The organism is Pantoea sp. ICBG 1758 (genome assembly GCF_002928325.1).
GTDB classification, from domain to species: Bacteria; Pseudomonadota; Gammaproteobacteria; order Enterobacterales; family Enterobacteriaceae; genus Pantoea; species Pantoea eucrina.
The window spans coordinates 1,414,664-1,471,233 of the sequence record NZ_POWL01000001.1 but is presented as its reverse complement, the minus strand read 5'-3'; the positions used below and the strand labels follow the sequence as shown (position 1 = coordinate 1,471,233).

General features: G+C 56.8%; 52 protein-coding genes, 2 tRNA genes and 3 pseudogenes (2 of these 57 running past the window's edge). 23 read left to right on the top strand and 34 right to left on the bottom strand.

Annotated features, from left to right (window positions below; translation table 11 throughout):
* The 8 genes from C1Y41_RS07250 to glyA all read right to left on the bottom strand — a co-directional run.
* A protein-coding gene (locus tag C1Y41_RS07250) for a DUF294 nucleotidyltransferase-like domain-containing protein (RefSeq protein WP_104085153.1) crosses the window boundary here: on the bottom strand, positions 1-1,742 show its 5' portion. Its footprint begins 136 nt before the window's first position; the window shows 1,742 of its 1,878 coding nt (coding positions 1-1,742); its start codon is at positions 1,740-1,742; the stop codon falls past the left edge of the window.
* A gap of 64 nt (positions 1,743-1,806) precedes the next feature.
* Positions 1,807-3,465 carry a BCCT family transporter gene (locus tag C1Y41_RS07245; protein WP_104085152.1) on the bottom strand — a complete coding sequence of 553 codons (1,659 nt, stop codon included), beginning with the start codon at positions 3,463-3,465 and terminating at the stop codon, positions 1,807-1,809.
* Between the two features lie 181 nt (positions 3,466-3,646).
* Entirely contained in the window at positions 3,647-4,507 is an 861-nt protein-coding gene (gene purU, locus C1Y41_RS07240) for a formyltetrahydrofolate deformylase (RefSeq protein ID WP_039385228.1), read from the bottom strand.
* A 67-nt stretch (positions 4,508-4,574) separates the two neighbouring features.
* Positions 4,575-5,246, bottom strand: a complete 672-nt coding sequence (locus C1Y41_RS07235) for a sarcosine oxidase subunit gamma (protein WP_082032665.1) — start codon at positions 5,244-5,246, stop codon at positions 4,575-4,577.
* On the bottom strand, positions 5,239-8,259 hold the full coding sequence (locus tag C1Y41_RS07230; protein ID WP_104085151.1) for a sarcosine oxidase subunit alpha: 3,021 nt from the start codon (positions 8,257-8,259) through the stop codon (positions 5,239-5,241). The genes C1Y41_RS07235 and C1Y41_RS07230 overlap by 8 nt, the downstream gene beginning before the upstream one ends.
* A 12-nt stretch (positions 8,260-8,271) precedes the next feature.
* Complete coding sequence (locus C1Y41_RS07225; protein WP_065648985.1) at positions 8,272-8,559, bottom strand: sarcosine oxidase subunit delta; 288 nt, start codon at positions 8,557-8,559, stop codon at positions 8,272-8,274.
* 11 nt (positions 8,560-8,570) lie between these two features.
* Positions 8,571-9,824 (bottom strand): sarcosine oxidase subunit beta family protein, encoded by a 1,254-nt coding sequence (locus C1Y41_RS07220; protein WP_104085150.1) that lies wholly within the window; start codon positions 9,822-9,824, stop codon positions 8,571-8,573.
* Between the two features lie 85 nt (positions 9,825-9,909).
* Positions 9,910-11,175 (bottom strand): serine hydroxymethyltransferase, encoded by a 1,266-nt coding sequence (gene glyA / locus C1Y41_RS07215; RefSeq protein WP_104085149.1) that lies wholly within the window; start codon positions 11,173-11,175, stop codon positions 9,910-9,912.
* Positions 11,176-11,483: 308 nt separating this feature from the next.
* Here glyA and C1Y41_RS07210 point away from each other — a divergent pair, with 308 nt between their 5' ends.
* The 8 genes from C1Y41_RS07210 (at position 11,484) to C1Y41_RS07175 (ending at position 22,321) form a co-directional block, all read left to right on the top strand.
* Entirely contained in the window at positions 11,484-12,860 is a 1,377-nt protein-coding gene (locus C1Y41_RS07210) for an L-serine ammonia-lyase (RefSeq protein ID WP_039385216.1), read from the top strand.
* Positions 12,861-13,195: 335 nt separating this feature from the next.
* The gene (locus tag C1Y41_RS07205) at positions 13,196-14,344 is read left to right on the top strand and encodes a GlxA family transcriptional regulator (protein ID WP_039385214.1); all 1,149 of its coding nucleotides are present in this window, start codon (positions 13,196-13,198) and stop codon (positions 14,342-14,344) included.
* Positions 14,345-14,558: 214 nt separating this feature from the next.
* Complete coding sequence (locus C1Y41_RS07200) at positions 14,559-15,536, top strand: dipeptidase (RefSeq protein WP_039385212.1); 978 nt, start codon at positions 14,559-14,561, stop codon at positions 15,534-15,536.
* Positions 15,537-15,573: 37 nt separating this feature from the next.
* Entirely contained in the window at positions 15,574-16,101 is a 528-nt protein-coding gene (locus C1Y41_RS07195; RefSeq protein ID WP_039385210.1) for a DUF5943 domain-containing protein, read from the top strand.
* A gap of 91 nt (positions 16,102-16,192) precedes the next feature.
* On the top strand, positions 16,193-18,256 hold the full coding sequence (dgcA, locus tag C1Y41_RS07190; protein WP_071667967.1) for a dimethylglycine demethylation protein DgcA: 2,064 nt from the start codon (positions 16,193-16,195) through the stop codon (positions 18,254-18,256).
* An 87-nt stretch (positions 18,257-18,343) separates the two neighbouring features.
* Positions 18,344-20,302 (top strand): (Fe-S)-binding protein, encoded by a 1,959-nt coding sequence (locus C1Y41_RS07185; protein ID WP_104085148.1) that lies wholly within the window; start codon positions 18,344-18,346, stop codon positions 20,300-20,302.
* The gene (locus C1Y41_RS07180; protein ID WP_104085147.1) at positions 20,302-21,540 is read left to right on the top strand and encodes an electron transfer flavoprotein subunit alpha/FixB family protein; all 1,239 of its coding nucleotides are present in this window, start codon (positions 20,302-20,304) and stop codon (positions 21,538-21,540) included. The genes C1Y41_RS07185 and C1Y41_RS07180 overlap by 1 nt, the downstream gene beginning before the upstream one ends.
* The gene (locus C1Y41_RS07175; RefSeq protein WP_104085146.1) at positions 21,530-22,321 is read left to right on the top strand and encodes an electron transfer flavoprotein subunit beta; all 792 of its coding nucleotides are present in this window, start codon (positions 21,530-21,532) and stop codon (positions 22,319-22,321) included. The genes C1Y41_RS07180 and C1Y41_RS07175 overlap by 11 nt, the downstream gene beginning before the upstream one ends.
* 68 nt (positions 22,322-22,389) lie before the next feature.
* Here the strand turns inward: C1Y41_RS07175 and C1Y41_RS07170 are convergent, their stop codons facing one another.
* The gene (locus C1Y41_RS07170) at positions 22,390-23,655 is read right to left on the bottom strand and encodes an aromatic ring-hydroxylating dioxygenase subunit alpha (RefSeq protein WP_094111323.1); all 1,266 of its coding nucleotides are present in this window, start codon (positions 23,653-23,655) and stop codon (positions 22,390-22,392) included.
* A 359-nt stretch (positions 23,656-24,014) separates the two neighbouring features.
* Here C1Y41_RS07170 and C1Y41_RS07165 point away from each other — a divergent pair, with 359 nt between their 5' ends.
* On the top strand, positions 24,015-25,142 hold the full coding sequence (locus C1Y41_RS07165; RefSeq protein WP_276524728.1) for a hybrid-cluster NAD(P)-dependent oxidoreductase: 1,128 nt from the start codon (positions 24,015-24,017) through the stop codon (positions 25,140-25,142).
* Between the two features lie 62 nt (positions 25,143-25,204).
* Here the strand turns inward: C1Y41_RS07165 and C1Y41_RS07160 are convergent.
* Positions 25,205-25,280, bottom strand: a tRNA-Asn gene (locus C1Y41_RS07160).
* A gap of 273 nt (positions 25,281-25,553) precedes the next feature.
* On the opposite strand from C1Y41_RS07160, the gene C1Y41_RS07155 reads away from it, so the two are divergent.
* Positions 25,554-26,411 (top strand): glucose 1-dehydrogenase, encoded by an 858-nt coding sequence (locus tag C1Y41_RS07155; RefSeq protein WP_071667965.1) that lies wholly within the window; start codon positions 25,554-25,556, stop codon positions 26,409-26,411.
* Between the two features lie 58 nt (positions 26,412-26,469).
* Here C1Y41_RS07155 and C1Y41_RS07150 read toward each other — a convergent pair.
* The 3 genes from C1Y41_RS07150 to C1Y41_RS07140 form a co-directional block, all read right to left on the bottom strand.
* Positions 26,470-26,545 (bottom strand) — tRNA-Asn (locus C1Y41_RS07150).
* 103 nt (positions 26,546-26,648) lie between these two features.
* The gene (mtfA, locus tag C1Y41_RS07145) at positions 26,649-27,425 is read right to left on the bottom strand and encodes a DgsA anti-repressor MtfA (protein ID WP_104085145.1); all 777 of its coding nucleotides are present in this window, start codon (positions 27,423-27,425) and stop codon (positions 26,649-26,651) included.
* 184 nt (positions 27,426-27,609) lie between these two features.
* Positions 27,610-28,299, bottom strand: a complete 690-nt coding sequence (locus C1Y41_RS07140; protein ID WP_039385187.1) for a hypothetical protein — start codon at positions 28,297-28,299, stop codon at positions 27,610-27,612.
* Positions 28,300-28,883: 584 nt separating this feature from the next.
* On the opposite strand from C1Y41_RS07140, the gene C1Y41_RS07135 reads away from it, so the two are divergent.
* Positions 28,884-29,588, top strand: coding sequence for a phosphohydrolase (locus tag C1Y41_RS07135; protein WP_039385186.1), 705 nt, complete (start codon positions 28,884-28,886; stop codon positions 29,586-29,588).
* A 72-nt stretch (positions 29,589-29,660) separates the two neighbouring features.
* Positions 29,661-29,915 carry a hypothetical protein gene (locus C1Y41_RS07130; protein WP_094111324.1) on the top strand — a complete coding sequence of 85 codons (255 nt, stop codon included), beginning with the start codon at positions 29,661-29,663 and terminating at the stop codon, positions 29,913-29,915.
* A gap of 46 nt (positions 29,916-29,961) precedes the next feature.
* Here C1Y41_RS07130 and dcm read toward each other — a convergent pair whose 3' ends face one another.
* The gene (gene dcm / locus C1Y41_RS07125; protein WP_104085144.1) at positions 29,962-31,374 is read right to left on the bottom strand and encodes a DNA (cytosine-5-)-methyltransferase; all 1,413 of its coding nucleotides are present in this window, start codon (positions 31,372-31,374) and stop codon (positions 29,962-29,964) included.
* Positions 31,375-31,539: 165 nt separating this feature from the next.
* On the opposite strand from dcm, the gene C1Y41_RS07120 reads away from it, so the two are divergent.
* From C1Y41_RS07120 to C1Y41_RS07105, 5 genes are all read left to right on the top strand, one after another.
* Complete coding sequence (locus C1Y41_RS07120; RefSeq protein ID WP_094111326.1) at positions 31,540-32,016, top strand: very short patch repair endonuclease; 477 nt, start codon at positions 31,540-31,542, stop codon at positions 32,014-32,016.
* 70 nt (positions 32,017-32,086) lie between these two features.
* Positions 32,087-32,353, top strand: coding sequence for a hypothetical protein (locus C1Y41_RS07115; RefSeq protein WP_039385177.1), 267 nt, complete (start codon positions 32,087-32,089; stop codon positions 32,351-32,353).
* Between the two features lie 20 nt (positions 32,354-32,373).
* On the top strand, positions 32,374-33,285 hold the full coding sequence (locus C1Y41_RS07110; RefSeq protein ID WP_039385175.1) for a DUF808 domain-containing protein: 912 nt from the start codon (positions 32,374-32,376) through the stop codon (positions 33,283-33,285).
* A 91-nt stretch (positions 33,286-33,376) separates the two neighbouring features.
* Positions 33,377-33,511 (top strand): hypothetical protein, encoded by a 135-nt coding sequence (locus tag C1Y41_RS20340; protein ID WP_255402073.1) that lies wholly within the window; start codon positions 33,377-33,379, stop codon positions 33,509-33,511.
* A 177-nt stretch (positions 33,512-33,688) separates the two neighbouring features.
* Positions 33,689-33,868, top strand: a complete 180-nt coding sequence (locus C1Y41_RS07105) for a YodC family protein (RefSeq protein ID WP_039385173.1) — start codon at positions 33,689-33,691, stop codon at positions 33,866-33,868.
* A 35-nt stretch (positions 33,869-33,903) separates the two neighbouring features.
* Here C1Y41_RS07105 and C1Y41_RS07100 read toward each other — a convergent pair whose 3' ends face one another.
* The 3 genes from C1Y41_RS07100 to C1Y41_RS20035 all read right to left on the bottom strand — a co-directional run bounded on the left by C1Y41_RS07100 (position 33,904) and on the right by C1Y41_RS20035 (position 36,469).
* The gene (locus tag C1Y41_RS07100) at positions 33,904-35,124 is read right to left on the bottom strand and encodes a glycosyl transferase (RefSeq protein WP_039385170.1); all 1,221 of its coding nucleotides are present in this window, start codon (positions 35,122-35,124) and stop codon (positions 33,904-33,906) included.
* A 15-nt stretch (positions 35,125-35,139) separates the two neighbouring features.
* Positions 35,140-35,940, bottom strand: coding sequence for a mannosyl-3-phosphoglycerate phosphatase-related protein (locus C1Y41_RS07095; protein ID WP_094111327.1), 801 nt, complete (start codon positions 35,938-35,940; stop codon positions 35,140-35,142).
* Positions 35,941-36,292: 352 nt separating this feature from the next.
* The gene (locus tag C1Y41_RS20035; RefSeq protein WP_158086433.1) at positions 36,293-36,469 is read right to left on the bottom strand and encodes a hypothetical protein; all 177 of its coding nucleotides are present in this window, start codon (positions 36,467-36,469) and stop codon (positions 36,293-36,295) included.
* A 310-nt stretch (positions 36,470-36,779) separates the two neighbouring features.
* On the opposite strand from C1Y41_RS20035, the gene C1Y41_RS07090 reads away from it, so the two are divergent.
* Complete coding sequence (locus tag C1Y41_RS07090) at positions 36,780-36,938, top strand: YqaE/Pmp3 family membrane protein (protein ID WP_039385165.1); 159 nt, start codon at positions 36,780-36,782, stop codon at positions 36,936-36,938.
* Positions 36,939-37,003: 65 nt separating this feature from the next.
* Entirely contained in the window at positions 37,004-37,198 is a 195-nt protein-coding gene (gene dsrB / locus C1Y41_RS07085) for a protein DsrB (RefSeq protein ID WP_039385162.1), read from the top strand.
* Between the two features lie 49 nt (positions 37,199-37,247).
* On the opposite strand, the gene C1Y41_RS07080 is transcribed toward dsrB, so the two are convergent.
* From C1Y41_RS07080 to fliF, 15 genes are all read right to left on the bottom strand, one after another.
* Complete coding sequence (locus C1Y41_RS07080; protein WP_104085143.1) at positions 37,248-38,954, bottom strand: methyl-accepting chemotaxis protein; 1,707 nt, start codon at positions 38,952-38,954, stop codon at positions 37,248-37,250.
* A gap of 161 nt (positions 38,955-39,115) precedes the next feature.
* Entirely contained in the window at positions 39,116-39,751 is a 636-nt protein-coding gene (gene rcsA, locus C1Y41_RS07075; RefSeq protein ID WP_039385157.1) for a transcriptional regulator RcsA, read from the bottom strand.
* Positions 39,752-40,379: 628 nt separating this feature from the next.
* A complete protein-coding gene (gene fliR, locus C1Y41_RS07070; protein ID WP_071667960.1) occupies positions 40,380-41,168 on the bottom strand; it encodes a flagellar biosynthetic protein FliR in 789 nt (262 codons plus the stop codon).
* Positions 41,168-41,437 (bottom strand): flagellar biosynthesis protein FliQ, encoded by a 270-nt coding sequence (gene fliQ / locus C1Y41_RS07065; protein WP_039385151.1) that lies wholly within the window; start codon positions 41,435-41,437, stop codon positions 41,168-41,170. The genes fliR and fliQ overlap by 1 nt, the downstream gene beginning before the upstream one ends.
* A 34-nt stretch (positions 41,438-41,471) precedes the next feature.
* Complete coding sequence (gene fliP, locus C1Y41_RS07060) at positions 41,472-42,206, bottom strand: flagellar type III secretion system pore protein FliP (RefSeq protein WP_039385989.1); 735 nt, start codon at positions 42,204-42,206, stop codon at positions 41,472-41,474.
* Positions 42,207-42,208: 2 nt separating this feature from the next.
* Positions 42,209-42,601 carry a flagellar biosynthetic protein FliO gene (fliO, locus tag C1Y41_RS07055; RefSeq protein ID WP_039385149.1) on the bottom strand — a complete coding sequence of 131 codons (393 nt, stop codon included), beginning with the start codon at positions 42,599-42,601 and terminating at the stop codon, positions 42,209-42,211.
* A gap of 2 nt (positions 42,602-42,603) precedes the next feature.
* A complete protein-coding gene (gene fliN / locus C1Y41_RS07050; protein ID WP_039385146.1) occupies positions 42,604-43,014 on the bottom strand; it encodes a flagellar motor switch protein FliN in 411 nt (136 codons plus the stop codon).
* Positions 43,007-44,014, bottom strand: a complete 1,008-nt coding sequence (fliM, locus tag C1Y41_RS07045) for a flagellar motor switch protein FliM (RefSeq protein ID WP_039385143.1) — start codon at positions 44,012-44,014, stop codon at positions 43,007-43,009. Before fliM ends, fliN begins: the two co-directional genes overlap by 8 nt.
* 4 nt (positions 44,015-44,018) lie before the next feature.
* Positions 44,019-44,504: a flagellar basal body-associated protein FliL gene (fliL, locus tag C1Y41_RS07040; protein WP_039385141.1), complete on the bottom strand. Its 486-nt coding sequence runs from the start codon at positions 44,502-44,504 to the stop codon at positions 44,019-44,021.
* A gap of 129 nt (positions 44,505-44,633) precedes the next feature.
* Positions 44,634-45,908 (bottom strand): flagellar hook-length control protein FliK, encoded by a 1,275-nt coding sequence (locus C1Y41_RS07035; protein ID WP_104085142.1) that lies wholly within the window; start codon positions 45,906-45,908, stop codon positions 44,634-44,636.
* Entirely contained in the window at positions 45,905-46,348 is a 444-nt protein-coding gene (fliJ, locus tag C1Y41_RS07030) for a flagellar export protein FliJ (protein ID WP_039385135.1), read from the bottom strand. Before fliJ ends, C1Y41_RS07035 begins: the two co-directional genes overlap by 4 nt.
* Positions 46,349-46,373: 25 nt before the next feature.
* Positions 46,374-47,729, bottom strand: coding sequence for a flagellar protein export ATPase FliI (gene fliI, locus C1Y41_RS07025; RefSeq protein ID WP_039385131.1), 1,356 nt, complete (start codon positions 47,727-47,729; stop codon positions 46,374-46,376).
* Positions 47,729-48,433 (bottom strand): flagellar assembly protein FliH, encoded by a 705-nt coding sequence (gene fliH, locus C1Y41_RS07020; protein WP_039385128.1) that lies wholly within the window; start codon positions 48,431-48,433, stop codon positions 47,729-47,731. Before fliH ends, fliI begins: the two co-directional genes overlap by 1 nt.
* Positions 48,426-49,418, bottom strand: a complete 993-nt coding sequence (fliG, locus tag C1Y41_RS07015; protein WP_104085141.1) for a flagellar motor switch protein FliG — start codon at positions 49,416-49,418, stop codon at positions 48,426-48,428. Before fliG ends, fliH begins: the two co-directional genes overlap by 8 nt.
* Positions 49,415-51,127: a flagellar basal-body MS-ring/collar protein FliF gene (gene fliF / locus C1Y41_RS07010; RefSeq protein WP_104085140.1), complete on the bottom strand. Its 1,713-nt coding sequence runs from the start codon at positions 51,125-51,127 to the stop codon at positions 49,415-49,417. Before fliF ends, fliG begins: the two co-directional genes overlap by 4 nt.
* 337 nt (positions 51,128-51,464) lie before the next feature.
* Here fliF and fliE point away from each other — a divergent pair, with 337 nt between their 5' ends.
* On the top strand, positions 51,465-51,776 hold the full coding sequence (fliE, locus tag C1Y41_RS07005) for a flagellar hook-basal body complex protein FliE (protein WP_039385118.1): 312 nt from the start codon (positions 51,465-51,467) through the stop codon (positions 51,774-51,776).
* Positions 51,777-51,912: 136 nt separating this feature from the next.
* On the opposite strand, the pseudogene C1Y41_RS07000 reads toward fliE, so the two are convergent.
* A pseudogene (locus C1Y41_RS07000) lies at positions 51,913-52,056 on the bottom strand (integrase); the annotation flags it as partial.
* A 7-nt stretch (positions 52,057-52,063) separates the two neighbouring features.
* Here C1Y41_RS07000 and C1Y41_RS06995 point away from each other — a divergent pair.
* From C1Y41_RS06995 to C1Y41_RS19885, 3 genes and pseudogenes are all read left to right on the top strand, one after another.
* A pseudogene (locus tag C1Y41_RS06995) lies at positions 52,064-53,080 on the top strand (hypothetical protein); the annotation flags it as partial.
* A 337-nt stretch (positions 53,081-53,417) separates the two neighbouring features.
* A pseudogene (locus tag C1Y41_RS20185) lies at positions 53,418-53,848 on the top strand (phage tailspike protein); the annotation flags it as partial.
* Between the two features lie 271 nt (positions 53,849-54,119).
* The gene (locus C1Y41_RS19885) at positions 54,120-54,590 is read left to right on the top strand and encodes a hypothetical protein (RefSeq protein WP_146065231.1); all 471 of its coding nucleotides are present in this window, start codon (positions 54,120-54,122) and stop codon (positions 54,588-54,590) included.
* A 770-nt stretch (positions 54,591-55,360) separates the two neighbouring features.
* Here the strand turns inward: C1Y41_RS19885 and C1Y41_RS06980 are convergent.
* On the bottom strand, positions 55,361-56,570 hold the 3' portion of the coding sequence (locus tag C1Y41_RS06980) for a hypothetical protein (protein WP_104085138.1). 125 nt of this gene lie beyond the right edge of the window; only the last 1,210 of its 1,335 coding nucleotides appear in the window; its start codon lies beyond the right edge, outside the window; its stop codon occupies positions 55,361-55,363.

The following is a 56,570-nucleotide window of genomic DNA, read 5'->3' as shown; positions in this document are numbered from 1 at the left end:
CCGCTCTCCACGTCCTGCGCCTGATGGCGGATACGCACCATCGAGATAAACTCCAGCGCATCGCGCAGATCCTGACCGCGTCCGTGCGGCAGCAGGTCGGTTTGCATAATATCCTGTAGCCGATCAAACGAGTTGCGAGCGGCTGAACCGGCCGCCAGCGCGTGCACGCGGATCAGATCCGCCAGCGGCGCGGTGCCGCGCCGTTTCATATCGATAGACTGCGTATGCTGACCGGAAGGCTCCATGACAAAATTTTTAAAGAACCCCAGCGGCGGTTTGCGCAGCAGCGCGTTGCGCGCCATGCAGGCGAGAAAGCGCGAGTTGTGCCGGACTTTATGCGTAATGCGTTTATTCAGCTGCTCGCCCCACGCCAGCTGGCCCCAGACGGCATCAAGATCGAAGAAGATTGCGCTGTCGAGCAATGTCTGCGGGGAAGGGGTGTCGATCCACTCATCAAAGTATCCTTCCCAGACGGTCAGCGGCTGCCGCCAGCGGCCGTTAGTGGCCATGATGTTGCCGCTGCAGTAGTGATAGCCGCACGCCGCCAGGCCGTCACAGACGCGGCGCGCCAGCGCCATAAAATAGGCTTCATGGCGGGATGCATCATACCGGTTGTCGAGGATCAGTGCGTTATCCTGGTCGGTGACCAGCAGCTGCTCCTGGCGCGCCATCGACCCCAGCGTGATAAAGCAGTAGGGCACCGGCGGCGGCCCCAGCTCCGCTTCAGCCAGCGCCAGCAGCCGCTGCGTAAAACTGCGTCCAATCACCGCCATGGCGCGGCCCGTCATCTGCGAATTGGCGTCTTCACGCACGATGCGGCTAAAGCAGGCGCGTACCTCATTTTTCAGCGTGCTCAGCTCACTGATGCTGTTGCAGTGAAAAATGCGGCTGACGAGAAACAGGCTGTTTTGTGACTCATAGCGGATAATATCTGACTGGGAAATCACTCCTACCGGCAGATCCTGCTTCAGCACCGGCAGATGATGTATGTTGTGCTGCATCATGATGAGCATCGCTTCAAACACCAGCTGGTGGTGACTGACGTGGGTCAGCTGCCCGGTCATAATTGTCGCGACTGGCGTATCGAAGCTCAGGCCGCGGGCAATTACCCGGTCGCGCAGATCTTTATCCGTGACGATCCCAGCCAGCGTTTGGGAACGCTCCCCATCCGCGTCCGGGGTCACAATCAGCAGGGATGAGACGCCCTCTTTACTCATTTTCTGTGCGGCTTCACACACCGTGGCGCGGCTGTCGATGGTCACCGGTGGCCGGCTGATTAGCGCCTCGATGCGCGACGTCATCAGGCCGCTCGCCTCTTCGGTACGCGCCACGGTCTGCCGCAGCCGGGTGCGATCTTCCACCTCTACCAGGTCGGCAAACTCTTCATATTTGCTGAACAGCTCATTAAAAATCGGGGCGGGAATCAGATAGGTCAGCGTATCTTCCAGGGCGGTAACCGGAAAGCGCACGCTGTTCTCGCGCAATAAGCCGAACTCACCAAAATAGCCGCCGGCGCTGAGGCGATTATAGAGGTCGCCGTTGCGGCGATAGATCTCCACTGCGCCGCTGCGGATGAGATACCAGGCGTCAACCTGCTGACCAAAGGTGAGGATCGGCGTGCCGGCTTTGTAATAGCTCACCTCAAGGGTGGCTGCGATCCGCGCCAGCGCCGTCAGCGGCAGGGTGTTAAACGGCGGGTAGCGCTGAATAAAATCGATGATTTCCTGATGTCCGGCCTGCATAGCGATCTCCCTTCCTGCACCGGCAGCGGCGGATAGCCCGGTCGGCTATCCGCCTGCTTACGTGCTATTGATTGCGCACGGCGGGAGCCGGGCGCGTCGGGCGCGGCTCAGAGAGCAATCCCTTTACAACCGCGACCGACGCGACCAGCAGCACCAGCGCAAAGGGCAATCCGGTCGAGACCACCATCGCCTGCAGGGCATCCAGCCCGCCGCCGAGGATCAGTACGATGGCGACCAGCGCTTCAAACACGCACCAGAATACGCGTTGCGCAGTCGGGGATTCAATTTTACCGCCGGAGGCGATGATATCGATCACCAGCGTGCCGGAGTCAGCTGAGGTGACAAAGAACACCACCACCAGAATGATGGCGACCACGCAGGTGATTTTGGCCAGCGGCAGCGTGTCGAGCATGGTAAAGAGCTGCAGCGGCAGAATGGCATCAGCAATACTCTGATATCCCTCAGTAAAATATTGATGGATAGTGGTGCCGCCCAGTACCGTCATCCACAGTACACACGCCAGTGACGGGACCAGCAGCACGGAGATGATAAACTCCCGTACCGTGCGACCACGTGAAATACGCGCGATAAACATGCCGACAAACGGTGACCAGGAGATCCACCACGCCCAGTAGAAGGAGGTCCAGCCGGCGGCAAAATTGCTGTCTGGACGGGAGACCGGATTGGAGAGCGCGGGCAGGAACTCAATATAGGAGACGAGGTTAGAGAAAAAGCCGCTAAACAGCAGCATGGTCGGGCCGACCACGATAATAAACAGCAGCAGCAGACCGGCGAGGATCATGTTCGCTTCTGATAAGCGCCGCACCCCGGCGTCCAGCCCGGCGACCACAGAAAAGGTGGCAATAGCGGTAATCGCGATCACCAGTACAATCTGCGTGGTTTGTCCCAGCGGTACATCAAACAGGAAATTGAGTCCGGACGCCGCCTGCGAGGCACCCAGCCCGAGCGAGGTAGCGAGGCCAAACAGCGTGGCCAGCACGGCAAGGATATCGATCAGATGACCGGGCCAGCCCCATACGGCGTCACCCAGCAGCGGATAAAAGAGTGACCGGATAGTCAGCGGCAGGCCTTTGTTAAAGGTGAAGAGGGCCAGTCCCAGGGCAAGAACCGCATAGATCGCCCACGGATGGAGCGCCCAGTGGAAAATCGTAGCCGCCATGGCCAGCCGCGTAGCCTCTTCTGCTGATCCACTCGCACCGCCCAGCGGCGCCCAGTCGGTACGCACGCCATTTTCAGTGGCCGTGCCGTCTATCGCGCTGGAGAAATGCGACAGCGGCTCCGAGACGCCGTAAAACATCAGGCCGATGCCCATACCGGCGGCAAACAGCATCGAAAACCAGGTGACATAGTTGTAATCGGGGCGGGCGAGGGTGCCGCCGAGACGCACCTTGCCCAGCGGGGAGAAAACCAGACCCAGGCAGATGATCACGAAGACATTACCGGCAGAAAGAAAGAACCAGTCGAGTTTGCTGGTAAGCCAGTTAAGCATACCTTTAAACAGCGGGGCAACGTCACTCTGAAACGCCAGAGTTAATATAACGAATAGAATTACGGCGATGCCGGATATTGCAAATACCCGGTTGTGAATATCCAGACCAAAGGGTCCGACATTCACGATAATATTATCCTGGCCTACCTGATAGTCAGTATCATAGGGCGATACTTCGCCATCAGGCGTCATCGGATCTCTGGAATCCGCCATAGTGATTTCCTCGCGACTTACGTGTTGTTGTTAAAAACCGGCGCTGCTATCAGGCCAGGTTCTGTTTTATTTAACGCTGAAGGTCGTGATCAATCCCTGATTACCCTGTTTTCCGCAAAAAGATAAAAGCGTGCAGCCTGCTGGTGCATGTGCTGCACATTTATATTCAAAACTGCACCGGCTAACTAAATACCACCGTGCGCTTGCCGCTTAAAAATACGCGTTTCTCGACGTGATAACGCACCGCGTTAAATAGCGTGACGCGTTCAATATCCTGTCCGCGGCTGATAAGATCGTCGGGATAGAGCGCGTGATCCACGCTCTGAATACCCTGCGTAATAATCGGTCCCTCATCCAGATCATTATTAACGTAGTGCGCCGTGGCACCGACCATTTTGACTCCTTTCTCCCACGCCTGATGATAAGGACGCGCGCCTTTAAATCCCGGCAGCAGAGAGTGATGAATATTAATGGCTTTACCGTCGAGCTTTTCACACATCCGCGGTGAAAGAACTTGCATGTAACGTGCCAGAACCACCAGGTCGATATTATATTGTTCCAGCAGAGCGAGAATCTGCGCTTCCTGTTCTGCGCGATTCGCATTATTTACCGGCAGGTGGTACCAGGGGATGCCGTGCCATTCCGCCAGGGAACAGAGATCGGGATGGTTAGAAATAATCAGCGGCACATCAATAGATAATTGTCCGGTGCGATGCCGGAATAACAGATCGTTCAGGCAGTGATCAAATTTAGAGACCAGAATAGCCACGCGCTCACGATGCTGCGGCGGGGTAAGCTGCCACTGCATCTCAAACGGAGTGACGCGCGGCGTAAAATTATCGCGAAATATATCGGTACTGAAGTGCGCGGCTGGTGAGAAAGCGACGCGGATAAAAAAGTGGTGGCTGACGCGGTCGTCGAACGAATGGATCTCATTAATATAGTGACCCGATTCCGCCATAAACCGGGTCACGACATCCACCGTGCCTAATTTACTCGGGCAGCTGGCGGTAAAAATCCATGAATCGGGCAGCACGCTCATGGGCGACTCCTGATAATAAGGGAAAGGCGTGCCGGCGGACAGAGAGCCGCGCCAGCACGGCCGGATATTACGCGGTGATCTTCAGCCCATATTCGCGGCTGGCATCCCGCAGCCAGAGCCAGATGTACTCTGCAAAGCTGCGGCGGATCACCAGCTCCCAGCTTTCCGGACCGGTGCGGCGGATCAGCGCGCTGCTCTTCGCAAACACCGATCCGGCAACTTTGCCGACGGGAAACTGTGACGGATGCAGGTCAAGCACCGTGCTCTTTTTCAGTACATCGACCGCGTGTTTACCGGAGAGCGCCAGAATGGTCTGTCCGCCGCTGACGTTCACCACCGAAAAGTGACCAGTAATTTCAGCGCGCAGCGCTTTCTCCACCGGGAACAGCTGATCCATCGGCAGTACCACCAGCCACTCATCGGGGCTCAGCCAGCGCACGGAGATATCGCCATCTTCGGCGGAGGTCAGCGGCGCGGTGGGCAGCGGCAGGCCTAATACCGTCAGGCAGCCCTGCATAAAGCTCGCGCTGTTTTGCGAACCGCGCAGCACCAGATGCCCGCGCAGCGCCAGCTCACGCAGTTCAACGCCCGCCTGCTGCGACTGGCTGGCAGTGACGTTACCGCGATCGGCATGGTGCAGCGGCGATTCAGCGCGTACCTGCGGCGCACTCTGGTTCATTACCGCGACCTGTCTGACGGCCTCTGCGGGTTTGGTTTCAGGTAAGAGGGTTTCAGACATGTTGACGTTCTCCTTTCGGATCGATAAAGACCGGGCTGCAGATTTCCGCTTCCACCACGCGGCCATCTGCCAGCGGATAAAACACGGTTTCGCCCATACGCTGCAGTCCGCCTTTGATAAAGCCCATTGCGATACTGCGGTTCAGGTTGGCGCTCCAGTAGCTGGAGCTGACGTGGCCCAGCAGATCCATCGGCACCGGCTGCTGCGGATTAGCGACCGCCTGCGCGCCTTCCGGCAGGACCACCAGCGGATCGCGCGTTTTCAGGCCGACCAGCTGTTTACGCTGCTCGCGCACGCAGTCTGCCCGCGCCATACCGCGCTTGCCGATATAGCTGAACGGCTTTGAATCGGCGACGCACCAGCCCATATTGAGATCGTGCGGCGTCACCGAGCCATCCGTATCCTGACCGGCAATAATAAAACCTTTCTCCGCCCGCAGAATGTGCATGGTCTCCGTGCCGTACGGCGTCAGATCATATTTCGCGCCGTGCTCAAACAGCTTCTCCCAGACCGCAAGGCCGTAGTTTGCCTGCACGTTGATCTCAAACGAGAGCTCACCGGTAAACGAGATGCGGAAGATACGCGCCGGTACGCCAGCGACCGTGCCTTCCTGCCAGTCCATGAACTTAAAGGTCTCTTTATCCAGCGACACATCGCTGCAGAGTTCCGCCAGCAGGTTGCGGCTCTCCGGACCGGAAATGGTCATGGTCGCCCAGTGATCGGTTACGCTGGTGAAGAACACCTCCAGCTCCGGCCACTCGGTCTGGTGGTAGAGTTCCAGCCACTCCATAACGTGCGCCGCGCCGCCGGTGGTGGTGGTCATCAGAAAGTGGTTCTCTGCGAGACAGGAGGTTACGCCGTCATCAAACACCATGCCGCTTTCACCGCACATCAGGCCGTAGCGGCACTTGCCGACGCCGAGTTTAGCCCAGGCGTTGGTGTAGACGCGGCTGATGAATTCGCGCGCATCTTTGCCCTGAATATCAATTTTGCCGAGGGTAGAGGCATCGAGGATGCCGACGCCGCTGCGCACCGCGCGGCATTCGCGATCCAGCGACTGCTGCATGGTTTCACCCGGACGCGGGTAGTACCACGGACGCTTCCACTGGCCAACATCTTCAAATTTCGCCCCCTGCTGCACGTGCCACTTATGCATCGCGGTAAAGCGTTTGGGATCGAACAGCTCGCCGCAGTTACGCCCCGCGATAGCGCCAAAAGCGATCGGGGTATAGTTCGGACGGAACACCGTGGTCCCGGTCTCGGGAATGGTTTTGCCCGTTACTTTGGCGGCAATCGCCATACCGTTGATGTTGCCGAGCTTTCCCTGATCGGTACCAAACCCCATCGCCGTATAGCGCTTGATATGCTCAATCGCCTCAAATCCTTCGCGCGTTGCCAGCGCAATGCCGGCCGCTGTGACATCATTCTGATAGTCAACAAACTGCTTTGGCGCGCGGCTGATCGGTTTGGTGTGCGGAATATGAAACAGCGCGGCGGGCGGATGCTCAATCCACTTTTTCACTTCGGGCAGGGCGACCTCAACCGGCGTCAGGCCGAGTTGCAGTACGGCATCCTGACCCGCTTTGATCCCTTCCTGCAGCACATTGTCGAGCGCGTAGCGGCCGTTGATGCCGCCCGCCGTCAGCTGCTGCTGCGCGGTCGGGCCGGGCAGAAAGCCAATCACTTCATTGTTCCAGACCGGACGGCTGCCGGTATGTCCGGCGAGGTGGATCACCGGGCTCCAGCCACCGGAGCTGGCGACGGTATCGCAGGAGAGGGTAAAGGGCTTACCGGTGAGGGCGTCGCCTTTTTTATCGATGGCGGCAATAGTGACGCCGCTGACGCGCTTTTTACCCTGCACGTCGATCACCGCGCTGCCGCTAATTACCCGAATGCCGCGGCGGCGCACGGCGGCGGCCAGCTCGCCTTTGGTGGCGGCGCGGGTATCCACTACGGCCACCACTTCGCGCCCGGCATCGGCCCAGTCCAGCGCGGTCTGATAGGCGCTGTCGTTCGTGGTCATCAGCACCAGCTGATTGCCGGGCACCACGCCGTAGCGGTTGATATAGACGGAGATGGCGGAGGGGATCATGCAGCCGGGCACATCGTTATGGCTGAAGACCAGCGGGCGCTCCTGCGCGCCGGTGGCAAGCACCACCCAGTGCGCCCGCACGCGGTGCATGCGCTGGCGTACCTGTCCGGCTGCCGCGCGGTCGCCGTGGTAATCTGTGCGGTTCTCATTAATGGTTAAGAAGTTATGATCGTGATAGCCGTTCACCGTCGCGCGCATCAGCAGCGTCACTTCCGGCATAGTGGCCAGCTCAGCCACCACCTCAGCCACCCAGTCGGCGGCCGGCTTGCCCTCGATCAGTTCGCGGCTGGCGAGCAGGTGTCCGCCCGGTTCGCTTTGCTCATCCGCGAGGATCACGCGTGCGCCGCTGCGGCCGGCGGTCAGCGCCGCCATCAGGCCCGCCGGACCGGCACCGACGATCATCACATCGCAGTGCTGATTCATAGCGTCGTAGATATCAGGATCTTTTTCGCGCGGCGCGCGTCCCAGCCCGGCGGCCTTACGGATAAATTTCTCGTAAGTCGGCCACATTGACTGCGGATACATAAAGGTTTTGTAGTAAAAGCCGGGCGGCATCACTTTGCCGCCGAGGTTACCCACCAGCCCCATCAGGTCAGATTCCACATTGGGCCAGCCGTTGGTGGCAGAGCAGACCAGCCCCTCATAAAGCGTCTGCTGCGTGGCGCGCACGTTGGGCACCTGCGTCGCCTCTGAGGCGCCCAGCTGCAGCACCGCATTCGGCTCTTCCGCGCCCGCGGCAACGATGCCGCGCGGGCGGCTGTATTTAAAACTGCGTCCGACAATATCAATGCCGTTGGCGAGCAGGGCAGAGGCGACGGTATCGCCTTCGTAGCCCTGATACTGACGGCCGTTCCAGGTAAAGTTCAGCGTGGTGGAACGGTTGATTCTGCCGCCGGACGGCAGGCGATTTTTCTGGCTCATGCTCTGCGCTCCTTACCCTTGCTCGCCGGCTTCAGGCTGTTCATCGAGTGTATAAACACGTTTGATTTCATACGTCTGTGTGTCACGCGTCAGGTTGAAAAATTTACGGCAGCCGGCGCTATGTACCCAGAGTTCGTTATGCATACCGCGCGGATTTTTGCGGAAATAGAGAAAGGTTCCCCACTCCTCGTCGCTGCAGGCATCCGGATTAGCGGGCCGGGCGATATGCGCCTGACCGCGCGGATGAAACTCTTCTTCTTCGCGATACTCACCACAGTGAGGACAGTAAATGTGCAGCATGCTAAAAGTCCTTAGTGGGCCACGCCCGCAGCGCCATGTTCATCAACCAGGGCCCCGGTGTAAAAACGGGACATTGCAAAAGGTTCAGCGATTGGATGCGGCGTGCCGTGCGCCAGCTGGTGGGCAAACAGGTTGCCGGAGCCGGGGGTGCCTTTGAAGCCGCCGGTGCCCCAGCCGCAGTTGAAAAACAGGTTGCGTACCGGGGTCGCGGAAAGGATAGGGCTGGCGTCAGGGCAGGTATCAACAATGCCGCCCCACTGGCGGTTCATGCGTACGCGGCTGGTGCAGGGGAAGAGCTCAACAATCGCCTGGATCGTGTGCTCAATCACGCTGTAGGATCCGCGCTGGCCATAGCCGACCCAGCCGTCGATGCCGGCGCCAATCACCAGATCGCCTTTATCAGACTGGCTCATGTAGCCGTGTACGTGGTTGGACATCACAACCGTATCGAGAAAGGGTTTAATCGGCTCGGAGACCAGCGCCTGCAGCGGATGCGACTCCACCGGCAGTTCAAAGCCCGCCATTTTCGCCATCACGCCGGAGTTGCCGGCGGTGACGCAGCCCACGCGATCGGCTTTGATCACGCCGTGGTTGCGGGTTTTCACGCCGGTGATCTTGCCGTCGCTGATCTCCATATCGATCACTTCACAGTTCTGGATCAGATCCACGCCCAGGCTGTCGGCGGCGCGGGCATAGCCCCAGGCCACCGCATCGTGGCGGGCGTTGCCGCCGCGGCGCTGCACCGAGGCGCCCAGCACCGGATAGCGCGCATCTTTACTGCAGTCGAGCGCCGGGATCTCGCGCTGCAGCTGGTCGCCATAGACCATTTCGTTATCGACGCCCTGCAGGCGGTTGGCGTTCGCCAGCCGCTCATTGGTGCGCAGATCCTGCAGCGTGTGGCAGGTGTGGTAGACGCCGCGCTGCGAGAACATCTGGTTGTAGTTCAGCTCCTGCGACAGGCCTTCCCACAGCTTCATGGAGTGCTCATAGAGCGCGGCGGACTCATCCCACAGGTAGTTAGAGCGGACAATGGTGGTGTTGCGGCAGATGTTGCCACCGCCGAGGTGGCCCTTTTCCAGCACCGCCACATTGGTGATGCCGTGCTCCTTTGCCAGATAGTAAGCGGTAGCCAGACCGTGACCGCCGCCGCCGATAATAATCACGTCATAGCGTTTCTGCGGTGTCGGATTGCGCCAGACCTTCTGCCAGTTCTCATGAAAGCTCAGACTGTGTCTGAGCAGGCCAAATCCTGAATAGCGTTGCATGTTTATCTACTCCCGTAACGATACCGCGTGTGCGAATGGACAGAGGGTAAGACGGCGCCCCGCGGCAGGCCGGGGGCGTTCTGGCTTAGCGGTAAACCGGGAAATCTGCACACAGCGACAGCACCTGCTGTTTCACCTGCGCAATTTTCACTTCCAGCTGCTCCTCGTTGTGCATGACGTCGAGGATGTCTGCGATCCAGCCTGCCAGCGTGCGGCAGTTCTCCTCGCTAAAGCCGCGCGTGGTGATCACCGGTGCACCGATGCGCAGGCCGGAGGTCACAAACGGCGACTGCGGATCGCCCGGTACAGCATTTTTATTGACGGTGATATTGGCGCGGCCCAGCGCGGCGTCCGCCGCTTTGCCGGTCAGGCCCTGTTTGATCAGGCTCAGCAGAAACAGGTGGTTATCGGTACCGCCCGAGACCACATCGTACTGACGCGCAATAAAGACCTCCGCCATCGCCTGCGCATTTTTCACCACCTGGCGCTGATAGTTTGCGTAGTCAGGCTGCATCGCCTCTTTAAAGGCTACCGCTTTGGCGGCGATAACATGCATCAGCGGACCGCCCTGGCCGCCGGGGAATACGGCGGCATTCAGTTTCTTCTCCAGCTCCGGATTGGCTTTCGCCAGGATCAGACCGCCGCGCGGACCGCGCAGGGTTTTATGCGTGGTGGTGGTGACCACGTCAGCGAACGGCAGCGGATTAGGATAGATACCGGCGGCGACGAGGCCCGCGACGTGTGCCATATCGACAAACAGCCACGCGCCCGTTTTATCGGCGATAGCGCGAAAGCGCGCCCAGTCAACCACGCGTGAATAGGCGGAGAAGCCAGCCACAATCATTTTTGGCTTATGCTCCAGCGCCAGCGCTTCCACCTGGTCGTAGTCGATCTCGCCCGTTGCTTCGTTCAGGCCATACTGCACGGCGTGATAGATCTTGCCGGAGAAATTGACGTGTGCGCCGTGCGTCAGATGGCCGCCGTGCGCCAGACTCATGCCCAGCACAGTGTCACCCGGCTGGCACAGTGCCATATAAACCGCCGCGTTAGCCTGCGAGCCGGAGTGCGGCTGCACGTTGGCGTAATCGGCGCCGAACAGCGCACAGGCGCGTTCAATCGCCAGTTTCTCCACGATGTCGACATATTCGCAGCCGCCGTAGTAGCGTTTGGCCGGATAGCCCTCCGCATATTTATTGGTCAGTACCGTGCCCTGCGCCTGCATAACGCGCGGGCTGGTGTAGTTCTCTGAAGCGATAAGCTCAATGTGCTCTTCCTGACGCACTGCTTCCTGCTCTATCGCCTGCCACAGTTCACTGTCAAAGCTCTGAATGGTGTCGCTTTTCGCAAACATGCTCTCTCCTTGCCCGGATAATCGCGCGGCGCCTGCTCCGGAACTGAGCCATTCAGGGCAGCGATGAATTGAGTGTGAGTTGATAATACCCAGCGCCACTGCGGCCAGGATGTTTGGTAACGCCGGGGCTATGTCAATTTGCGACATAGGGCGCTACCCGCCACCGTGCGGCAGGGTAAGGCGGCTACGCCGGGCGGAAAATGGCGAGTTCACGGTGAAATGCGTCGTTCTCCGGCATCCATCGATTTTTTACGCCATCGATAATGCGGCAGGTAAACACTACATGGCCGTGAGCCCGGGAGAGCAGAATGAGTATTAGCGTCTTCGATTTATTTAAGGTCGGAATTGGCCCCTCCAGTTCGCACACCGTCGGGCCCATGCGCGCGGCGCAGCGCTTTGTTGAGCAGCTGAGCCAGAGTGCCAGGCGGCAGGCGCTCTGCCGCATTAAAATTGAACTGTTTGGCTCGCTGAGCGCAACCGGACGCGGGCACAGCACGGACAAAGCGGTGCTGCTCGGGCTGATGGGGGCCTCACCGGATACCATCGATCCGCACATCATTGACGCCACGGTACAGGCGATCTGTGAAACCGGTTCAGTGACGCTGCCGTGGGGGGAAAACATTGAATTTGACTGGCATCAGGATCTGCTGTTTGTGGATGACGTGCTCGCTTATCACCCGAACGCCATGCGGCTGAACGCCTATTTCCGCACCGGCGACAGCCTCTCGGTGGTCTATTACTCCATCGGCGGCGGCTTTGTGCTGGATGAAGAGGAGGCCACGGCCACTGCACATCTGGTGCCGCAGTGCACGCTGCCCTATGACTTTAACAGCGGAGCGGAGCTGCTGGCCCACTGCCGCGAAAAGGGGCTGCGTATCAGCGCGCTGATGCTGGAAAATGAAAAGGTATGGCGTGACGAAGCGGCGATCCGCAGCGGGCTGGCGCAGATCTGGCAGGTGATGCAGCAGTGTATCGCTAACGGGCTGGCCCAGGAGGGTATCCTGCCGGGCGGCCTGCAGGTGCGCCGTCGTGCGCCAGCGCTCTATCAGTCTCTGCGCCGCGCCTCAGCGGAGAATGTCATCAGCTCGACGCTCTCCGCTATGGACTGGATCAATCTCTATGCGCTGGCGGTCAATGAAGAGAATGCCGCGGGCGGGCGGATGGTGACGGCACCGACCAACGGCGCCGCCGGAATTGTCCCGGCCGTGCTGATGTACTACATGCAGTTTGAACCCCGCGCGCGCGAAGAGGATGTGGTGGACTTTCTGCTGGCGGCGGCCGCGGTCGGGGCGCTGTGCAAAAAGAATGCGTCTATATCCGGCGCTGAGGTGGGCTGTCAGGGCGAGGTCGGCTCCGCCTGTGCCATGGCGGCGGCTGGCCTCACGGACGTGCTGGGCGGCACGCCGGAACAGGTTGAGAACGCGGCGGAAATTGCGCTGGAACACAATCTTGGCCTGACCTGCGATCCGGTGGGCGGGCTGGTGCAGGTGCCCTGTATTGAACGCAACGCGATTGCGGCAATGAAAGCGATTAATGCCGCGCAGATGGCGCTGCGCGGCGATGGTCAGCACTTTATTTCGCTGGATAAAGTGATCCGTACCATGCGCGATACCGGCCGCGATATGCAGGATAAATATAAAGAGACGTCGAAAGGGGGTCTGGCAGTCAACGCGATTGAATGTTAATTCTGTGTAACTAATTGGTTACGACAGCTTATGCGGATCGCCATACGGACAGGCAGTGGACAGTGATGTAAAAGAGTGCAAAATGCGCTGACTTAACCAAAACGGGTCAGCGTCTGCACTGTTTTGAGGCTAAAGGGAGCAGTTCGTGCAGCAATGATCAAATCTGTGAAGCTGAACAAACATTTGTTTCGCTTATGTTAACTGTGTGTCATTTTCCGCAGGGCCATCCTGGTGACGAATGGCATGTCTGTTGCTTACTCTATAGGTGATGGAAAGCGATTGGGGGAGATGCCCCCGGGTAATGTTTCTGTTTAGCCTAATAGAGGTCAGCGCACATGTTCGACACAGACGCAATTTTGAAAAGTCCCTCTACTGATATTAAAAAGCGCAGCGTAGGCTTTTTACTGGTCAATAATTTCACCATGATGGCTCTGGCAACCGCAGTTGAACCTTTACGCATGGCGAACCAGCTAAGCGGCAAGGAACTGTATAGCTGGTGTACCGTCAGTGAAGAGGGTGCGCCCGTTGTGGCAAGTGATGGTATTTCAATTACGCCCGATCATTCGATGGCTAACGTGGCAGCACTGGATGTGCTGATCGTGGTCGGGGGTGTCAACATTACCCGCAGTTATACCAGCCGTCAGGTGAGCTGGCTGCAGAGCATGGCGCGCCGCAAAATCCTGATTGGCGGCATCTGTACCGGACCCTATCTGCTGGCGGAAGCCGGGCTGCTGGATGGGTATCACTGCAGCGCGCACTGGGAGTGCATTGCGTCCATGCAGGAGGCGTACCCCAAAGTCATCTGTACCAACCAGCTGTTTGTGATTGAGCACGATCGCATGACCAGCAGCGGCGGCACCGTGCCGATGGATATGATGCTGACCATGATCCAGCGCCACTTTGGCCACCAGCTCACCGCCGGCATTTCAGAGATGTTTATCTGCGACCGCGTACGCAATGAATCAGACTATCAGCGTATCCCGCTGCGTCACGTGCTCGGCACGGCGCAGCCAAGCCTGGTGGAGGCAGTATCGCTGATGGAGGCCAACATTGAGGAGGCGATCGATCTGGATGAGCTGGCAGGTTACGTCGGCCTGTCGCGCCGTCAGCTGGAGCGGCTGTTTCAGAAATACCTGCGCTGCTCGCCCTCACGTTACTATCTGAAGCTGCGGCTGTTCCGCGCCCGCCAGCTGCTGAAGCAGACCTCCATGTCGATTATTGAAATCGCCCTGGCGTGCGGCTTTGTCTCTACGCCGCACTTCAGCAAATGCTATCGCGAACATCTTGGCGTGCCGCCGCGCGAAGAGCGGCGGGGCGTACACAGTCAGGGAGGCGGCAAGACGCTGACGCAGTTCTTTATGGCGGAAATGCCCGGCCTGACAAACTGGCAGCAGGAGAGCACGGTATCCGCCTCTCTGCGCATCCTGAATGAGGCGCGCTTTGAGCCAACCTTTGGCTCAGTGGCACTGTCAACGGATCTCTGACGCCACCCGCCGCCTGTGATGCGTGCCGGCTGAAAACGCTGCCTTCAGGGCAGCTTTTTTATGTCCGCTCATCGGTTTAAACCATCCGTTCACTTTCCGGGGCTGCGCCAGCTGTCAGGCAAGTGACGTTTTCAGAACAATTCATCCGCAGCGTAAACCCTATTCTGTTTTCATTCGGCCGCACCCGGTTATGAATCAAACCAGAGAGGAAGATATGAACGCTACTGAATTGCACGATTCTGCGATTGTCATCGATGGGCTGGTAATTGCGAAATGGGACAGAGAGCTGTTTGAGGATATGCGCCGCGGCGGGCTGACGGCTGCCAACTGCACGGTCTCCGTCTGGGAAGGGTTTCAGGGCACGGTTAATAATATCGTGGAAATGAATAACCTGATTGCGCAGAACGCCGATCTGGTCACCAAAGTAACCAACACCCGCGATATCCGGCGCGCCAAAGATGAAGGCAAAACCGGCATCCTGATGGGCTTCCAGAACGCGCACGCGTTTGAAGATCAGCTGGGCTACATTCAGGTGTTCAAAGAGCTGGGCGTGGGCGTGGTGCAGATGGCCTATAACACGCAGAATCTGGTCGGCACCGGCTGCTATGAGCGTGATGGCGGCCTCTCCGGTTATGGTCATGAAGTCGTGGCGGAGATGAACCGCGTCGGCATGCTGTGCGACCTTTCGCACGTGGGCGCGCAGACCTCAAAAGAGGTGATCCTCGCGTCGAAAAAACCGGTCTGTTACTCCCACTGCCTTCCCTCTGGCCTGAAAGATCACCCGCGTAATAAATCTGATGAAGAGCTGAAATTTATTGCGGACCACGGCGGATTTGTGGGCGTCACCATGTTTACCCCGTTCCTGAAAAATGGCATTCACTCCACGATTGAAGATTACGTGGAAGCGATCGACTACATCTTCAACCTGGTGGGTGAAGATCAGATCGGCATCGGCACCGACTTCACGCAGGGCCACGGCCAGGCATTTTTCGAGTGGCTGACGCACGACAAGGGCTACGCCCGCCAGCTCACCGACTTCGGCAAAATCATCAACCCGGAAGGCATTCGCACGCTGGGTGAATTCCCGAACTTAACGGCTGCACTGCTGCGCCACGGCTTTACCGAGAAGCAGGTGCGCAAATTTATGGGCGAGAACTGGCTCAACCTGCTGGCAAATGTCTGGCATGAGTGATCGTCTGGCCTGTTCACACCACTAAGCGAGGTAAACCATGGCACATGCGCCTGAAATGCCAATCAGCGTCGATGATGAAACCGGCGTCTGGACCACCGATGCGTTACCGATGTTGTACGTGCCCCGGCACTTCTTCGTGAACAACCATATGGGCATTGAAGAGGAGATTGGCGCTGAACGCTACGCCGCCATCCTCTACAAAGCGGGCTATAAATCGGCCTGGCACTGGTGCGAAAAAGAGGCTGCGCTGCACGGCCTCTCCGGTGACGCCGTATTTGAGCACTACATGAAACGTCTTTCTCAGCGCGGCTGGGGCTTCTTTTCCACCGAAGCGCTCGATCTGAAACAGGGCACGGCGCGGATCCGACTCGATCACTCTGCGTTTGTCTATCAGTACGGCAAGGTCAACCGCAAGGTGGACTACATGTTTACCGGCTGGTTTGCCGGCGCGATGGATCAGATTGCGCAGAGCCTCGGCTACAGCGTGAAAACCCGGGCGGTGCAGACGCAGAGCGCGGCCGAAGAGGGATGTGAGTACGGCATTTTTACCGTTTCGCCAGTATAAAACCGGGTACGCAGCGCCGGCTGCGTACCCTGCACAACAACTGAACCGCAGGCTGGCGGGCCGGATATCAGAACGGAATTAAGGTGAAGCTATGTCACAGTTTGATCTGCTGTTTGAGCCATTGAAGATAAATAAACTGACTATCCGCAACCGTATTGTCAGCACCGCCCACGCCGAGGTGTATGCCACTGACGGCGGGATGACCACCGATCGCTATGTGCGCTATTACGAAGAGAAAGCCAAAGGCGGCTGCGGGCTCTGTATCTGCGGCGGCTCAAGCGTGGTCTCGATCGACAGCCCCCAGAGCTGGTGGAGTTCGGTTAACCTGAGTACCGACCGGATTATTCCCCACTTTCAGAATCTCGCCGATGCCGTGCACCAGCACGGCGGCAAAATCATGATCCAGATTTCCCACATGGGGCGGCGCTCGCGCTGGGATGGCGAGAACTGGCCTAACCTGATGTCACCCTCCGGCATCCGTGAGCCGGTGCACCGCGCCACCTGCAAAACCATTGAGGAAGAGGAGATCTGGCGCGTTATCGGCGACTTCGCTAAAGCGGCGCAGCGCGCCAAAGCGGGTGGTCTCGACGGCGTGGAGCTCTCCGCCGTGCATCAGCATATGATCGACCAGTTCTGGTCACCGCGCGTTAATAAGCGTACCGATGAGTGGGGCGGCAGTTTTGAAAAGCGGATGCGCTTTGGCATTGAGGTGCTGAAAGCGGTGCGTGACGCGGTCGGCCCCGATTTTGTCGTCGGCATGCGCATTACCGGTGATGAGTTTCATCCCGACGGCCTCAGCCATGAAGATATGCGGCAGATCGCCGCGTACTACGATAAAACCGGCATGGTCGATTATTTTGGCGTGGTCGGCTCCGGCTGCGACACCCATAACACGCTGGCGAACGTTATTCCGAATATGAGCTATCCGCCCGAGCCGTTTCTGCATCTGGCGGCGGGTATCAAAGAGGTGGTCACGGTGCCGGTGATCCACGCGCAGAATATTAAAGATCCCAATCAGGCGCAGCGTATCCTCGAAGCGGGCTACGTCGATTTTGTCGGGATGACGCGGGCGCATATCGCCGATCCGCACCTGATCGCCAAGATCAAAATGAATCAGGTCGATCAGATCCGCCAGTGCGTCGGCGCCAACTACTGCATAGACCGGCAATATATGGGGCTGGATGTGCTGTGCATTCAGAACGCGGCCACCTCGCGCGAATATATGGGGCTGCCGCATATCATCACCAAAACCGAAGGGCCGGTGCGCAACGTCGTAGTGATTGGCGGCGGACCGGGCGGGCTGGAGGCAGCGCGCGTGGCGGCAGAGCGCGGGCATAAGGTCACGCTGATTGAGCGCGCCAGCGAGCTGGGCGGGCAGGTTACGATTGCGGCAAAAGCGCCGCAGCGCGATCAGATGGCCGGTATCACGCGCTGGCTGGCGATGGAAACTGAGCGTCTCGGCGTGAAGGTGCTGACTAATACCACGGCGGATATGGCGATGATCCGCGATCTCACCCCCGACGTCTGCATCCTTGCTACCGGCGGAGAGCCCTTCCTGGAGCAGAACCCGGAGTGGGGAGCGGCGGAAGGGCTGGTGGTCTCCAGCTGGGATGTGCTGAACGGCGTGGTGGAGCCCGGCAAAAACGTACTGGTGTATGACGCTATCTGTGAGTTCTCCGGTATGTCCGTCTCCGATTTCCTCGCCGCGCGCGGTGCGCTGGTGGAGCTGGTAACCGGCGATATCAAACCCGGCGTGGGCATTGGCGGCACCACCTTCCCGACCTACTATCGCAGCCTGTATGAAAAAGCGGTGGTGATGACCTCCGATCTGGCGCTGGAGAAGGTCTATCGCGAAGGCGAGAAGCTGGTGGCGGTGCTGGAAAATGAATACACCGGGCAGAAAGAGGAGCGGGTGGTGGATCAGATTGTGGTGGAAAACGGCACCCGTCCTAATGAGGAACTCTACTACGCGCTGAAAGCGGAATCGCGCAACAAGGGGCAGATTGACGTGGAAGCGCTGTTTGATATCCGTCCGCAGCCGGTGCTGGCGCAGGCGGGCAGCGGCATGATCCTGTGGCGGCTCGGCGACTGCGTCTCGCAGCGTAACGTTCACGCCGCGATCTACGACGCGCTGCGTCTCTGCAAGGATCTGTAGCTTCGCCGTCGCTGACGTAAAGCGTGCGGTATCCGGAAGCGGTACCGCACGCCGCATCTAACAGAAATTGTCTGGAAAGGGCACATCATGGTACTTGATCGGATACTCCCCTGGTTACTTCTTGGCGCGGTGATTCTGGCCATCGTGGGTATGGTCAGGCGCGTCCTGCTCTGGCGGCGCGGACAACCGGAACAGGTTGCGCTGCTGAGCGGCCTGATGGCGATGCCTCGCCGCTATCTGGTTGACCTGCATCACGTGGTGGCGCGTGATAAATATATGTCGCGCAGCCATGTGGCCACCGCCGGCGGCTTTGTGCTGTCGATGCTGCTGATCCTCGTGGTTCATCTGGCGGGCGTCAGCGGCACGCTGGTGGATGGCGTGCTGGCGGGCGCGCTGCTGGTGATGTTCAGCGGCGCGCTGTTTATCTGGTATCGCCGTCGCAATCCGCCAGCCCGTCTTTCACGCGGGCCGTGGATGCGGCTGCCAAAGAGCCTGCTGGTGTTTGCGGCAACGTTCTTTATCACCACGCTGCCGGTCTCCGAGCTGTTTGGTGAAGCGGGGCGCTGGGTGATGGCGGCACTGCTGCTGGCAGGCATCTGCTGGGGGCTAGGCGAGATGCTGTTTGGCATGGCGTGGGGCGGGCCGATGAAACACGCATTCGCCGGTGCGCTGCATCTTGCCTTTCATCGTCGTCCCGCCCGCTTTGGCGGCGGCCGATCCGTGGGCCTGAAGCCGGTGGATCTGGCTGCCCCAACGCTCGGCGTTGAAAAACCGGCCGATTTCAAATGGAACCAGCTGCTGGGCTTTGACGCCTGCGTGCAGTGCGGCAAGTGTGAAGCGATGTGCCCGGCGTTTGCGGCGGGTCAGCCGCTCAATCCCAAAAAGCTGATTCAGGATATGGTTATCGGGATGGCGGGCGGCAGCGACGCGCGCTTTGCCGGCAGCCCCTATCCGGGCGTGCCGGTGGGCGAAGCGTGCGGAGCGCCGCATCAGCCGATTGTCGGAGGGCTGATCAAAGAAGAGACGCTCTGGTCCTGCACCACCTGCCGCGCCTGCGTGGAGGAGTGTCCGATGATGATTGAGCATGTCGATGCCATTGTGGACATGCGCCGCTTTATGACGCTGGAGAAGGGGCAAACGCCCGGCAAAGGCGCGGAGGTGCTGGATAACCTCAGCCAGACAGATAATCCTGGCGGCTTTAACCCGCGCAGCCGCACGCACTGGTCAGCCGATCAGAACCTGCCGCTGATGCGGGATGTCGGGCAGGCCGACGTGCTGTTCTGGGTCTCCGACGGGGCGTTTGATATGCGCAGCCAGCGTATTCTGCGCGCGTTTGTCAAAGTGCTCAGGGCCGCCGGCGTAAACTTTGCGGTGCTGGGCGATGAGGAGCTCGATAGCGGAGACGTGGCGCGACGCCTGGGTGATGACGCCACGTTTCAGCGGCTGGCGCGCAGCAATATCGCCACGCTGCAAAAATATCGTTTTAACCGCATCGTGACCACCGATCCGCACGCCTTTCACTGCCTGAAAAATGAGTATCCCGATTTCTACCCGGCAGACACGCAGCCTGACTATGAGGTGCTGCATCACACCACCTTTATTAATGAGCTGGTTAAGGCGCAGCTGCTGGATCTGAAAGATTACAAAGGCGGCAGCGTGACCTGGCACGATCCCTGCTACCTCGGCCGCTACAACGGTGAATATGCATCACCGCGTGAACTGCTGGCGGAGCTGGGGATCAAACTCAGCGAAATGGACCGCTCCGGTTTCCGCTCACGCTGCTGCGGCGGCGGTGGCGGTGCGCCGATTACGGATATTCCGGGGGAGCGGCGCATCGCTGACATGCGGATGGAGGATGCAAAACAGACCGGCGCAGAGCTGATTGCCGTTGGCTGCCAGCAGTGTACCGCGATGCTGGAAGGTGTCGTCGGGCCGCGTCCGGAGGTCAAAGATATCGCTGAACTGGTGGCGGAAGCCCTCAGCGAACCGAAAAAACCGCTGCCGGCGAAGCTGCGCGAGCGCCAAATTGCTGTGGAGGTGATCTGATGGAAACCCCTGTACGCCGCGATCCGCGTCTTGAGTGGATTGCCCGCAACCGGCTGCATCCGCAGCATGCAGAGCTGATGCAGCCGGTGCAGGAGAGCCGCGGCCCGTCCGGGCTGCTGCGTAAAAATCCGCACGCCGTCGGCTTTACCGGACCCAACGGACTGAAGCGCATCGATCGCGAGAACGTTAACGCGTTTTCCCAGCTCTCCGGCCGGCGCAGCGCCGGCACGCCGCACGTCGCTGAGCTGCCGCTGCACCGCGTGGCGCAGCCGGATTACTGCGTGGCGGCGGTGCTGGATATGACCGGCGGCCGCCTGACCAGCCACGATCGCGACGTGCTGGGGCAGGCGCACCAGCTGGTGCGTGATGCTGGCGGTGCAGGCGTGGTCGTGGCCGTGGTATTTGGTGAGCATCGTGAAGAGAGCTTTGCCACCGCGGGCGCTGACCGGCTGCTCCACTTCAGCGGCGAACGCTATGAGGGTTACAGCCCGGAGCAGCGCATCCATGCGCTGATGGCGGCAGAAAACGAACTGGCACCGCGCTTCTGGCTGTTTCCGGACAGTGTTGCCGGAGGCTTTGAGCTGGGCTGTCGCTTTGCCGCACGCTGTGGGGAGCGACCCGCCACGCAGGTGTGGCGCATAGAGGGCGACAGCTGTATCAGCCGGGCGGCGGGCGGCAGCGCCGATATTACGCGTCCGGTTGCGCGCGTCATGCTGCTGACCGCAGAGTGCGCCGATCCGGTGGATGAGACCCGCCATGAAGCGCTGCCGGTGAGCGTCGGGCTGCGAAGCATTGGCGCTGCGCGCATTACCGACTGCGGACTGATGCCGGTCGATCCGGCAGCGGTGCCGCTGGGCGAGGCGGAGTTTATTTTGTCTGCCGGTAACGGCGTCAGCGACTGGGCGCAGTTTCACGCTACCGCAGAGAGTCTGGGAGCGACCGAAGGCGCCAGCCGCGTGGCCGTGGATAATGGCCATATGCCGCGTTTCCGGCAGGTGGGTGCTACCGGCACCTGGGTGACGGCGCGGGTCTATCTGGCGGTGGGCATCTCCGGCGCGGTGCAGCATCTGCAGGGGATTGCGCAGTGCGACCGGGTGATCGCCATTAATACCGATCCCGGCTGCGATATGGTCAGCCGCGCGTCGCTGAGCGTGATTGGCGACAGCGATGCGATCCTGGCTGAACTGGCGCGTCTGGCGCGCGCCTGGCGTAATAAGGAGCTTAACCATGCAGCATAAAGCACACCACAGCGGCTGCCGCATTACGGCGCTGATATCCGTCGGACTCCATCCCGAGTCGGGCAGGGCACGCCGCGCCGGGCAGGATGCGCGTGCGGTAGAGATGGGGCTGGCGCTGGCTTCCGGCGATCTGGAGCTTCTTCACGCCGGCGATCCGCACAACGCGGCGCTGCGCAGCTATGCGGGCATGGGCGTTGAGACGCTGCGCGTGCTGCCGATGACGGAGCAGGGCGATGCGGTGGCGGTGCTGAGTCACTATCTTAAGCAGGATCACCCGGATGTGATCCTCACCGGCGGCCGGGCGGAGCGCGGCGAGTCATCCGGTATGCTGCCTTTTCTGCTGGCAGAAGCGCTGGAGATCCCGGTTGTGGTCGGCGTGGCGGAGATTGTCAGCCTGAACGGCACCGATGCTGAAGTGCTGCAGGCGCTGCCGCGCGGTCAGCGGCGTCTGCTGCGTGTGGCGCTGCCGTTTATCGCCAGCGTGGACATGGCCGCCGCCGCGCCGCGCCAGAGCGCGTTTGGCCCGGCAAACCGGGCAGAGATCACCACCGCTGCGGGCGTGGACGTGCCGGATACAGCGATGGCAGCCTGGGAGATAGCGCCGGCGCGTAAGCGGCCGAAGCGCCTGAAAAAAGTAAAAGCGAAAACGGCGGCGGATCGCTTTAAAGCGGCCACGGCGAAGTCACAGAATGAAGGTGGCAAAGTGCTGCAGAATAAACCGGTGAATGAGATGGCGCAGGCGGTCTTTGATCTGCTGCTGGAGGAGGGCGTGATCCGCTAGCTGCGTGCCTGAACGATAAAAAACCCGGCTGGCGGTTAACGACGCCAGCCGGGTTTTCTGTTATCAGGTCAGCCTTTTACGTTTTTAAGCACGGTTTCACTGTACCAGTCGATAAAATTAATCACGCCAAACTCATAGGTTTCTGAATAGGGGCCTGGCTGATAGCCAATGGAGTTGATGCCGCGCTGATTCTCTTCGCCCAGAACGCGATCCTGCTCGTTGGTGGCGTCCCAGACGGTGCGCAGACGCTCCGGATCGTAATCGATACCGGCCACCGCGTCTTTATGCACAAACCATTTTGTCGTTACCATCGTCTCCTGTGCGGAGATTGGCAGCACGCGGAACACGATAAAGTGATCGCTTTGCATATGGTTCCACGAGTTGGGCAGGTGCAGAATACGCATCGATCCCTGATAGTGGCTGGTAAAACGGCCCAGCAGCCGGGTGCAGCCCTCACGACCATCAATGGTCATGACTTTGGTGCCCTCTTTCAGCGGCATACGCACAATCCGGTTGCGCAGACCAAAGCTCTGATGGCGATGCGGAATACCCTGCTCATCCCACAGCGCCGCCTGCTTGTTGTAGTAGTCATGGAAACTCTGCGGCGCGCGCGGATCGTTGGTGTCGTCCCACTCCAGCAGGCTGTTCAGCAGTTCCGGATGGCTGCCGGCGCAGTGGTAGCACTCGCGGTTATTCTCCAGCACCAGTTTCCAGTTGGCTTTTTCATACATATGGGACTCTGCCGCCAGCTTGGTGTTGTCCACATCATAGGGTTCCATATACTCCGCCAGCGTGGCCAGAAACTCATCGAAGTCAGACTCCGGCGGCGTCTCTGCGAGGCAGATAAAGATAAACCCGCCGGCGGTTTTACAGTGCGCTTTTTTCAGGCCGTGCTGCTTCATGTCAAATGACTGATTCATCTCTGAACCGGCGAAGAGCAGGTTGCCCTTTAAATCGTACGTCCACTGGTGGTAGGGACAGACCAGATTGGCCACCTTGCCGCGCTCCTTCGAGCAGAGGCGCGAGCCGCGATGGCGACAGGTGTTGTGAAAAGCGTTGATGTTGCCCTCTGCATCGCGCAGAACCAGCACCGGGTTCTGTCCGACCTCAAGCGTAAAGTAGTCACCCTTTTTCGGGATTTCGCTGCTCATGCCGGCAAACAGCCACTCCTTCTGAAACACCTCCTCCATATCAATGCGAAACAGAGTCGGGTCATTATAGAGCGCCTGCGGCAGCGAATAGTTGGGCTGGCGTTTTTCGAGCAGATCCTGCATGCGGTCGCTCGCATCGACAAGGCTTGTACAGGTGATATTCAGCAGATCGTTGTGGCTCATAATGTTGCTCTTCTCGCGCAGTTGAAAAGGGAGTGGTTCGCGCCCGACAGGCGCAGCCGGATATCAACAAAACCGGACTTCCGCGTTACCGGAAGCCCATAAGATCGCTACGGATTACAGACATGCTGCACCGGTCCGGCGCCCGTCAATGTTCTGCCAGCGACATAAATCCCCTCTATTAAAGACGCGCGTGCAGAATTTCCTGCGGATGTGGTTTTTTCAGGCATTTCCGTGTCGCGCATAACTAAATGCTGTGGCGGGGTTACACGGAGAATCGCAGTTTCTGGCTCAAAAGCCTGTGGTTATCCATGCGTCGATACAGGCAATTGATCACTCCAATCCTGACGGGAATGAAATGTATGACAGAGAGAAATATCACGGTACTGAATACCAATGCTTTTGAGCCTGTCACCACGCAGACCTGGACCAATGGCCGTCATGCGGTGCGGTGCGTTAAGGTCATACAGGAAACCTGGGACGTGAAAACCTTCTGCTTTATGGCGGAGCAGCCGGTGATGTTCTTCTTTAAGCCGGGGCAGTTTGTCACGCTGGAGCTGATGATTGAGGAGCAGACCGTGTTTCGCTCCTACACCATCTCCAGCTCTCCCTCGGTGCCGTATAGCTTTTCGATCACGGTAAAACAGGTGCCGGGCGGCGTGGTATCTAACTGGCTGCACGCGAATATGCGCGAAGGCATGGATCTGGCGGTGCACGGCCCGGTAGGGCAGTTTAACTGCATCGATTATCCCGGCGATAAGGCGCTGTTTCTCTCCGGCGGCGTTGGCATTACGCCGATGATGTCGATGGCGCGCTGGTATTTTGACACTAACGCTGATGTAGACATGGTGTTTGTGCACAGCGCCCGCACGCCGGAAGATATTATTTTCCGCCGCGATCTGGAGAATATGACGGCGCGTATTCCTAACTTCAAACTGAGCATCATCTGCGAACGCTATGAATCAGGACAATACTGGGCAGGCTTTCGCGGCTTTCTGAACCACGCCATGCTGCAGATGATCGCGCCTGATTTTATGGAGCGGGAGATCTTCTGCTGCGGACCGACGCCCTATATGCGCGCGGTGAAAGCGATTCTGGAAAACGTCGGCTACGATATGGCGCACTACCATGAAGAGTCGTTTGGTGCCACGCCGGAGGTGGTACAGGAGCAGGTGGTGCAGGAGGCGGAAGAGGCGGCCGAACTGGCCGACGCACTCTGCAGTTCCGAGCTGCTGACCGTGGCGTTTACGCAGAGTGATAAGAGCGTGAAAATTGCGCCGGGTGAAACCGTTCACGCCGCCGCTGCCAAGCTGGGCCTGCATATCCCGAAAGCGTGCGGCATGGGGATCTGCGGCACCTGCAAGGTGAAGTGCCTGGAAGGTGAGGTTGAGATGAACCACAACGGCGGCATTACCGACGAGGATGCCGAAGAGGGCTATATCCTCTCCTGCTGCAGCGTGCCGAAAGGCAATGTGGTCGTGGAATTCTGACCCGCCGCGCACCGCCGGAAAGCAAAAAGCCAGATGTCAGCTGACATCTGGCTTTTTTAATCTGGCTCCTCTGACTGGACTCGAACCAGTGACATACGGATTAACAGTCCGCCGTTCTACCGACTGAACTACAGAGGAATTGTGTTTCGGCGCGCATAATAATCAACTCTCCTGCGGCTGTCAAAACGTGATTTAGCGCCCGCCGGTTGTTTGCTGCTTCCTGCAGCAACCTGCTGATTTTGTCAGCATCTGCCGCTGCCTGACACCCTGCGAAAAGGCCGTTTTTTGCAGAAATAGACTTATCTCTCAAGCCGTTACGCTTATCACTCCGCCTTGCATTCTGGTTATGGCTGCTACACTTGATGCTGTTCACCTGAGCCAGATTACCCTTCGCTGAAAAAGGAGCGCGTTATGACCGATCGTCCAGAAAATCCGCAGCAGGCGCAGCAGCAGCAGTGGCCCGGCAGCTTTCGCGAGATGCAGCCGGTGCCCGATCACGGCGAAACCAGCTATCAGGGCAGCGGCCGGCTGAAAGGCAAAACAGCGATTATCACCGGCGGCGACTCCGGTATTGGCCGCGCAGTGGCCATCGCTTACGCCCGTGAAGGCGCCGACGTGGTCATCTCCTACCTGGATGAACATGAAGATGCAAAAGATACCGCGCAGCTGGTGGAAGCCGCCGGGCAGCAGGCTCTGCTGATCGCGGGCGATATTATGCAGGCGGAACACTGCCGCAGCATCGTGGCGCAGACGGCGGACCGTTTTGGCAAAATTGATATTGTAGTCAACAACGCCGCTTTCCAGATGACGCGCGACTCGTTGGATGAGATTGATGATGATGAGTTTGACCGCACGATGAAAACCAATCTCTATGCGATGTTCTACATCTGTAAAGCCGCGGTACCGCATATGCCAGCCGGCAGCTCCATTATTAACACCGCGTCAGTCAACGCCGATCAGCCAAAACCAAAACTGATTGCCTACTCGGCCACCAAAGCCGCCATCATTAACTTTTCCGGCAGCCTTGCCGCGCTGCTGGCGGATAAGGGCATTCGTGCCAACGCGGTCGCACCGGGACCTATCTGGACGCCGCTGATCCCGGCCACTATGCCGCCGCAGCAGGTCGAAAGTTTTGGCAGCCAGGTGCCGCTGCAGCGTATGGGGCAGCCCGCTGAGCTGGCCTCTTCTTATGTCATGCTGGCCAGCGACGAAGCCAGCTATATCTCAGGGGCAACCATTGCCGTAACCGGCGGGGTAGCGGTGATTTAACGCCGGCGCAGACAGCAAAAAGCCCGCTCAGGTTTCCCTGAGCGGGCTTTTCTAATTCTGGCTCCTCTGACTGGACTCGAACCAGTGACATACGGATTAACAGTCCGCCGTTCTACCGACTGAACTACAGAGGAATCGTGTGAACGAGGCGAATAGTAGTGGCCCCGGACGAGCCTGTCAACAGCTTAAAACACAATTGCATTCAACTGGCTAGCAAAGATACAGCCCGCGCAGGGATCAGGCAGATTCCGCCGCCAGCGTCGCAAGCCGGGCAGCAGGATCCTGACGGTAAAACAGCTGCAGGTGACGATACATCGCCGGAAAGCGCTGAAGGAGCAGGTCGGGCGCAGTGAAGAAATATTCTGACAGCACAGCAAAACATTCGGCCGGATCGCTGGCTGCGTAAGGATCAAAGGTCGCGGCCTCTTCACCCGCGAGTGCCACTTCATCGTCAATTTCCTGCATCACCTGCAGCAAATCTTTCTCCCAGCCAGCGACCTCGCGCAGCGGAATAGCGGGGATGCCGCTGGTGTAGCCGCTGCCGCGCGCGTCCAGCTTGTGCGCCACTTCATGGATCACCAGGTTATAGCCTGAGAGATCGAACGCGTCGGAAATATCCAGCGCGTTGAGCACCACCGGCCCCTGCGTCCAGCTCTGCCCGGCGTGTACAGCGGGCGACTGATGCACCAGCCCGCTCTCATCTTCCCAGCGGTCATCAACCGTAAAGGGTTCAGGATAGATAAGCACGTCGTGAAAGCCATCCAGCCACTCCACGCCCAGCTTCAGCACCGGCAGGCAAAACAGCAGCGCCAGACGGGCGCTGTGCAGCGCATCCAGTTCAGTGCCCTGCAGCAGGACAAATTTTTTCTGCTGCAGAAAGCGCTGCGCCATGCCGATCAGAACGGCGTGCTCGTCATGATTAAGCAGTGAAAACACAGGCTGCCGCAGCGCCTGCGTCCAGGACAGTTCAGCGACAGCATCGGATTTATGCGCGTTCCGGGACCATTTAAACATCGCAGCGCCTGTAAAAGGAGAGAAGGAGTGCCGACGGGACAGAATGTGCCAGACGTCAAACCCGTTATTCAACCTGTTAGCCGGGACGGTGTCTGTGATTGCGCTTGCAAAGTGAAAAGCAAAAAAAAGCGGGGCGGGGCGTAAGCGCCTCTTCCGGTGGGCAGAAGAGGCGCAGGGCGCATGCTCAGAGCGATCGGCTTTCGCGCAGAACGCGCTCAAATTCAATGACCCAGACCCAGGGGTTAACCTCCCAGCTGGTCGCGCCATACTGTTTTTGCCACGCTTTGCGATACGCCTCTTTGGGCGACTCTGAATTCATATTCATGGTAAAGAAGTTGTTCAGGAAGTGCGAGTCCGTCTGAACGCCCTCTGCCATGATGTCATCCTCGCTGATATCCTGGATTTTTTCAGCCCGGATCGCGGTGATGGTCAGATCGATGCGGCTTGCCCAGCGCGGCATGTGAATGGCCGTCTGCCAGCCAAACTGCTCCGCGTCCTGCAGATCGTCCTCCAGCTGACCAAACTCGTTGCTGTCAGCACGATACTGGCAGAAGTCGGGATGGCGAAATAGCTGGGGATCGCGATCGTACTCTGCCAGTTGCGCTTCCGGCACAATCGGGCCGCGCCAGGTTTCGCGCACCCACAGGCGATCGCCAACCTGCCCGAAGGGACAGTGCGCGCTGATATCGGACATCGACATCAGTTTGTAGCCGTGAAGATGATTCGCACTGACATCAAACGCATGAACGCCTTCATGGTGGTCCTGTCCTGGACCAAATGCCTGCGTTTTCATAATGCGTCGGGTCTGTGTTTGCTGGCCAACCAGCAGGGCGCGAACCCGCTGTTCGGAAAAAAGAATCGGCCGTTCTTTCATTTTTTACCTCTTGTTATATCACGAACCCGGAAAGCGTTGACGTTACATCCTGTACAGGACGAGACCCTTAGCATAAAGGTTTCAAACAAATTTGCTTAATAATTTGTCACCTGATAATCAGGCGTTCCCTTCCTGTTCCGGTATTAAAAAAACATCCAGGCAAAAAGTGGGGTGCAGATCGCTTAACGTACCGGCGAAATGCGGAAATTTCCCCTATACAGTACGTTATAACGGCCAAAATAGAAATATTTTCAGACTATTTCACCTTTTTCTCCGCTAATAACTGGCTATCTGTCAGCGAGGAGTGACCGCTTAAATTCCCCGCGCACTGGCATCGCGGTTAAGCGCGACACATAAACTATGTTAACTAAATCTGACGATAGTGAAACGTCATAAGGAAAAGCTGAAAACAAAAAGGCTACTGGGCAAGCGGGCTTAACAACGCTATAACATGATCGGGATCGCAGATTTTTCCCTCTCACCCCAAAAATGCTGTAAGAAAAGTGTCATGACCTGCCCGCTAAGATAGGGCTGAGTCTGAAGAGCTCCCGCCGCGCACCACATGTCATAACAGGAGAAGCATCATGTCCATTACACACTGGCAACAACGTTATGAGCACTGGCTGCGGCTGAACTGGCAGCATGACGATAAGGCGCACGACACAGGGCATCTGCGTCGGGTCTGGATGAGCGCGGCGCGTATCATGCAGGAGACGCCTGCCGATGCCATGGTGGTACTGACCGCCAGCTACTTTCACGACGTGGTGAATCTGCCGAAGAACCATCCGCAGCGTCATCTTGCCTCTACGTTTGCCGCTGAAGAGACGCGCCGTATTCTGCAGCAGGATTTTCCCGATTTTCCCGCTGAACTTATAGATAGCGTGGCGCACGCGGTGCAGGCGCACAGTTTTAGTGCTGCCATTACGCCGCTGACCGCAGAAGCAAAAATTGTGCAGGATGCCGATCGTCTGGAGTCGCTGGGGGCTATCGGACTGGCACGCGTATTCTATACGGCTGGCGCACTGGGCCGGCCGCTGTTTGACAGTGACGATCCGCTGGGGCGCGATCGCGAGCTCGACGATGTGAAGTGGACGCTGGATCACTTTCAGAAAAAGCTGCTGCGCCTGCCTGAAACCATGCAGACGGCAGCGGGACGTCGTCTGGCTGAATATAACGCCGATTTTCTGGTGCACTATATGGCCAAACTCTGTGCGGAGCTACAGGGGAACCTGGCGGGGGTTGATGAATCCGTGCTGCGCGACTTCTGCTGCACGTTACAAGAATATTAAATTTTCATGACAGGCTGTTAACTGTCCTCATCTTCCGCTACGTTTGTGAAAAAAATAGCAGGGAGTGTGGAAATGACTGAAACCGTGAACATTACGATTAAAATTGATCCGGCACTGAAAGAGGAGATTAAGCAGCTGGCTGCTGACAATCAGCTTTCAATGAGTCAGGAGATTGTTAACCGGCTGCAGGCGAGCCTGCAGAGTGCCCCGCAGCAGGAGACGGCGGTAGATAATCTGCACTCCGATGAGACGCCGGACGACCGGTTAAGCGCTACGGAACTGCGCCAGATCCGTGCGCTACTGAAAAAGAGCAAGAAGAAGAAGTAGTCTCTGCCACCCGCCGCCCGGCGGGTGAGCTATTTCTTATGCGCGATCAGCTATCAGCCTGCTCTGGCGCGTTCAGCCTGTAGTATTCAATCAGCGGCAGCAGTAATTTCGCTACCGCAGCAAATACCGGCACCACCACGGAATTGCCAAACTGACGATAGGCCTGGGTATCGGAGACCGGGATGCGGAACCGCGCTTCACCCGGCGCTTCAAACCCCATCAGGCGCGCGCACTCGCGCGGGCTCAGCCGGCGCGGTCGCCGCGCCATGTTCTCAGCAGCGGTAAAGTTCTGTTCACCCAGCGCGCGATCCCAGCCGCGATCGATCAGGATCTCCGAGCCATCTTTGTAGTAGCGCGCTGAAAGCGTGCGCACGCAGCAGTGCGGATTCTGCGGATCGTTCAGGCCAAAGCCAAAGCCGTTGCCTTTCGCCTTGTGCTTTTGCGCATAGCGATAGAGGTAGTGCCAGAGCGTTGGCGACAGGGTATATTTTTCACCCGGATCTGCGTCCAGCAAACTCTGCAGTGGCGGCACCTGCGGCGGATAGAGCGCCGGCAACGCGCGCAGTGAAAAGGGCTGCTTAACGCCGCTATCGCGCCGGATGCCCACCAGCACAATGCGCTCACGGTGCTGCGGCAGAAAATAGCGCGCGTCGATCACTTTGGCGTCCGGTGTGCCTTTATCATCCGCATCCGCCACGTCATAACCCAGCTCATCCAGCGTTGCCATAATAATGGCGAAGGTGCGGCCCTTATCGTGGCTCTTCAGATTCTTGACATTTTCCAGCACAAAAAACGCGGGCTTTTTAGCCGCGAGAATGCGCGCCACGTCAAAAAACAGCGTGCCCTGCGCCTCACACTCAAAGCCGTGCGCCCGGCCGAGCGCGTTCTTTTTACTGACGCCCGCCAGTGAAAAAGGCTGACAGGGAAAGCCGGCCAGCAGCACCTGGTGATCGGGGATAGCGCGATCGATATGCTGATAGATAGCCGCCTCCTCAGTGAGGCCGGCTGGCTGCGTGACGAGACGAATATCGGTATTGAACCGGTGGCGCAGCGGATCGCAGTAGTGGTTCGCTTTATAGGTGCGGACCGCCTCTTTATTCCATTCGCTGGTAAAAACGCACTCGCCGCCGGCCTGCTCAAAGCCGCGCCGGATGCCGCCGATACCGGCAAAGAGATCGATAAACTGAAAGGCGGGCCTCTCATAGTGGGCCGGTCGCGATGGCAGCAGGGCGCGCAGGCTGGCGATCTCAGACGGCAGCAGCATTGCCGACGCGGCTTTGCCACTGCGCAGACGGTTCAGCTTCGCCACGCTCCAGTGGCCTGTGCCGGCGGCGTTGAGGGTCTGCATCACATCGCGCGCCGCGTAGATATCCAGTACCTGCAGTAACAGCGCTAAATCATCCTGCGCAGCGGTTAATGAAGAGGGGGTAGCCGGTGCGGCGGGATCGGGAGCGAGCATGCGTTTTTCCTTAACAGTTGAACGGCTATGCTACCACTCATCTGTCAGGGTTGAAATTAGCGCGTCGTGTGGCGCTGCGCGCCGTGCCGCACTCTTTTACGCCGCCGCTTTCGCTTTTGCCGTAAAACGCTAAAGTTGAATAGGCCCGCAGGAAAAGGAAACGGCATGGCTGACGTTCACTCACAAGAGATCCGCAGTAAAAATATGCGCGCGATCCGCAATCAGGATACGGCGATTGAACAGCGCGTGGCCGCGATATTGAAAGATCGCGGCTTCAGCTTTCGCGTGCAGGATAAAGCGCTGCCGGGGCGGCCCGATTTCGTGCTGCCTGAGCAGCAGGCCATTATCTTTGTGCACGGCTGTTTCTGGCATCGTCATCACTGCTATCTGTTTAAAATGCCCGCCACGCGCACCAGTTTCTGGAACGGCAAAATCAACAGTAACGTTGAGCGTGACCGGCGCTATGTGCAGCAGCTGCAGGAGACCGGCTGGAAGGTTCTGATCGTCTGGGAGTGCGCGCTGCGCGGTAAGCTGCGGCTGGATGACAATCAGCTGATTGAGCGCCTTGAGGAGTGGCTGCTGGCCGCCGGGCAGAGCGCGGAGCTGGATCACCAGGGATTGCATCATTACCAACCACTCTAGCCGGCGATGATTGCTTTTCGCGGCAATAACCGTTTAGATCACGTTTTTCTCTGGGACGCGGAGCACTACCATGAGCAGTATTAAACTGACGGTCAGGCGGCTCTATCAGCTGCGTGACGAGCGGCTGGTGGCGACACAGGCCACGGCACGCATCTGGCTCGACGATCGGCTGATTGCCACAGAGGAGATCAGCGGCATGACCGAAAGTCCGGTGAGTAAATATCTGCACGCAGCGGATACGCAGGGAAAAACGTTACGCGTTGAATGGGACTGTGAGGGCATCGCCGACATGTCGGTGACGTGGGTTGAGCGCTGCCCCTGTTGTCAGGAACACTAACCGGAATAAGGATTACCATTTTGGCAGGAACCAGTTTACTTACGCTTCTGGATGATATTGCAACGCTGCTGGATGACATTTCAGTCATGGGCAAGGTTGCGGCAAAAAAAACCGCTGGCGTGCTGGGCGACGATTTGTCGCTTAATGCGCAGCAGGTCACGGGCGTCAAAGCCAATCGCGAATTGCCGGTGGTCTGGGGCGTTGCGAAAGGCTCATTTCTGAATAAGCTGATCCTGGTGCCGCTGGCGCTGGTGATTTCGGCGTTTGCTCCCTGGCTTATCACGCCGTTGCTGATGCTGGGGGGCGCCTACCTCTGCTATGAAGGGGTGGAAAAGGTGTTACACAGCCTGCAGCACGATAAAGAGGAAAAGAGCCCGGAAGCGCGTCAGCAGCGGCTCGACAGCCTGGCACAGCAGGATCCGCGCGCGTATGAAAAGAGCAAGGTCAAAGGTGCGGTACGCACTGACTTTATTCTTTCAGCGGAGATCGTGGCGATTACGCTGGGCATCGTGTCAGAGGCGCCGCTGCTTAATCAGGTGCTGATCCTCGCCGGTATCGCCATTCTGGTGACCATCGGTGTCTATGGCATTGTGGCGATGATTGTGAAAATCGATGACCTCGGCTACTGGCTGCGGGAAAAGTCCTCTTCACTGGCGCAGGCGGTGGGCGGTTTTCTGCTGGCGATGGCGCCGTGGCTGATGAAAATTCTTACCGTCGTCGGCACGCTGGCGATGTTTCTGGTGGGCGGCGGCATTATTGTGCATGGTATCACGCCGCTGCATCACGCTATCAGCGAATACAGCAGCGGCTTTAACGGTCTGGTTTCCGGCCTGCTGAGTAACGGGGCCAATCTGGTGCTTGGGTTTATTGTCGGCGCGATTGTGCTGCTGGTGGTTAACCTGATCGCTAAAGTTCGCGGTAAGTCGGCATAACAGGCCAGCGCGGCGAGCGGCGCACAAGCCGCTTACCGCTTATCTCTGGCAATGCGATATAACGCGCGGCACACTAATTTTCAGGAGAGTGATGATGAACGACGATATGTTTGAATTTGATATCGATGCCCAGCTGGAACAGGCTGAAGCGAAAGCGGCGGAAAAAGCAAGCGAAGTGCCGGCTGAACTCAGTGATGATGCTGAGTGCGAAGGCTGCAAAATCTGACGGTCGCAGCTAAAAATTTCAAAGCCGGTAATAAACATTACCGGCTTTGTTTATAAACCAGATTTTGCACTGCTTATTCCTCTTTTATCACACTAATAACATTATCCTATAGGCAAATTGTCTGTCCGGCTGCTATACCTTTAAGCGTTCAATCAACGGTAAAAGGGAGGGCGCGGTATGACCTTTGCAGTGAGTGATGAAGTTCAGCACAAACAGGGCGGACCCACGATGGTGGTAACCGGCTATGCCAGCGGAATGGTTGAGTGTCGTTGGTATGATGGCTATAGCGTGCGCCGTGAGGCATTCCATAGTGATGAACTGAGTCACATGACTACGGAATCCCGGCTCGCCAGCTGAATCTGATCGGGACGGTTTCGCCGTCCCGTATCCCGTTACACTTTTCCCTCGTTATCTTCTTCCACCGCCTGATAAATCCGCTGCAGAATATCCGGAAACGCCGACTGAACGCGACTCCAGCTCGGAATAAAGGGCTTATCGTTGGGGCGTTCAATAAACGACTGACCGGCGTCGAGAATGGCCTGGGTAAACATCTCCACCGCCGCTTCCTCTTTGTGCTGATCGAACGACAGGCCGTTCATGGTTGCTTCATGCCGGTAGATCTCCATCATATCCAGCGCGTTACGGTAATAAGTCGCCTTCAGCACGCGAAACGAATCGCTGGTCAGCGGCACGCCCATGGTCGCCAGCTTGCGCAGCAGCGACTGGACAATATCGCTGCTCATGCGCTTCAGCCCCCCGGTACCATCCTCTTCGGCCAGCGGCTGATGCTTGTGGTCATAGTGATCGGCGATCTCGACCTGACAGCTCTGTCGGGTCGTATAGTTGCGATAGATCTCAGACAGCACGCCGATCTCCAGCCCCCAGTCGCCAGGGATCTTAATGCCGTTAAGCACATGGGTGCGCATGGCAAACTCGCCGGAGAGGGGATAGCGAAAGCTGCTGAGGTAGTCGAGATATTCGGAGTGGCCATACACCTGCTGCAGCGAACGCAGCATCGGTCCGACCAGCAGACGGCCGACGCGGCCATTGAGCTTGCCATCCGCGACGCGCGCATAAAACCCTTTGCAAAACTCATACTGAAACGCCGGGTTGGCCAGCGGATAGAGCAGACGCGCCAGCATGCCGCGCTCATAGGTCACAATGTCGCAGTCGTGCAGCGCCACGCACTGGGTGCGATCGGACGCCAGGGTGTAACCGGTACAGAACCAGACGTTGCGTCCTTTGCCCGGCTGGCTGGGTGAGAGACCCTCTTTATCCAGCTCTGCATCAATCGCTTTCAGGCGCGGCCCGTCATTCCACAGAATGCGGTGCCGCTGGGGCAGGCGTGAGAAGAAGTCGCGGGCAAACAGAAACTGATCGCGATCGGCGCGATCGAGACCAATCACAATCTCTTCCAGATAGGGCACCTGCGCCAGTTCATTAACAATATTATCCAGCGCCGGGCCCTCCAGTTCGGAGAACAGCGAGGGCAGGATCAGGCCCATCTTGCGCCGGCGGGCAAACTGCACCATCTCTTTTTCCAGCGACTCCACGCGGCGATGGGTGAGGTTATGGAAATTCGTAATCACGCCATTCTGATAAAAATCACTCATCGTCTCATCCTCTGATTACGGCTTATGGGGGGCCAGAAAGTGTTCTATGCCTTCGCTCCAGCCTTCCGGTCCGGTTTGCGCTGTGCGATAGATATGGTCGCTATCGGTACGGCTGAGTGTAACCGGCGACTTGCTGAAACCTTTGATAATGACCGCGTAGTCCGCCTGCTCCAGCATCGGGATATCATTGGGGCCGTCACCCAGACCCAGCGTTATCCGGCTTACGCCATCCTGCTGCATCAGCTGCTGCTGCAGCTGCGTCAGCGCGATACCTTTGCCGCAGTTTTCCGGCATCACGTGCCAGAAGCGTCCGCCCTGCGTCAGCGCAAGCTGATGCCGGGCCAGCGCGGCGCGAAATGCCTCCAGCTTATCGCTCTCGTCGCGCCACAAAATCACCTCCGAGGCGTCACGCAGGCGGCTTAGCCGGGCGTCACTCAGCGCCAGACCGGTAAAGCTCGCCACGTCGCTGTCACTGAGATCGTGAAAGCCGGTAAAGCGAAATTCCGTTTTCAGCGCGGCCAGCGTGTCGCACAGCGCCAGATAGTCAGCGCCTGGCTCATCATTAACCGTAACGTCGTCGCCAAAGCTGATGCGGGCACCATTTTCAGCGATAAACGGCGCTCCGCCTAAACCCAGGCGCTTCTGCAGCGGGATAATCTCTGCAGCGGTTTTACTGGAGCAGAGCACTACCGGGATCTGGCGTGCGGCAAAATAGTCCAGCCACGGGCGGGCAGCTTCCCAGTTGTAATCGTGGTGATCCAGCAGCGAGCCGTCCAGGTCGGTTACCACCAGCAGGGGGGAATCGGGATCAATCATCGTCATACTCCTTACACCACAGAGGTGAGTAAAGCAGAGAGTAATCAGTATAATAGCGTTATGATGATTGCACGTTTTTCCGGCGTACCGAACGCGACAACCAGGAATAATCTTAAAAGGCAGCGCGACGCTGGCTGCCGGTGCATGAAGCGTGCAGGGTAAAGCGCAGGCGGTACGGCTCTCTGGCCGGTTTAACGCCAGAAGATATGCATATTTCTGCACTTTATATGCACAAATGCCGGTTGCCTTCATACACAGTGAGCGTAATCTGAAACGGCATTACCGTTTCCTGGTGTAACGAATCCATTGATAAATTTAACCCGGCCTGAGCCGGGTTTTTTTTAAATCACTCTCAGCGATTCGCTTCGCAAAAGCTGCAATCGTGAATATCCACTTCGCACTGTTCAGAAAGGCAGCGCGCCTGATCCACGGTTTTACCCGATGAATCAAACCACTCCGGGTCGCGCTCTTTTTCCTGTTCCGGATTGCCTGCCGGAAGGGAGCGAGGGCGGGTTTCTTCTGCACGCATACGGGGACTCCGTAAAGCCAGGGTGAGTCTTGAGTATAGTGCGGCACGCGCATACGCGCGCAGCGCGACAGGCAAAAAAAAAGCCCGCGCTGCGCGGGCAAAAATCCTTGTTACTTTTAGGTTGGCTGCTTCTTTGGGGTTGATGCAGCGAAATGATGATAGGCGTTTTCTCCGTCAGGGTTCTCGCTGCAAAACGTTAAGAGAGTGAAAAAGCGGCTTTTGACAGTTCTTTACCTGACGTCGCTCCTGTTTTTACCAGAAGCAGCTATGCTTAACGCTGTTTGATTATTATTGATAACAAGGAGTTAGTATGGATTTGCTGCGCATTATTATCGCTATTTTGCTGCCACCGCTGGGCGTATTCATGCAGGTAGGTTTTGGCGGAGCGTTCTGGCTGAACATTCTGCTGACGCTGTGTGGCTATATTCCCGGCATCGTCCACGCTGTCTGGGTTATCGCCCGTCGCTGATCGCGATCACTATTTCGCCGCCTGTTTACGGTACACTGGCGCAAAACAGTCGCTGAGAGGTCGCAATGCAGGCAGGTGAACGCGTAACGGTGAAAACAGACGGCGGCCCGCGCCGCGCAGGTAAACTGCTGGCGGTGGAGCCGTTTAACGAAGGGACCATGTATCTGGTGGCGCTGGAGGATTATCCGCTGGGCATCTGGTTTTTTAACGAAAGCGACCACGCCGAAGGCGTATTTGTTGAGCCTGAAAGCACCGGCTGAGCAAACCAAACCGCGCGCCCCGTCTGACGATTCAGCGGGGCGCGTGCTGTCAGAAGGTCTCCCAGTTATCGCTGCCTGATACCGCCAGTGCCGGACGCACCGTGCGCTGAGCCGCTGGCGCCGCGTTGACCGGCGCCGTAACTTTCGTTGTGGCGTAAGCGCTGTCGCTGAGGCGGAATGCCGCCACCGCCTGCGTCAGTTTACCCGCCTGATCTTCCAGCGAGGCCGCTGCAGAAGAGGCTTCTTCAACCAGCGAGGCGTTTTGCTGCGTCACGTTATCCATCTCCGTCACCGCCAGGCTGACCTGCTGGATACCGCGGCTCTGCTCATCTGAGGCTGCGGCGATCTCTGCCATAATATCGGTAACGCGCCGTACGGCTTCAACGATGTCACTCATGGTGGTTCCCGCTTCGCCCACCTGATGCGATCCGTCACCAATCAGCGCGACCGACTCGGCAATCAGCGTTTCGATCTCTTTCGCCGCCTGAGCGCTGCGCTGTGCCAGGCTGCGTACTTCGCTGGCGACAACGGCGAAACCGCGGCCCTGTTCTCCCGCCCGGGCAGCTTCTACCGCAGCGTTCAGCGCCAGAATATTTGTCTGAAAAGCGATGCTGTTAATCACGTTGGTGATTTCAGCAATTTTTTTCGAGCTGCCGGAGATGTTGTTCATGGTTTTCACTACGCCGTTGACCAGATCGCCACCATTGCGCGCTTTGTCAGAGGCGTCAGCCGCCAGCTGACTGGCGTGATGGGCATTTTCCGCATTCTGCTTCACCGTCGCGGTGAGCTGCTCCATACTGGCCGCGGTCTGTTCCAGTGCTGATGCCTGCTGCTCGGTGCGGGAAGAGAGGTCGGTGTTCCCGGCGGAGATTTCGCTGGTTCCCTGATAAATAGCCTCCGCCCCTTCGCGCACGCTGCCCACGGTGCGTACCAGCGCCGCCTGCATCAGCTGCAGATTATGCAACAGCATGCCGATTTCGTTACGCCCGCACGGCACATCGGCGGCGGTCAAATCACCCCGGGCAATTCGCTCAATGCGGACGACCGACTGGCGCAGAGGATTAATAATGATCCGCCGCAGAAAAATAAAGGTCAGCCCGACCAGCACTAATGCAGCCGCAAACGCCGCTGCCATGGCGATAAAGCCGAGGCGCGCCTGGTGCGCTGCCCCGGCGTTAATCGCCTCGGCCCGCTCGGTACGGATTTTAATGGCCTTCAGCAGCAGCGCGTTATAGGCGTCATCCAGTTTACGGGTGACATCGGTCTCCTGTGCCACAATGCCTTCGAAGCTACCCTGACGCGCTGACTCAATCATCGGCTTCACGCCTTTATCGATATATTGATTGAAGCTGGCGGTCAGCGGCGCATCCAGGGCCAGATCGGCGGGCGTTTTAACATCGCGCGCCATATAAAGCGTAAATCCTTCACGCGCCTGTTTAATGCGCGTTTCTGTCCGCGCCAGATCGGCGCGATAGCTATCCATCTCGCCAATACGCGTTGCCGCGCCCGCCTGCAGTATATTAAGGCGGGCAGTGCGCAGATGGTTAGAGCTGTTGGAAATGCCCATGCGCACCTGAATCTCTTCGGTGGCATCGTTCAGCGAATTATTACTCTGAATGAGAAAATAGCTGGCGAGACCAATACACAGGGCAAAAAGCAGCAGGATGCCGCCGAATATCACGCTGAATAGCGGCATCAGGCGCAGGTTTTGCCAGAGGCTGAGCTTATTATCTACATCGATCGATGCTGTTTTCATTTCCTTGCTCTCATAGTGGTAAGGGTTCTGAAAGCAAACATCGGCAGGGCAGGGGAAAGGCTTAGGTGAGAATATGGGATCGCGATCGCAAAAGCGTTAAAAAACAACAGGGCTGGTCATCAGACCAGCCCTGTGGCAGCATAAATTATGTAGCAGACAGCTTATCGCACGTTAACATAAATGCCGGAGGTTACATTATCTGTCAGACGTACTACATGATAGATAACCTGTTTATTATGCGTTTTGATTTTACGCTTAATATTGCCTTTATGTGACGAAACGGTTTTAGCCTTAATCTGCATTTTGTCTGAAATCTGAATGGTGTCATGGCCTGACATCCACATTTTCAGCATATTTGATTCGGTCTGGCTCAGCGTCAGTGGATGAATATCCATCCCGGCGGAAATACGCGGTGACGCATTGAGTTTCTTTTGCAGGTAAGTACCCAGCAGTGAATCGAGTGTCGATGTCTTGATCGATTTTGATGTAATAATCAGGTTCTTACGAACGTAGAGATATTCCTCAAAATGGATATTTGAGATCGCCATAAAGATAAAGAAAAGAGTATCCGGGTGCTGTGTGATAATAGCACGAATGCGATCGCTGGAATCGGCTTCGTGAATAAAGCAATCTTCGTTAATAAATACTACGCCAGGTTTTAATTGCTCGCATTTTTGTTGTAGCTGTTCGATATCCGTGGCTGCAGTAATGTTTTTCTTTTTAACTCCTTTTGCCGACATATAGTCCGACAGTCCCAGGCGTGTGTAGTTACATGAATCCATAATAATCGTTGGCATTATAGCGACCCTCACCAATTTGTTATCCGTTTAAATCAACGATGAATACGCGTTTGCGGTACGAGAGAAATTTTCAAAGACACTTTTTTATTCTGCTTTGCAGTCTGGCAAATTATATCCCTGCGCCATCATGACTCTTCCCTGACCCGTTCTGCGAAGTTTTTTGTGTTCCATCCACGTCATTCTTTCCCCGGCGATAGCGGGAATCACCAGGAATTTGCTTTAAGTATACCTTCCGCCCTGTTTTTGAGAGCTGTGTCACTATCGCGCATGTTACAGGCAATTCTGATAGGACAAATCTTAAAAACATTTGTTTCGCGAAAGTGTGACGCTTCAGCGAGTGTTGACAATGCCGGAAAAAGGGAAATTAGACAAGAAAAATCGCTTTTAAATTTTTTTTGTTTAAAAACATACCCTTGAGCATTTTGCCAACCGATTCGTCAGGGAAACCACCTTAAGAATCGTCTGACTAAAATACTCCACGGACCGTTTAATAAGAATGTTTTTCACGATAAATATCGATTTATCAGATTTTCCTCAGTTGATTTCTGAAAAAAATGGTTTGAAAAGTATACGGAATGATTTTGACTGCTTAACTATCACTTCAGAATGGTAACAGTATCGTTAACTAACGTGCAGGGGAAAGTTCTGAGACAAATCGGGCGAGTAAATCAAAGACTTCGCTGAACAGATGTTCGCAGAATGGGGCAAGAAGCGGCATCAGCATACCCATAGAGAGGATACCGACCGTTAAGGTCACAGGAAAGCCGATAGCGAAAACCGACAGTTGAGGTGAAACACGGTTTAACAAACCCAGTGCCAGGTTTAGCGTGAGGAGCAAAATGATTAAGGGCAGCGCTAACATCATGCCATTAAGGAAAATTAGCCCGGCACCTTTGACCAGTCCCATAAAGGCATCAGCACTCAGCGGCTCTGCACTGACGGGCAAGGTCTGAAAACTGTCTGCCAGCAGTGAGATCAGCCACAGATGTCCGTTAAAGGTCAGAAACAGCAGCATCGCCAGCATATCGAGAAAACGCGCCAGCAGCGGCATGTTAACCCGCGTGTTCGGGTCCAGCAGCGTAGCGAAAGATAATCCCATCTGTAAACCAATGATTTCACCCGCCAGCTTTACGGCTGAAAACGCCAGTTGCATGGTCAGACCGATACCGGCACCAATCAGCAGCTGCTGGATCAGCATCCAGAAACCGGCAGGTGAGAACAGGGTAACGTCGACCGGTGGCAACAGCGGCAGCAAAATCCAGGTGATCACAAACGCAAGCGCCACCTTTACCCGCTTGGGTATATTGCGCTCGTTCAGCACCGGCGCGCTGGCAAACAGCGCCAACAGGCGCGCCATCGGCCAGAAAAACTGCGCCACCCAGTGGATAAGCTGACTGCTGTCGAGGGTAACCATCAGCCAATGATATAAGGCAGGTTGCTGAACAGAGTGCGAATGTAATCCAGCATCAGATTCAGCATCCACGGTCCTGCGATTACGCCGGTAGCCGCCACCGCCAGAATCTTGGGAATAAAAGAGAGCGTCTGTTCGTTAATCTGCGTTGCCGCCTGCAGAATACTGATGATAAGCCCGCTTACCATCGCGACCAGCAGTAGCGGAGCCGCCATCATCAGCGCGACGCGCATCGCCTCCTGGCCCATTACCATTACCGATTCCGGGGTCATACTGTGCTCCTGTCAGGGAAAGATTAATGAAGGGTCAGGAATAAAAGCTTTGGGCCAGCGACCCCACCAGCAGCTGCCAGCCGTCGACCAGCACAAACAGCATCAGCTTAAACGGCAGCGCAATCGTCGCCGGCGGTACCATCATCATACCTAATGCCATCAGTACACTGGCGACCACCAGGTCGATAATCAGAAAAGGGATAAAGACCGTAAAGCCAATCTGGAATGCGGTTTTCAGCTCGCTGGTCACGTACGCCGGCAGCAGAATACGCATCGGTACCGCTTCCGGGCCGTCGATAGGCGCGGTATTGGCCAGGCGGGCAAACAGGGCCAGATCGGCTTCGCGCGTCTGGCGCAGCATAAACTCACGCAGCGGCTGGGCACCTTTATCCAGCGCCACTTCCATACTGATTTTGTCCTGACTGAAGGGCAGGTAGGCATCCGCGTAGATTTTATCGAACGTGGGCGCCATGATGAAAAAGGTCAGGAACAGTGCCAGGCCGAGCATCACCTGATTAGGCGGGGCCGAAGGGGTACCCAGCGCGTTACGCAGCAGGCCAAATACAATAATGATGCGTGTAAAGCTGGTCATCATCAGCAGTACGGCCGGGATAAAGGTCAGCGAGGTGATAAACACCAGCGTCTGTACCGGCAGCGACCAGCTCTGCCCGCCATTAGCCAGCGGCTGGCTGACCAGACCAGGCAACTGCGCGTGCGCAGCCGGTGCCAGCAGCATCAGCAGCGGCAGCAGAGAGAGTAATCGACGCATCATTAAGGTTTTCCGGGACGTTTAACCAGGTTGTGGAGGATCTGACGAAAATCCTGCGGTACAGGCTGAGCCTGCGGGTGTTCTTCAGGCGGCAGCGGCGGCAGCGAGTGCAGATGGGTGATCTGCTGCGCTGTTACCCCCAGCACCAGGCGCGCATCGGCGGTTTCAACGATCACCACCCGCTCCTGACGCCCGACCTGTACGCTGGCGCTGACTTTCAGCGCCTGTGCATTAACCGTTTTTGGCGCAAAGCCCATGCGCTTCGCCAGCCAGCCGCAGGCCAGAATCAGCAGAACAATCACCGCCAGCATAGTGCCGACCTGACTCACTACGGAGCCGGTGGAGACCACCGGCTGCGCGTGCGCTGGCTGCAGGGTTTGTGCGCTGTTTTGCATGATCAGCGGCTCAGACGACGCATGCGTTCAGAAGGGGTAATGATATCGGTGATACGCACGCCATATTTATCATTCACGACCACGACTTCACCCTGCGCAATCAGATAGCCGTTGATCAGAATATCCAGCGGTTCACCGGCGAGACCATCCAGCGACACCACAGAACCCTGCGTCAGACGCAGCAGCTCTTTGATCGTCATTTTGGTACGGCCCAGTTCAACGGTGAGTTTGACCGGGATATCCATGATCAGATCGATATCCTGCATGGCACCGCTGGCGCCAGCACTCTCAAACGCTTTAAACACGTTTTCACTGGCGGCCGGTGCGCTGCCGCTGCTGGTCTGCTCGTTCATTGCTTCAGCCCACAGATCGTCCGCGGAGATATCGTCGGACGGGTTTTTGCTGTCACTCATTGGGCTGTTCCTCATTCAGCGAATTCAAAATCGGGTTAATCAGATGTTCAACGCGCAGCGCATACTGGCCATTCAGCATGCCGTACTGGCTGGTCAGCACCGGAACGCCATCCACATGGGCAATGATGCGATCCGGCTTTTCAATTGGCAGTACATCGCCGGGTTTAAGCTGCAAAATGCGCGACAGGCGCATTGAGGTTTCGGCAAAATGTGCAATCAGCTCCAGCTCAGAGTGCTGCACCTGCTTCACCAGATTGTCGCGCCAGTGCGTATCCTCCTGGCGGGAGTTCTCCAGCGGTGGATTGACCAGCAGCTCGCGCAGCGGCTCAATCATGGAAAACGGAATACAGATGTTAAACTCACCGACCAGGTTGCCAATCTCCACCTGAAAAGGGGTGTTAACGACAATATCGTTAGGTGAGGTGGTGATGTTGGTAAACTTCACCTGCATCTCTGAACGGACATACTCCACTTCCAGCGGGTAGATCGCTTTCCACGCGTCGCTGTAGCCATCCAGCGCCAGCTTCAGCATGCGGCGGATCACGCGCTGTTCAGTATGGGTAAACTCGCGCCCCTCAACTTTGGTCGGAAAGCGCCCGTCGCCACCAAACAGGTTATCCACGGCGATAAACACCAGGCTTGGCGAGAACACGACCAGCGCCGTGCCGCGCAGCGGCTGCAGATGGATCAGGTTCAGGTTGGTTGGCACCGGCAGATTGCGGGCAAACTCGTGGTAGGGCTGAATTTTTATCGCCCCTACGCTGATATCCGGGCTGCGGCGCAGCAGGTTAAACAGCGCCATACGAAAATGGCGCGCAAAACGTTCATTGATGATCTCCAGCGCCTGCAGCCGCTCACGTACCACACGACGCTGGGTATTGGGGTCGTAAGGGCGAATGTCGCCATCGCTCCCGGTGGAAATTTTCTCTACTTCCGCGCTGTCACTGTCGCCGTTAAGCAGCGCGTCAATTTCAGCCTGGGAGAGAATGCTATCGCCCATTAAATCACCTCAAAATGAAGGCGGTAAACAGCACATCACTGACCACCTGTGCAGGTTGTCCGGTTACCAGCGGCGGCGCCATCACCTGTTTAATCTGTCCGACCAGGGCCTGTTTGCCCTGTTCGGTTGCCAGCTGCGCCGCGTTCTGACGCGACAGCAGCAGCAGCAGACGGCTGCGCACTTCCGGCAGGTAATCGTTCAACCGGCGACGGGTATCCTCATCCGGCAGACGCAGGGTAAAGCCTACGTACAGCACGCGATCGGGATCGTTGTCAGGATTGACCAGGTTAACCGTAAACGTATCCATTGCAAAAAAGACGGGGGCGGGCGGTGGCTCAACTTTCGCGGCTTCCGGTTTGTCACCCTCGTGTTTATTCATCATTCGCCAGACTGCATAGCCTGCTACGCTGCAAGCGGCCAGCGTTACAATCAGTAACACCGGAATCAGTAATGAACGTTTGCGGCCTTTTGCTTTCGCGTTATCAGACATGTTTGCAGTACTTCCTGTGAATTATGGGCAAGCCTCTCGGCTTGCCTGAACAGATTATCCCGCGTCTTAAGTCAAACAATGGGAAGAAAAGACGCGGGTTTTACGCTTACCTTCAGCGTTTAGCTGCTGTCAGGCAAAAATATCGACGCCACCGCTGCCGGCGGCGCGCGCCTGCAGGGCCGCCGGAACGGCCAGAGGCGTTATCTCACTGTCACTCTCCAGCGCCTGAGTAAAGCGGCCATACTGACCATCGCGCTGATTCTCCTGTTGTCCGGCGTGCTGCTGCTGGCTCTGGGCAAATGCGTCGCTGCTCACCTGGCTCTGGCCCAGGTTGATGCCGCTCTCCGCCAGGGCACTGCGCAGCTGCGGCAGGGCAGCTTCCAGCGCCGCCCTGACATGGCTGTGGCCTGAGACCAGCGTCAGCTGCGCCTGGTCCTTATCCATGGTGAGGCTGATCTGCAGCGCGCCTAAATCCTCCGGATGCAGCCGCAGTTCAGCGTTCTGCTGCCCGTTGCGGCTGAACATCACAATCTGCTGCCCCAGCGCCTGCTGCCACTCCTGACTGCCAAGCTGCGCATTCAGCATCGGCGTTGACGGGGTGCCCTGCAGGCTGGCGCTGGCGGTATTAACCGGCGCGCTGCTGCTGAACATAGCGCTGAGATGGGCTGCTGGCTGTTCCTGCCCGGCTGACAGCGCCTGCCGCTCATCGCTTTTACTGAGTCCCCCCAGCATCTGCCGGAAACTCTCATCCAGCGTCAGTGCAGCGCTGCTGGCGGGCGCCGTGCTGCCGTGGCTGCCGGCGGCCAGGCCATCAGCGCGCGTGGTAAGCGCTGACGTATCCTGACTGCGGATGTGTGGTGTCGCCGTCTCCGCCTGCTCAGTAGCCGGTTCGGTGCCCGTCAGCAGCGCACCGCTCAGCGCCGCGTTCAGCGGCGTGCCTGCGGCTGCATCAGTTGCTGCCTGTGGCGGCGTGCCCGAAGCCAGCAGCGGCCGGTTTTCCACCATCGCCGGTAGCATGGCAAACAGTGCCTGCACATTCTGTAAGTCGCTGGCGCTTAACGGCGTTACGGCATGTTCATCACTATCATCGGCGGATTTAAGCCCGGCTTTAGATCCCGCCGGCTGGAAAAGTGCATTTAAAGCGTCTGGTTTGTCCAGTGCCTGCAGCAGGTTACTCAGTGACGCTTTATCGTCATTACCGGCAACGTCGCCTGCGTCACGGGTTTCACCCGGCTGCAGTTTTCCCTGCTGTTTAGCCAGCGCCAGCAGCTGATTTCCCAGCTCGGTGATAAAGTGGGACGGCAGGCCGTCACCCATTGCCTGGCTCTCTGGCGCTGCATCAGTTGCGGCAGCTGTTTTAGCGACTTTTGCAGTATGCGTAAGCAGGGCTTGCAGCGTAGTCATTCGCTTTTCCTCAGTGCGGCCCGTTGGGCAAATTCATCCATTCGTTTCTGATCGAGACGGTTTTCCTGACGCAATGCACTCTCCTCAGCGCGGGTAATCAGCATCTGATAGGCATTGAGTTTCTTGTGCTTTTCCCGCCAGCTGCCCAGCGCCTGTTCAGTACGCTGATCCCACTGGCTCAGCTGCTGGCGATGCTGGTCAATCGCTTTTTCCAGCGTCTGGATAAACTGGTGATAGTTACTCCAGCGCATGCTGGTAATACCGCCGGACATATCCTGATTGAGCTTGTTGCGATACTCATCCAGATAGTCCAGCAGCATGCTGAGCTGCTCATTGGCCTGCTGCTGGCCGCGCCGCATGTTGCCCAGATGGAGCACAGCGTCATCCAGATCCTGTTCGGCCAGGTCGCGCAGGGTGTCAATTGCACTGGCGGTTTTCATCGGCTAGCCTCGTCTGATAACCACGTTAACCAAACAGCGTCTGCAGGTGCAGGCAGGCGTCATCGTATTCACTGCGTTCAAAAATTCCCTGATGCAGAAACGCTTCCATCTGCGGATAGAGCGTAATGGCCCGATCCAGCATCGGATCGCTGCCGGCGGCATAGGCGCCGACGCTCACCAGATCGCGGTTACGCTGATAGCTTGACAGCAGCTGCTTAAACTGCCGCACCCGGGCGTAATGCGTTTCATCAATCAGCGACGTCATTACGCGACTGATTGACGCTTCGATATCGATTGCCGGGTAGTGGCCCGCTTCCGCCAGCCGGCGCGACAGAACGATGTGTCCGTCCAGAATGGCGCGCGCGGAGTCAGCGATCGGATCCTGCTGGTCGTCACCTTCGGTCAGCACGGTATAAAACGCCGTGATTGAACCGCCGCCGTCGATGCCGTTACCCGCCCGTTCCACCAGCGCCGGCAGCTTGGCGAATACGGAAGGGGGATAGCCTTTGGTTGCCGGTGGCTCACCAATGGCCAGCGCAATTTCACGCTGCGCCATCGCATAGCGCGTCAGCGAGTCCATGATCAGCAGCACGTGCTGACCGCGATCGCGGAAATCTTCCGCAATGCGCGTGGCGTAGGCGGCACCCTGCATGCGCAGCAGCGGAGAGACATCGGCCGGCGCGGCGATCACCACCGAGCGGGCGCGGCCTTCGGCACCCAGAATGTTTTCGATAAACTCTTTAACTTCGCGGCCGCGCTCGCCAATCAGGCCAACCACAATGACATCGGCTTTGGTATAGCGCGCCATCATGCCGAGCAGCACCGATTTGCCCACGCCGGAACCGGCAAACAGGCCCATACGCTGACCGCGTCCCACCGTCAGCAGGGCGTTAATGGCACGCACCCCGGTGTCGAGCACGTCATGAATAGGCGTGCGCTGCAGCGGGTTAAAGTGCGGGGTGATCAGCGGTGCGCGATAGCCGGTTTCCGGTGCGGGCAGTCCATCCAGCGGCTTGCCGCTGCCGTCCAGCACGCGACCCAGCAGCTCCGGTCCCAGCAGCAGCTGTTTGCCGCTGTGATCGCCGTTCATTCGCGCATAGACGCGAGCGCCGGGTAAAATGCCGTCAACTTCTTCCAGCGGCATCAGAAACAGCTTTTGTCCGTTAAAACCCACCACTTCACTCTCTACTTCAGTGATATGGCCATTATCATGGCGTTCGATAATGCAGGTTGCGCCCAGCGGCAGCTGCAGCCCGGTCGCTTCCAGCACCAGGCCGGTGGCCCGCGTCAGGCGCCCATAGCGCCGTACGGACTGCACCTGGCTGATACGCTGTTCAAAAGAGTCGAGTGCGCCAAGCCAGCGCGACAGGCGAGACGTCATCAGAGTGCTCCCGGTGCCGCCAGGCGGCACAGCTCCTGCCAGCGGGTGGCCACGCTGGCGTCGAGATCGCCATCCTCAGCGCTGAGCTTGCAGCCGCCGGGGTGCAGCGTGCTGTCAGCCAGCAGCCGCCAGCCATGCAGATCCAGCGTGGGGCCGAGCGTCTGCTCCACGCGCTGCAGATCGTCCGGATGCACGCGCAGCTGCGGTTTGCCGCTGAACATCGGCTCCTGCTGGATCAGCTGCTGGATTTGCCGCAGCAGGGCGCTGCCATCCACCTGCGTCGCCTGACCGATAACGGTACGGGCGGCCTCCAGCGCCAGCTGCATCAGCCGTGAGGCGATGACGCTATCCAGCGCTTCCAGCGTATGGTGAAACTCCGTCACCAGCTGCTGCATGCGCGCCTGCAGCGGTGCCTGCTGCTGCTGTGCGTCAGCCAGACCCTGCTGAAAGCCGGCGTCGTAGCCATTCTGCTGCGCCTCCGCAAATCCTTTCTGATAGCCTTCGCTGTAGCCCTGCGTCTGCGCATCTTTGCGCATCTGCTGCTGCATCCGCTCCAGCTGTTGCCGCTGCTCATCCTCTTCGCTGAACGCCACGGCGTCAGCGTCATGTTCTGCAGGCGGCAGATCGGGCACGCTGCTCAGCGGCGCAGCCAGATCGTCAGGCAGCCAGCGCTGCCACGGACGGGCAGAAAATGCATCAGACATAGGTTTCCTCGCCGCCACCGATGACCATTTCGCCCGCTTCTGCCAGACGGCGCACTACCAGCAGAATCGCTTTCTGTTCGTTCTCTACCGCAGACATACGTACCGGACCGCGGTTGGCCAGGTCGTCGCGCAGAATATCGGCTGCACGCGCAGACATGTTCTTGAGGAACTTCTCGCGCAGCGGCTGCTCGGAACCTTTCAGCGCAATCAGCAGCTGCTCGGACTCCACTTCCTGCAGCAGACGCTGGATGCTGCGGTCGTCCACTTCCACCAGGTTCTCGAACAGGAACATCTCGTCGATGATTTTCTGCGCCAGCTCGCCGTCGAAGTCGCGTACGGCTTCGATGACCGCCTCTTCCTGCTGCGTTTTCATCAGGTTGATAATCTCGGCCGCGGTTCTCACGCCGCCCATCTTCGCGCGCTTGAGGTTGGTGCCATCCAGCAGGCTGTTCAGCACTTCGGTCAGCTCCGCCAGCGCCGCTGGCTGAACGCCGCCAAAGGTGGCGATACGCAGCATCACATCGTGACGCAGGCGTTCATCAAACAGCGCCAGAATATCGGCCGCCTGACCACGCTTCAGGTGCACCAGGATAGTGGCGATAATCTGCGGATGTTCGTCGCGGATAAGATCGGCGGCCGCCTGCGGCTCCATAAAGTTGAGCGTCTCCATACCGCTGGTGGTTTCGCGCGTTTCCAGAATATCTTCCAGCAGGCTGGAGGCACGCTCCTCGCCCAGCGCTTTGACCAGTACCGAGCGCAGGTAATCGTTGGAGTTCAGGCTCAGCGCCGCAAACTGCTCAGCGTCGGCCTCGAATTCGCGCAGGACTTCCGTCAGCTGCTTGTGCGATATCTGCTTCATGTTGGCCATCGCCGCGCTGAGGTGCTGCACTTCGCGCTGGTTCAGGTGTTTGAACACTTCAGCTGCGCGCTCTTCGCCGATAGTCATCATCAGGATGGCGCTTTTTTCTGTACCGGTCAGACTCATAGTTCGTTACTCATCCATTCACGGATAACCAGCGCCACGACGCGCGGATCGTTTTCAGACATATCGCGGATGCGCTGGCTCATCACTTCGGCACTCATGCGGTTAGAAGACTTCCGCTCCTGATCCAGCTCATCTTTATTAATCTGCACGCTGTAAGCGGCTTGCTCTTCCTGCGCAGCGGCGCGGGCGGCAACGGCTTCTGCAGCGGCCTGTTCCGCTTCGCGTTTGCGCAGCAGCTGCGGACGCACCAGCTTGCGGTAGAGGATAAAGGCGACCAGCGCCACCAGCAGCCAGCGACCGGCATTCATCAGCTGATCGAAGAACGACTGCTGCTGCCAGAACGGCAGATCGCCACCCGCAGGCTCGGTGGTATTGAAGACCGAGTTCACCACATTGATGCTGTCGCCGCGCGTCTGTGAATAGCCCATCGCTTCGCGGGTTAAATCTTCAATCTGTTTGATCTGCTGATCGTTCAGCGCGACCGCTTTGCCTTTACCGTCATCGCGGTAGTTCACGACCACGGCGACCGACAGACGCTGCACGTCGCCAACGTTGAGTTTGGTGTGGCGGATTGAGCGATCGAGCTCATAGTTCACCGTATCATTACGGCTGGAGCTGCTCGGGCCACTGCTCTGGCCAGCGGTGCTGGTAGTGGTACCGGCATTCTGCGCCGCATTGTTCTGGGCATTAGCCGCATTCTGCTGCGGTGGATTCGTCACCGGTGCGTTGTTAGCGGGCGCCGGCTGATTAGAGAGCGCACCAGGCACGCCACCCGGATAGGCGCTGCCGTTCTGATCGCTGGTGCTGGTCTGACGCGAGCGCACCGCCGAGTTGTTCGGATTGGCGTTTGGCTGATACTTCTCATCCGTCTGTTCGCTGCGGTCGAAGTTAATCTGCGCGGTAACCTGTGCATGGACGTTACCCTGGCCAACAATCGGGTTCAGGATCGCTTCAATACGCTGCTGATAACGCGCTTCAACTTCAGCGGCATATTTCAGCTGGGCGTCGTTGAGATCGCGTCCTTCGCTGTCGGAGCGGGTCAGCAGACGACCGGTCTGATCGACCACGGTGACGTTGCCTGGCGGCAGGCCCGCCACGCTGCTGGAGACCATATGCTGAATCGCCTGGATCTGACCTTCATCCAGTGCCCGGCCTGGCTGCAGCGTCAGCGTCACTGAAGCCGACGGCGCTTTCTGTTCGCGGACGAAGAGGGTAGGTTTCGGCATCGCCAGATGCACGCGTACGCCCTTGACCGGACCCAGCGTTTCGATAGTGCGTGCCAGCTCACCTTCCAGCGCACGCTGGTAGTTGATCTGCTCGCTGAACTGGCTGATACCGAACTTCTCTTTATCCATCAGCTCAAAGCCTACCGAGCCGCCTTTCGGCAGACCCTGCTGCGCGAGGCGCAGGCGCAGTTCATGCACTTTATCGGCCGGCACCATCAGGGCACCGCCGTTTTCGGCGAACTGGTAAGGGATGTTCATCTGCGTCAGCTGGGTGACAATGGCGCCACCATCTTCATCAGAGAGGTTGTTATAGAGCACGCGGTAGTCGGGCGCTTTGGCCCAGAGCACCAGCGCCAGCACGACCGCAATGGCTGCGGCCGCGGCGATGATTAAGGGAATTCGCGGATTAGCGCGCAGGCGGGCGAAAAGGTCTGACATGCCTTTCTTTGCTGATTCCTGTGTAGCGGCTGCACTCGCATTCATGACCGATTCCTGCCTGACATAATTGACCGGGTAAGTTGTGGTAACAAAACAGACTCCCTGATACGTCTACCCGGTATTTGCGCTGCTGGCCTGCAGAGTGCCGGCGGTAGCTGACGGAGTGAGTTCCCCGCACGGGCGTTCCCCTTCGGACCGCGGCGCAAAAACTTTAGGGTAAAAATGAAATTCCAATCTTATGGCAGGCATTATTGATGAATTGCGTCACTTCGATGGCTGAATAAGCCGGGGTTTTAGGGGCTATTTAGCGCCTTTGTCCTATTGACACTGTGCTAACTTTGCAGTCGAAAAAAAATCTTCCTTTTCTCTGCGAGGTATAAAGATGTCAATTCAGGCTATAGATGGCGTACTGCAGCAGCTGCAGATGACCTCACTGCAGGCGGCCGGCAAGGATACTCACTCCTCCAGCCAGCTCGATTTTGGTGCCACCATGAAAGCGGCACTCGATAAGATCAGCGAAACCCAGACCACCGCCCGCGCGCAGGCGCAGGATTTTGAACTCGGTAAACCTGGCGTGCAGCTCAACGACGTTATGGTCGATCTGCAGAAGTCTTCTATCTCTATGCAGATGGGCATCCAGGTGCGTAACAAGCTGGTGAGTGCGTACAGCGATATTATGAATATGCAGGTTTAGCGATGTAAGCGGCTGAATATAAGTATAAATACTACACTGCAGCCTTAGCGGAGCACGTATGCAGCACAAGATCGTTTATTTACGTGTTGACGAGGGATAGCTGATCCGTATTGTCCTCTGACATCCAGGTACCCTAAACCCGGCAGACCATCTGCGCATCTGAATGGCCCATTTGCGCGGTAACGTCATTTGGGTTTGCGCCTGCAGACAATGCCCAGCATGCGAAGGTGTGCCTGGACTGATATGCTTTACGGTGGCGAAGGCCTGTGCGCTTAAGCGCACCGTTAACACCCGGAGTAGTGCAGGATGTTCACCAGGTAGCGTTTAATGAGATCGCATCCAGATTCAATAACAGCCTGGATGAACTTGGCGCCGCAGCCGGCAATGCATCCGAGAAAAGTGCGGCAATCAAGAACCGGGTCGTCAGCCATCTGGACGAAATGCGCACCGCTGAAAGGTCGGCATGGGACGATGCCACATCCACCATGCCAAACGTTAAGGCAAAGATGCCTAACGGCAACGCTGCGATTCAGGGAGAGCGTTCTGCCGGCGTGCCACCAGCCCAGAGATGAAGCAGTTCCTGCAGGCCAACAATCAGGACGGCGTGACGTTCGATGGGATGAAAGCGTGGCGGGCGAAGTTTGCTGATGCTGAGCAGAAGTATATTGCCTCGCGGGGAAAGGGTTCTGACTATATCCTCAATGCTGCAGGATGCGATATCGCACGGCGTAAGGGTCGGAAAGTGAGATGTGGCCGGGATTAATCACATTGCCAGCATACTGACGCCGCAGAACGTCAATGCAATTGAACGGTACTCGCCAGAGCTTGGGCGCATAGCAAAAACTTACGGCACTCTGGCTCACGCCGCTGTCAGGCCGCAGCAGTATGTGGAGCGCACCGGCAGAACAGCAAACGTCCTGAAAGACCTCGACTCAGGAATATCCGGTGTAACGCAGACCGTTCTGAACGCGGCGGCAAACTCAACTGCGGGCGCGGTTGTAGGCGGCGCCGGGGGGGATTGTCGGCGCAATGACAAGAGCGGTGGCCGGTGCTGGCCTCAAGGGGGCGGTGGCGAAGATATCATCCACAAGAAGCGGCCGTATGCGATTGAAAAGGCGAGTAATGAGGCGATCAAGGCGGCAAGGTCTGGCTATGGTCAGGCAGCAAGAGATGCTGCAGAACGCCGTTTTCTTGCAGGCAGGAAAGCGGTTGCTGCAATCAGAGACGCTGTAGGTATAGAGGACTTCAACCGCCTGATGGCTGCCGGAATAGTGGCAGCCTTAAGTGGGGAAAGGTCGGACTAACTGGCATCGGCGGCGATATCAGGACTTCTTATAACTCTTAACCAGTTTGAGAATTTCGCTCCAGGCAATGATGCATATTATCGCTGCGCATAGAAACACTATTCCCCTTATATCACCATCGGTTCCATCGCTCGTGAAATGGCCAAGCAGAAGCATCATCGCACAAAAGATTACTGCTTTGATTACTGAGATGAGATTGTCTTTCATAAATGTCTCCAGTTTGTGCCAACTATCAATTGAGCCTTATTAAATGCCTATGATGGACAGATGAGTCCTGAGTAGAAAACAAATTCAGCCTCGGCAAATGCCGGGGCTTTTTTATGCCCGGAGTAAACCAATGGCAGATGTTACTGCAAATATTGTTGTCTCGATGCCCTCACAGCTATTCACAGCATCGCGATCCTTTAAAGCGCTGGCAAACGGGCGCATCTACGTTGGCAAGGTTGATACTGACCCGTCAATCCCTTCAAATCAGGTGCAGGTGTATATTGATGACGAGAGCGGCGGATTGCATAGCCTATTGTCATTAATGCCGCCGGCTTCCCTGTATATAACGGACAAGTTGCGAAAATCGTTACTGTTCAGGGTCACAGCATGGCTGTATATGATGCTTACGGCAGCCTTGAGCACTATTTTCCTGACGTGCTGAAGTATGAGCCAGATCAGTTCTCACGCACCCTTGCTGCGCCAGGCGGCCTGCAGTTTATCGGCGCATCTCCGTCCGGCAATCTGTCGCAGGTGATTAATTACGTCACCCCTGAACAGTTCGGCGCTATCGGGGATGGCACGCCACATCCTCTATCAGAGCGATACAATAGCCTTGCAGCTGCACAGGTTGTTTACCCTCATGCTACTTCACTAACTCAGACAATTGACTGGGCGGCATGCCAGGCCGCAGAAAACTATGCTCGCGGTAAGGGGATGGTTAAAGCACCTCGGTCGGCTATTTCATTTTGGCTCAAATTACCTGGAGCTAAGCATTAATAGTAAATGGGACAGTGGCTATCCGATAAGCAATGATGCTGGCCAGTGCCCGCGTATGATGAGAAATATAGATTCAACAGTACCGGAATTTGGTCAATATTGCATTGTGCGCGTTAAGAATTCCAGCGCAGCGGGTAGTGCCGATAAGTTCGTTCGTGGCGTGGTCTTTAAAGGATTCTGCCTCACTTACGGCCTGCCAAGCCGTGCGGCTTCAAAGAATTCTCAGCGTATAGGGTTACACCTGAACTATGGAATTGGAGCATGCTTGAAAGTTGCGATAAAAGAAGCCGAGTATGGTGTTTTTGGCTACTCATGCTGGGGCTCAACAGGCGAGCTTGTTTTGGATTCCTGTCACAAAGGTTTCTATGCTGACCCTGTAACTGCGACGCCTGAAAATAAATCACCTCCACCAAATTCTAATAGCAGTTTTGATTTCAGAGTCCGCATCGATGCATGCCCTTTCGGTATCGTTGTGCGTAACTGCCAGTACTCGAAGCTTACCGGCTTTGTTGAGGGGGCGCTATGACTCAACAAACGAAACAGCAGTCGCTGTAACTGCTATAGGTTGTGTAGCCTGTGAGTTCTTCCTCGGAATAGAGGCGTGGCAGGGCGTTCATGCTTACGTTAATGCCGGTAACGTGAAAATAACTGATCACTGGAATCAGGGATATAACATCCTAAGCACAACGGGGCGACAATCAGCCTATTACTCGATTGCAAGCCTGATGGGGGTTTCGGACCCATATCCGACTCCAACTGGCGGAAACAGTCATTAATTTGTACGTAATGCGGGTTCATTATCTGTCTGCGGCCTTAACTGTGACTTCTCAAACACAACAGCCTATGACAGTGTTTATTTTTGTAGCCCTGATGCGACGTCAAGGATAACATTTGATAACTGCTCTGTTTACTTTGGTTCGAATGGATCAAGAATTTCGCCTTCAAACTGGGCTAGCATTGATGCTAATGGCGGGCGCTATATCGCTGATATTCTTTCTCCGAGTGGGTACGAATACGAGGGCCGAGGCATTTCTTATGCCACGTCATACACTACTCAGGCAATAAATGGCAGAGATGGAAGAACAGTTATAGACGCGCCTGCAGGATGGAAAATTGTCCACGTTGAAGCATGGGTTCTTATTTCATCTCAGAGCCAGGCCATATCATCTGCGCCAATGGGAATTGTTAGCAGTACTGACACCATGGTTATCCTTCAGACTCCAGTGTCAGCCGCTAACCAGTTTAGTGTCCAGTACAGGCTCAGATTAAAGGTTACCAAGTAGAAGTTTTAAGCCCCTAGCGGGGCTTTTTTAATGCTTTAGCTAAGCAAAATGATATTGCCACAAATAGCATTAAATCAAATGAGAAGGATACACCAAATAGATGTTTTGAAAGATCTCGGTAACCCTCACCAAGGAAAGATATATAAAATTGAGAGATGCCAAAAATACCTATAAAGGCAATAGGAATAGACATGCTTCTAATTGCACGTACAGCTACAAAAGCTAACATTAACGCAACCATTATTGCCATTCTATAGATGCTAAAAACGTCATCTTTTATATGAGTCATTTTCGATGACCAAGAGCTTTTATCGTCAATGATGACTTTTATTGTTTTTGCGACATGAATGTAGTCAGTAACCAGATTGTCACGAACTATACTGTCAAAAGGCAATTTAAAGATGATAGATGGATGCCTGATGTACTCCTTTATGGAGTCCATAAACGATGTATCTCTATTATTATTATAGCAAGACTCGCCAAATGCCGATCGGTGAGACCCGCGCTCTTTGTCAAGCTGTCCACCCCAAGCGTCGATTCCTATGCATTTATCATCAACGCTATCAGGTAGATCGATGCCATTCATCTTTTCAAAGGCATAAATTCCATAGTATGCTGAATGATACTTGTTGTAATTTGTAGCTCCAGAGGAGTGCAGAACAAACGCAATAGTAAATATTTGGGCCATAAGAAGAGATGCCGCCAAGGTCTTCTTATAGTTTTTGAAATAAAAGATGAAAACCAGCGAGCAAATAGGTAAGTAGAAAAATTGGCTTTTACTGCCTCCGATAATAAACGCAGATATGGCAAAAGCAAAAATAGTAGATAGGGAGTTCTCTCTTTGCATTAAACATATGACCATTACTGGCATGCAAATAAGTAGCACCTGCTCCTGATAGAAAGATGGGAAAAATGCTATGTTTGATGACGAGCACATGAAAGCAGCAAGTAATGCAAAAGCCAAGTAATCTATAATTACCACTTTATTAGCAGAAATCTTCTTATATAGAGTGAATAGTATCACAACATACGCTGATTTTAAAATTGCTGACAGGATTCGCGTATCCATTTGATCTGTCACCAACTTAAAAGCTTCTGCTACGAAATACAGTATATAAGAATACGTGCTTCTGTAAGCATACTTACCGATACCCCAAAATTCTTCGTATAAAGGGTATTTCAAAGACATATCGTGTTTAAATGATGGTATTGGTGGCATGAAT

What these genes read in the sequence shown, in the direction of transcription:
- C1Y41_RS07245 (WP_104085152.1), bottom strand. Translation starts at nt 3,465, where the DNA reads ATGGCGGATTCCAGAGATCCGATGACGCCTGATGGCGAAGTATCGCCC.
- purU (WP_039385228.1), bottom strand. Translation starts at nt 4,507, where the DNA reads ATGAGCGTGCTGCCCGATTCATGGATTTTTACCGCCAGCTGCCCGAGT.
- C1Y41_RS07235 (WP_082032665.1), bottom strand. Translation starts at nt 5,246, where the DNA reads ATGTCTGAAACCCTCTTACCTGAAACCAAACCCGCAGAGGCCGTCAGA.
- C1Y41_RS07230 (WP_104085151.1), bottom strand. Translation starts at nt 8,259, where the DNA reads ATGAGCCAGAAAAATCGCCTGCCGTCCGGCGGCAGAATCAACCGTTCC.
- C1Y41_RS07225 (WP_065648985.1), bottom strand. Translation starts at nt 8,559, where the DNA reads ATGCTGCACATTTACTGTCCTCACTGTGGTGAGTATCGCGAAGAAGAA.
- C1Y41_RS07220 (WP_104085150.1), bottom strand. Translation starts at nt 9,824, where the DNA reads ATGCAACGCTATTCAGGATTTGGCCTGCTCAGACACAGTCTGAGCTTT.
- glyA (WP_104085149.1), bottom strand. Translation starts at nt 11,175, where the DNA reads ATGTTTGCGAAAAGCGACACCATTCAGAGCTTTGACAGTGAACTGTGG.
- C1Y41_RS07210 (WP_039385216.1), top strand. Translation starts at nt 11,484, where the DNA reads ATGAGTATTAGCGTCTTCGATTTATTTAAGGTCGGAATTGGCCCCTCC.
- C1Y41_RS07205 (WP_039385214.1), top strand. Translation starts at nt 13,196, where the DNA reads ATGTTCGACACAGACGCAATTTTGAAAAGTCCCTCTACTGATATTAAA.
- C1Y41_RS07200 (WP_039385212.1), top strand. Translation starts at nt 14,559, where the DNA reads ATGAACGCTACTGAATTGCACGATTCTGCGATTGTCATCGATGGGCTG.
- C1Y41_RS07195 (WP_039385210.1), top strand. Translation starts at nt 15,574, where the DNA reads ATGGCACATGCGCCTGAAATGCCAATCAGCGTCGATGATGAAACCGGC.
- dgcA (WP_071667967.1), top strand. Translation starts at nt 16,193, where the DNA reads ATGTCACAGTTTGATCTGCTGTTTGAGCCATTGAAGATAAATAAACTG.
- C1Y41_RS07185 (WP_104085148.1), top strand. Translation starts at nt 18,344, where the DNA reads ATGGTACTTGATCGGATACTCCCCTGGTTACTTCTTGGCGCGGTGATT.
- C1Y41_RS07180 (WP_104085147.1), top strand. Translation starts at nt 20,302, where the DNA reads ATGGAAACCCCTGTACGCCGCGATCCGCGTCTTGAGTGGATTGCCCGC.
- C1Y41_RS07175 (WP_104085146.1), top strand. Translation starts at nt 21,530, where the DNA reads ATGCAGCATAAAGCACACCACAGCGGCTGCCGCATTACGGCGCTGATA.
- C1Y41_RS07170 (WP_094111323.1), bottom strand. Translation starts at nt 23,655, where the DNA reads ATGAGCCACAACGATCTGCTGAATATCACCTGTACAAGCCTTGTCGAT.
- C1Y41_RS07165 (WP_276524728.1), top strand. Translation starts at nt 24,015, where the DNA reads ATGACAGAGAGAAATATCACGGTACTGAATACCAATGCTTTTGAGCCT.
- C1Y41_RS07155 (WP_071667965.1), top strand. Translation starts at nt 25,554, where the DNA reads ATGACCGATCGTCCAGAAAATCCGCAGCAGGCGCAGCAGCAGCAGTGG.
- mtfA (WP_104085145.1), bottom strand. Translation starts at nt 27,425, where the DNA reads ATGTTTAAATGGTCCCGGAACGCGCATAAATCCGATGCTGTCGCTGAA.
- C1Y41_RS07140 (WP_039385187.1), bottom strand. Translation starts at nt 28,299, where the DNA reads ATGAAAGAACGGCCGATTCTTTTTTCCGAACAGCGGGTTCGCGCCCTG.
- C1Y41_RS07135 (WP_039385186.1), top strand. Translation starts at nt 28,884, where the DNA reads ATGTCCATTACACACTGGCAACAACGTTATGAGCACTGGCTGCGGCTG.
- C1Y41_RS07130 (WP_094111324.1), top strand. Translation starts at nt 29,661, where the DNA reads ATGACTGAAACCGTGAACATTACGATTAAAATTGATCCGGCACTGAAA.
- dcm (WP_104085144.1), bottom strand. Translation starts at nt 31,374, where the DNA reads ATGCTCGCTCCCGATCCCGCCGCACCGGCTACCCCCTCTTCATTAACC.
- C1Y41_RS07120 (WP_094111326.1), top strand. Translation starts at nt 31,540, where the DNA reads ATGGCTGACGTTCACTCACAAGAGATCCGCAGTAAAAATATGCGCGCG.
- C1Y41_RS07115 (WP_039385177.1), top strand. Translation starts at nt 32,087, where the DNA reads ATGAGCAGTATTAAACTGACGGTCAGGCGGCTCTATCAGCTGCGTGAC.
- C1Y41_RS20340 (WP_255402073.1), top strand. Translation starts at nt 33,377, where the DNA reads ATGATGAACGACGATATGTTTGAATTTGATATCGATGCCCAGCTGGAA.
- C1Y41_RS07105 (WP_039385173.1), top strand. Translation starts at nt 33,689, where the DNA reads ATGACCTTTGCAGTGAGTGATGAAGTTCAGCACAAACAGGGCGGACCC.
- C1Y41_RS07100 (WP_039385170.1), bottom strand. Translation starts at nt 35,124, where the DNA reads ATGAGTGATTTTTATCAGAATGGCGTGATTACGAATTTCCATAACCTC.
- C1Y41_RS07095 (WP_094111327.1), bottom strand. Translation starts at nt 35,940, where the DNA reads ATGATTGATCCCGATTCCCCCCTGCTGGTGGTAACCGACCTGGACGGC.
- C1Y41_RS20035 (WP_158086433.1), bottom strand. Translation starts at nt 36,469, where the DNA reads ATGCGTGCAGAAGAAACCCGCCCTCGCTCCCTTCCGGCAGGCAATCCG.
- C1Y41_RS07090 (WP_039385165.1), top strand. Translation starts at nt 36,780, where the DNA reads ATGGATTTGCTGCGCATTATTATCGCTATTTTGCTGCCACCGCTGGGC.
- dsrB (WP_039385162.1), top strand. Translation starts at nt 37,004, where the DNA reads ATGCAGGCAGGTGAACGCGTAACGGTGAAAACAGACGGCGGCCCGCGC.
- C1Y41_RS07080 (WP_104085143.1), bottom strand. Translation starts at nt 38,954, where the DNA reads ATGAAAACAGCATCGATCGATGTAGATAATAAGCTCAGCCTCTGGCAA.
- rcsA (WP_039385157.1), bottom strand. Translation starts at nt 39,751, where the DNA reads ATGCCAACGATTATTATGGATTCATGTAACTACACACGCCTGGGACTG.
- fliR (WP_071667960.1), bottom strand. Translation starts at nt 41,168, where the DNA reads ATGGTTACCCTCGACAGCAGTCAGCTTATCCACTGGGTGGCGCAGTTT.
- fliQ (WP_039385151.1), bottom strand. Translation starts at nt 41,437, where the DNA reads ATGACCCCGGAATCGGTAATGGTAATGGGCCAGGAGGCGATGCGCGTC.
- fliP (WP_039385989.1), bottom strand. Translation starts at nt 42,206, where the DNA reads ATGCGTCGATTACTCTCTCTGCTGCCGCTGCTGATGCTGCTGGCACCG.
- fliO (WP_039385149.1), bottom strand. Translation starts at nt 42,601, where the DNA reads ATGCAAAACAGCGCACAAACCCTGCAGCCAGCGCACGCGCAGCCGGTG.
- fliN (WP_039385146.1), bottom strand. Translation starts at nt 43,014, where the DNA reads ATGAGTGACAGCAAAAACCCGTCCGACGATATCTCCGCGGACGATCTG.
- fliM (WP_039385143.1), bottom strand. Translation starts at nt 44,014, where the DNA reads ATGGGCGATAGCATTCTCTCCCAGGCTGAAATTGACGCGCTGCTTAAC.
- fliL (WP_039385141.1), bottom strand. Translation starts at nt 44,504, where the DNA reads ATGTCTGATAACGCGAAAGCAAAAGGCCGCAAACGTTCATTACTGATT.
- C1Y41_RS07035 (WP_104085142.1), bottom strand. Translation starts at nt 45,908, where the DNA reads ATGACTACGCTGCAAGCCCTGCTTACGCATACTGCAAAAGTCGCTAAA.
- fliJ (WP_039385135.1), bottom strand. Translation starts at nt 46,348, where the DNA reads ATGAAAACCGCCAGTGCAATTGACACCCTGCGCGACCTGGCCGAACAG.
- fliI (WP_039385131.1), bottom strand. Translation starts at nt 47,729, where the DNA reads ATGACGTCTCGCCTGTCGCGCTGGCTTGGCGCACTCGACTCTTTTGAA.
- fliH (WP_039385128.1), bottom strand. Translation starts at nt 48,433, where the DNA reads ATGTCTGATGCATTTTCTGCCCGTCCGTGGCAGCGCTGGCTGCCTGAC.
- fliG (WP_104085141.1), bottom strand. Translation starts at nt 49,418, where the DNA reads ATGAGTCTGACCGGTACAGAAAAAAGCGCCATCCTGATGATGACTATC.
- fliF (WP_104085140.1), bottom strand. Translation starts at nt 51,127, where the DNA reads ATGAATGCGAGTGCAGCCGCTACACAGGAATCAGCAAAGAAAGGCATG.
- fliE (WP_039385118.1), top strand. Translation starts at nt 51,465, where the DNA reads ATGTCAATTCAGGCTATAGATGGCGTACTGCAGCAGCTGCAGATGACC.
- C1Y41_RS19885 (WP_146065231.1), top strand. Translation starts at nt 54,120, where the DNA reads ATGATGAGAAATATAGATTCAACAGTACCGGAATTTGGTCAATATTGC.